Source organism: Pseudomonas gebzensis (assembly GCF_034427815.1).
Lineage (GTDB): Bacteria > Pseudomonadota > Gammaproteobacteria > Pseudomonadales > Pseudomonadaceae > Aquipseudomonas.
Genome location: NZ_JAXQNS010000003.1, coordinates 278885 through 336125, shown reverse-complemented (window position 1 = coordinate 336125; position 57241 = coordinate 278885). Strand labels below are relative to the sequence as shown.

The 57241-nt window shown below is 65.2% G+C and carries 50 protein-coding genes (2 of these 50 cut by a window edge); 31 read left to right on the top strand and 19 right to left on the bottom strand.

Going from position 1 to position 57241, the window contains the following annotated elements:
* The 3 genes from SJI00_RS08520 to SJI00_RS08510 all read left to right on the top strand — a co-directional run.
* Window positions 1–166, top strand: the final stretch of a protein-coding gene (locus SJI00_RS08520; protein ID WP_322461288.1) for a CAP domain-containing protein. 695 nt of this gene lie to the left of the window's left edge; 166 of the gene's 861 nt are visible here — the last part of the coding sequence; its start codon lies off the left edge, out of view; the stop codon is at window positions 164–166.
* Between the two features lie 420 nt (window positions 167–586).
* A complete protein-coding gene (locus tag SJI00_RS08515; protein WP_322461287.1) occupies window positions 587–3016 on the top strand; it encodes a glucose/quinate/shikimate family membrane-bound PQQ-dependent dehydrogenase in 2430 nt (809 codons plus the stop codon).
* 519 nt (window positions 3017–3535) lie between these two features.
* Window positions 3536–5743 (top strand): LTA synthase family protein, encoded by a 2208-nt coding sequence (locus tag SJI00_RS08510; RefSeq protein WP_322461286.1) that lies wholly within the window; start codon window positions 3536–3538, stop codon window positions 5741–5743.
* Window positions 5744–5960: 217 nt separating this feature from the next.
* Here SJI00_RS08510 and SJI00_RS08505 read toward each other — a convergent pair whose 3' ends face one another.
* Window positions 5961–7259 carry an ATP-binding protein gene (locus SJI00_RS08505; protein WP_322461285.1) on the bottom strand — a complete coding sequence of 433 codons (1299 nt, stop codon included), beginning with the start codon at window positions 7257–7259 and terminating at the stop codon, window positions 5961–5963.
* Between the two features lie 6 nt (window positions 7260–7265).
* Window positions 7266–7967 (bottom strand): response regulator transcription factor, encoded by a 702-nt coding sequence (locus SJI00_RS08500; protein WP_322461284.1) that lies wholly within the window; start codon window positions 7965–7967, stop codon window positions 7266–7268.
* A gap of 157 nt (window positions 7968–8124) precedes the next feature.
* Here SJI00_RS08500 and SJI00_RS08495 point away from each other — a divergent pair, with 157 nt between their 5' ends.
* The 3 genes from SJI00_RS08495 to mobA all read left to right on the top strand — a co-directional run bounded on the left by SJI00_RS08495 (window position 8125) and on the right by mobA (window position 13279).
* Window positions 8125–9300 carry an efflux RND transporter periplasmic adaptor subunit gene (locus SJI00_RS08495; protein ID WP_322461283.1) on the top strand — a complete coding sequence of 392 codons (1176 nt, stop codon included), beginning with the start codon at window positions 8125–8127 and terminating at the stop codon, window positions 9298–9300.
* An 11-nt stretch (window positions 9301–9311) separates the two neighbouring features.
* Window positions 9312–12452 carry an efflux RND transporter permease subunit gene (locus tag SJI00_RS08490; protein ID WP_322461282.1) on the top strand — a complete coding sequence of 1047 codons (3141 nt, stop codon included), beginning with the start codon at window positions 9312–9314 and terminating at the stop codon, window positions 12450–12452.
* Between the two features lie 257 nt (window positions 12453–12709).
* Window positions 12710–13279: a molybdenum cofactor guanylyltransferase MobA gene (mobA, locus tag SJI00_RS08485; RefSeq protein WP_322461281.1), complete on the top strand. Its 570-nt coding sequence runs from the start codon at window positions 12710–12712 to the stop codon at window positions 13277–13279.
* Window positions 13280–13767: 488 nt separating this feature from the next.
* On the opposite strand, the gene SJI00_RS08480 is transcribed toward mobA, so the two are convergent.
* Together SJI00_RS08480 and SJI00_RS08475 are read right to left on the bottom strand one after the other, a co-directional pair.
* On the bottom strand, window positions 13768–14958 hold the full coding sequence (locus SJI00_RS08480) for an amino acid aminotransferase (protein ID WP_322461280.1): 1191 nt from the start codon (window positions 14956–14958) through the stop codon (window positions 13768–13770).
* A gap of 248 nt (window positions 14959–15206) precedes the next feature.
* On the bottom strand, window positions 15207–16226 hold the full coding sequence (locus SJI00_RS08475; RefSeq protein ID WP_322461279.1) for an Ldh family oxidoreductase: 1020 nt from the start codon (window positions 16224–16226) through the stop codon (window positions 15207–15209).
* 590 nt (window positions 16227–16816) lie between these two features.
* Between SJI00_RS08475 and SJI00_RS08470 the strand changes: the two genes are divergently transcribed.
* The 7 genes from SJI00_RS08470 to SJI00_RS08440 all read left to right on the top strand — a co-directional run bounded on the left by SJI00_RS08470 (window position 16817) and on the right by SJI00_RS08440 (window position 21553).
* On the top strand, window positions 16817–17629 hold the full coding sequence (locus SJI00_RS08470) for a gamma-glutamyl-gamma-aminobutyrate hydrolase family protein (protein WP_322461278.1): 813 nt from the start codon (window positions 16817–16819) through the stop codon (window positions 17627–17629).
* Window positions 17630–17796: 167 nt separating this feature from the next.
* The gene (locus SJI00_RS08465; RefSeq protein WP_322461277.1) at window positions 17797–18123 is read left to right on the top strand and encodes a hypothetical protein; all 327 of its coding nucleotides are present in this window, start codon (window positions 17797–17799) and stop codon (window positions 18121–18123) included.
* Window positions 18124–18350: 227 nt separating this feature from the next.
* Window positions 18351–19235, top strand: a complete 885-nt coding sequence (locus SJI00_RS08460) for a DMT family transporter (protein WP_322461276.1) — start codon at window positions 18351–18353, stop codon at window positions 19233–19235.
* 163 nt (window positions 19236–19398) lie between these two features.
* Window positions 19399–20235: a bifunctional allantoicase/(S)-ureidoglycine aminohydrolase gene (locus SJI00_RS08455; protein ID WP_322461275.1), complete on the top strand. Its 837-nt coding sequence runs from the start codon at window positions 19399–19401 to the stop codon at window positions 20233–20235.
* 210 nt (window positions 20236–20445) lie between these two features.
* A complete protein-coding gene (locus SJI00_RS08450; RefSeq protein ID WP_322461274.1) occupies window positions 20446–20652 on the top strand; it encodes a hypothetical protein in 207 nt (68 codons plus the stop codon).
* A 177-nt stretch (window positions 20653–20829) separates the two neighbouring features.
* The gene (locus SJI00_RS08445; RefSeq protein ID WP_322461273.1) at window positions 20830–21078 is read left to right on the top strand and encodes a cytoplasmic protein; all 249 of its coding nucleotides are present in this window, start codon (window positions 20830–20832) and stop codon (window positions 21076–21078) included.
* Window positions 21079–21166: 88 nt separating this feature from the next.
* Window positions 21167–21553: a VOC family protein gene (locus SJI00_RS08440; protein ID WP_322461272.1), complete on the top strand. Its 387-nt coding sequence runs from the start codon at window positions 21167–21169 to the stop codon at window positions 21551–21553.
* 13 nt (window positions 21554–21566) lie between these two features.
* On the opposite strand, the gene ku is transcribed toward SJI00_RS08440, so the two are convergent.
* From ku to ptrR, 3 genes are all read right to left on the bottom strand, one after another.
* On the bottom strand, window positions 21567–22457 hold the full coding sequence (gene ku, locus SJI00_RS08435; RefSeq protein WP_322461271.1) for a non-homologous end joining protein Ku: 891 nt from the start codon (window positions 22455–22457) through the stop codon (window positions 21567–21569).
* Between the two features lie 88 nt (window positions 22458–22545).
* Window positions 22546–22713, bottom strand: a complete 168-nt coding sequence (locus tag SJI00_RS08430) for a KGG domain-containing protein (RefSeq protein WP_312935362.1) — start codon at window positions 22711–22713, stop codon at window positions 22546–22548.
* Between the two features lie 160 nt (window positions 22714–22873).
* Window positions 22874–23746 (bottom strand): putrescine utilization regulator PtrR, encoded by an 873-nt coding sequence (ptrR, locus tag SJI00_RS08425; protein ID WP_322461375.1) that lies wholly within the window; start codon window positions 23744–23746, stop codon window positions 22874–22876.
* A 105-nt stretch (window positions 23747–23851) separates the two neighbouring features.
* On the opposite strand from ptrR, the gene SJI00_RS08420 reads away from it, so the two are divergent.
* The gene (locus SJI00_RS08420; RefSeq protein ID WP_322461270.1) at window positions 23852–25237 is read left to right on the top strand and encodes an aldehyde dehydrogenase family protein; all 1386 of its coding nucleotides are present in this window, start codon (window positions 23852–23854) and stop codon (window positions 25235–25237) included.
* A 16-nt stretch (window positions 25238–25253) separates the two neighbouring features.
* On the opposite strand, the gene SJI00_RS08415 is transcribed toward SJI00_RS08420, so the two are convergent.
* From SJI00_RS08415 to SJI00_RS08405, 3 genes are all read right to left on the bottom strand, one after another.
* Complete coding sequence (locus tag SJI00_RS08415; RefSeq protein ID WP_322461269.1) at window positions 25254–27167, bottom strand: hypothetical protein; 1914 nt, start codon at window positions 27165–27167, stop codon at window positions 25254–25256.
* 454 nt (window positions 27168–27621) lie between these two features.
* Window positions 27622–27807, bottom strand: a complete 186-nt coding sequence (locus tag SJI00_RS08410; protein ID WP_322461268.1) for a metallothionein — start codon at window positions 27805–27807, stop codon at window positions 27622–27624.
* 20 nt (window positions 27808–27827) lie between these two features.
* Entirely contained in the window at window positions 27828–28292 is a 465-nt protein-coding gene (locus SJI00_RS08405) for a phosphotransferase system, HPr-related protein (RefSeq protein ID WP_322461267.1), read from the bottom strand.
* A gap of 166 nt (window positions 28293–28458) precedes the next feature.
* Between SJI00_RS08405 and ligD the strand changes: the two genes are divergently transcribed.
* From ligD to SJI00_RS08385, 4 genes are read left to right on the top strand one after another with little or no spacing between them, the layout of a single operon-like run.
* Window positions 28459–30984 (top strand): DNA ligase D, encoded by a 2526-nt coding sequence (gene ligD / locus SJI00_RS08400; protein ID WP_322461266.1) that lies wholly within the window; start codon window positions 28459–28461, stop codon window positions 30982–30984.
* Window positions 30985–31031: 47 nt separating this feature from the next.
* The gene (locus SJI00_RS08395; RefSeq protein ID WP_322461265.1) at window positions 31032–32075 is read left to right on the top strand and encodes an acyl-CoA dehydrogenase family protein; all 1044 of its coding nucleotides are present in this window, start codon (window positions 31032–31034) and stop codon (window positions 32073–32075) included.
* A complete protein-coding gene (locus SJI00_RS08390) occupies window positions 32072–32671 on the top strand; it encodes an SAM-dependent methyltransferase (RefSeq protein WP_322461264.1) in 600 nt (199 codons plus the stop codon). The genes SJI00_RS08395 and SJI00_RS08390 overlap by 4 nt, the downstream gene beginning before the upstream one ends.
* Window positions 32668–33351: a glycosyltransferase family 2 protein gene (locus SJI00_RS08385; RefSeq protein ID WP_322461263.1), complete on the top strand. Its 684-nt coding sequence runs from the start codon at window positions 32668–32670 to the stop codon at window positions 33349–33351. The genes SJI00_RS08390 and SJI00_RS08385 overlap by 4 nt, the downstream gene beginning before the upstream one ends.
* 14 nt (window positions 33352–33365) lie before the next feature.
* Here SJI00_RS08385 and SJI00_RS08380 read toward each other — a convergent pair whose 3' ends face one another.
* The 3 genes from SJI00_RS08380 to SJI00_RS08370 form a co-directional block, all read right to left on the bottom strand.
* Window positions 33366–33779 (bottom strand): RidA family protein, encoded by a 414-nt coding sequence (locus SJI00_RS08380; RefSeq protein ID WP_322461262.1) that lies wholly within the window; start codon window positions 33777–33779, stop codon window positions 33366–33368.
* A gap of 240 nt (window positions 33780–34019) precedes the next feature.
* Window positions 34020–34232, bottom strand: a complete 213-nt coding sequence (locus SJI00_RS08375; RefSeq protein WP_312937009.1) for a PLD nuclease N-terminal domain-containing protein — start codon at window positions 34230–34232, stop codon at window positions 34020–34022.
* A gap of 147 nt (window positions 34233–34379) precedes the next feature.
* A complete protein-coding gene (locus SJI00_RS08370; RefSeq protein WP_322461261.1) occupies window positions 34380–34850 on the bottom strand; it encodes an FAD/FMN-containing dehydrogenase in 471 nt (156 codons plus the stop codon).
* Between the two features lie 143 nt (window positions 34851–34993).
* Between SJI00_RS08370 and SJI00_RS08365 the strand changes: the two genes are divergently transcribed.
* On the top strand, window positions 34994–36001 hold the full coding sequence (locus tag SJI00_RS08365) for a GlxA family transcriptional regulator (RefSeq protein WP_322461260.1): 1008 nt from the start codon (window positions 34994–34996) through the stop codon (window positions 35999–36001).
* Between the two features lie 109 nt (window positions 36002–36110).
* Here the strand turns inward: SJI00_RS08365 and SJI00_RS08360 are convergent, their stop codons facing one another.
* The 5 genes from SJI00_RS08360 to SJI00_RS08340 form a co-directional block, all read right to left on the bottom strand.
* Entirely contained in the window at window positions 36111–38354 is a 2244-nt protein-coding gene (locus SJI00_RS08360) for a putative bifunctional diguanylate cyclase/phosphodiesterase (RefSeq protein ID WP_322461259.1), read from the bottom strand.
* A gap of 177 nt (window positions 38355–38531) precedes the next feature.
* Window positions 38532–39068: a histidine phosphatase family protein gene (locus tag SJI00_RS08355; protein ID WP_322461258.1), complete on the bottom strand. Its 537-nt coding sequence runs from the start codon at window positions 39066–39068 to the stop codon at window positions 38532–38534.
* Between the two features lie 232 nt (window positions 39069–39300).
* Window positions 39301–41505: an OsmC domain/YcaO domain-containing protein gene (locus tag SJI00_RS08350; protein WP_322461257.1), complete on the bottom strand. Its 2205-nt coding sequence runs from the start codon at window positions 41503–41505 to the stop codon at window positions 39301–39303.
* Between the two features lie 235 nt (window positions 41506–41740).
* The gene (locus tag SJI00_RS08345) at window positions 41741–42307 is read right to left on the bottom strand and encodes a DUF6630 family protein (RefSeq protein ID WP_322461256.1); all 567 of its coding nucleotides are present in this window, start codon (window positions 42305–42307) and stop codon (window positions 41741–41743) included.
* Window positions 42294–42923: a TetR/AcrR family transcriptional regulator gene (locus SJI00_RS08340; RefSeq protein WP_322461255.1), complete on the bottom strand. Its 630-nt coding sequence runs from the start codon at window positions 42921–42923 to the stop codon at window positions 42294–42296. The genes SJI00_RS08345 and SJI00_RS08340 overlap by 14 nt, the downstream gene beginning before the upstream one ends.
* Before the next feature lie 110 nt (window positions 42924–43033).
* Between SJI00_RS08340 and SJI00_RS08335 the strand changes: the two genes are divergently transcribed.
* The 11 genes from SJI00_RS08335 (at window position 43034) to SJI00_RS08285 (ending at window position 55622) form a co-directional block, all read left to right on the top strand.
* Window positions 43034–44809: an ABC transporter ATP-binding protein gene (locus SJI00_RS08335; protein ID WP_322461254.1), complete on the top strand. Its 1776-nt coding sequence runs from the start codon at window positions 43034–43036 to the stop codon at window positions 44807–44809.
* A complete protein-coding gene (locus SJI00_RS08330) occupies window positions 44803–46560 on the top strand; it encodes an ABC transporter ATP-binding protein (RefSeq protein ID WP_322461253.1) in 1758 nt (585 codons plus the stop codon). The genes SJI00_RS08335 and SJI00_RS08330 overlap by 7 nt, the downstream gene beginning before the upstream one ends.
* Window positions 46557–47507 carry an ABC transporter permease gene (locus tag SJI00_RS08325; RefSeq protein WP_322461252.1) on the top strand — a complete coding sequence of 317 codons (951 nt, stop codon included), beginning with the start codon at window positions 46557–46559 and terminating at the stop codon, window positions 47505–47507. Before SJI00_RS08330 ends, SJI00_RS08325 begins: the two co-directional genes overlap by 4 nt.
* A complete protein-coding gene (locus SJI00_RS08320) occupies window positions 47507–48445 on the top strand; it encodes an iron chelate uptake ABC transporter family permease subunit (RefSeq protein WP_322461251.1) in 939 nt (312 codons plus the stop codon). The genes SJI00_RS08325 and SJI00_RS08320 overlap by 1 nt, the downstream gene beginning before the upstream one ends.
* Window positions 48442–49218 carry an iron ABC transporter ATP-binding protein gene (locus tag SJI00_RS08315; RefSeq protein ID WP_322461250.1) on the top strand — a complete coding sequence of 259 codons (777 nt, stop codon included), beginning with the start codon at window positions 48442–48444 and terminating at the stop codon, window positions 49216–49218. Before SJI00_RS08320 ends, SJI00_RS08315 begins: the two co-directional genes overlap by 4 nt.
* Window positions 49215–50198 carry a siderophore ABC transporter substrate-binding protein gene (locus tag SJI00_RS08310; protein WP_322461249.1) on the top strand — a complete coding sequence of 328 codons (984 nt, stop codon included), beginning with the start codon at window positions 49215–49217 and terminating at the stop codon, window positions 50196–50198. Before SJI00_RS08315 ends, SJI00_RS08310 begins: the two co-directional genes overlap by 4 nt.
* A gap of 117 nt (window positions 50199–50315) precedes the next feature.
* Window positions 50316–52529 (top strand): TonB-dependent receptor, encoded by a 2214-nt coding sequence (locus tag SJI00_RS08305; RefSeq protein WP_322461248.1) that lies wholly within the window; start codon window positions 50316–50318, stop codon window positions 52527–52529.
* Between the two features lie 252 nt (window positions 52530–52781).
* Window positions 52782–52925, top strand: coding sequence for a DUF2986 domain-containing protein (locus SJI00_RS08300; RefSeq protein ID WP_322461247.1), 144 nt, complete (start codon window positions 52782–52784; stop codon window positions 52923–52925).
* Between the two features lie 231 nt (window positions 52926–53156).
* Window positions 53157–53381, top strand: coding sequence for a hypothetical protein (locus SJI00_RS08295; RefSeq protein WP_322461246.1), 225 nt, complete (start codon window positions 53157–53159; stop codon window positions 53379–53381).
* Between the two features lie 245 nt (window positions 53382–53626).
* The gene (locus tag SJI00_RS08290) at window positions 53627–54478 is read left to right on the top strand and encodes a LysR family transcriptional regulator (protein ID WP_322461245.1); all 852 of its coding nucleotides are present in this window, start codon (window positions 53627–53629) and stop codon (window positions 54476–54478) included.
* Window positions 54479–54626: 148 nt separating this feature from the next.
* Window positions 54627–55622 (top strand): aldo/keto reductase, encoded by a 996-nt coding sequence (locus SJI00_RS08285; protein WP_322461244.1) that lies wholly within the window; start codon window positions 54627–54629, stop codon window positions 55620–55622.
* Between the two features lie 75 nt (window positions 55623–55697).
* Here SJI00_RS08285 and SJI00_RS08280 read toward each other — a convergent pair whose 3' ends face one another.
* Window positions 55698–56243 carry a hypothetical protein gene (locus SJI00_RS08280; protein WP_322461243.1) on the bottom strand — a complete coding sequence of 182 codons (546 nt, stop codon included), beginning with the start codon at window positions 56241–56243 and terminating at the stop codon, window positions 55698–55700.
* Between the two features lie 529 nt (window positions 56244–56772).
* Here SJI00_RS08280 and SJI00_RS08275 point away from each other — a divergent pair.
* Window positions 56773–57241, top strand: the start of a protein-coding gene (locus tag SJI00_RS08275; protein ID WP_322461242.1) for a hypothetical protein. It continues 575 nt past the right edge of the window; 469 of the gene's 1044 nt are visible here — the first part of the coding sequence; its start codon is at window positions 56773–56775; the stop codon falls past the right edge of the window.

Here is a 57241-nt window from a genome sequence, read left to right as displayed (position 1 = left end):
GGGGCGGGACACGCCGCGCAAGGTCGTAGACGGCTGGCTGGCCAGCCCCGGGCACTGCGCGACATTGATGAACCCGGCGTTTCGCGACCTGGGCGCAGCGTATGCGGTGGACCCGAAAAGTGATGCCGGGATCTACTGGACCGGCATGTTTGGCACAGCGCAGTAGCGTGTGGGGATGGCGCGAGCACGCTCGCTCTACAATGCGCAGCGTTTTCAACCGCGACAGGCTGCCCAGGCAGGACCTGTAGGACCGAGCTCGCTCGCGATGGACGTCAACGATGACGCAAAAGCCTGACACCACGCGGTGCCTGGGCTTTTTTCGCGAGCAAGCTCGCTCTTACGAAAAGCGATTCCTATCCATGGATTGGGGTATGCTTCAGCCAAAAGGTTGCCTGAGCGGCAGTGGATTCCTCAGTCGGCCCGACTTCTCATCGACGGTGTTCGCCAACGTCCGTGACTTGCGCAACATACCTCTGTCCAGCCCGTCACGCCTGCGACAATCCGCCCCGAAAATTTATGTACCAACTTGTTAATTAGCTTGCTAAGCGCTTAGACTCTTGCCGATTCCACCTGCGAGATTTTCGGCATGAAACCTACATCGCGCCTGTCGGGCGCCTCCCTCTTCGTTTTGCTCGGCCTGGGCGTGGTCATCGCCCTGCTCGGCCTGCTCCTTGCCGCTGGCGGCCTCAAGCTGATCAGCCGTGGCGGCTCTTGGTACTTCCTCATCGGCGGTCTGGCCATGGCCCTGGCGGGTGTGCTGATTGCCCTGCGCAAGCCGCTCGGTGCCTGGCTGTTCGCCGCGTTTCTGCTTGCCACCGCAGTCTGGGCCGTGGCCGATGTCGGCTGGGTGTTCTGGCCGCTGTTCTCCCGCCTGTTCATGTTCAGCGCCATCGGTCTGGTGGTTGCACTGGTCTACCCACTGCTGGTGCGCGCCCACGGCGGCACTCCCGGGCGCCGCGCCTACGGCCTTGCGGGCGTGATGGCAATCCTGCTGGCCATTACGGTGGGCAATATGTTCGTCGCCCACCCAAGCGTTGCGCCCAGCGGCAAAGGCCCTGGCGTCACGCCGGTGGACCCGGCCAACGCGCAGAAAGACTGGGCGCACTACGGCAATACCGAAGGCGGCAGCCGCTTCGCCGCGCTTGACCAGATCAACCGCGACACGGTCAACCAGCTCAAGGTGGCCTGGACCTATCACACCGGCGACATCGCCCTCAGCGACGGCAACGGCGCTGAAGACCAGCTCACCCCGCTGCAGATCGGCAACAAGGTGTTTCTCTGTACACCACACAACAACCTGATCGCGCTCGATGCCGACACGGGCAAGGAGCTGTGGAAAAACGCCATCAACGCCCAGTCCAAGGTCTGGCAGCGTTGCCGCGGCCTGGCCTACTTCGATGCCAGCGCACCCTTGGCCCAGCCGAGCCAGCCTGACAGCTCGCCGGCCAGCGCCGTCAGCGTCGCGCCAGGCGCCAACTGCCAGCGCCGCCTGCTGACCAACACCATCGATGGCCGCCTGATTGCCGTGGACGCCGACAACGGCCAGTTCTGCGAAGGCTTCGGCAACCACGGCCAGGTCGACCTGATGGCAGGCCTGGGCGATGTGCCCGATTCCTACTATCAGTTATCTTCCGCGCCGCTGATCGCCGGCACCACCGTGGTGGTCGGCGGGCGCGTCGCAGATAACGTCCAGACCGACATGCCTGGCGGTGTGCTACGCGGCTTCGATGTCATCACCGGGCAAATGCGCTGGGCCTTCGACCCAGGCAACCCTGAACAGCGCGCTGCTCCGCAGAGCGGCGCCACCTACGTGCGCAGCACGCCAAACAGCTGGGCGCCGATGTCTTACGATCCAGCGATGAACACCGTATTCCTGCCGATGGGCTCGTCTTCGACCGACATCTACGGCGTGGAGCGCACCCAGCTCGATCACACCTACGGCGCCTCTGTGCTGGCCCTCGACGCCACCACCGGCAACCAGAAGTGGGTGTACCAGACCGTGCACAACGATCTCTGGGACTTCGACCTGCCGATGCAGCCGAGCCTGATCGACTTCACCCGCGACGACGGCAAGACCGTGCCCGCGCTGGTGATCGGCACCAAGGCCGGACAAATCTATGTACTCGACCGCGCCACCGGGCAGCCGCTGACCGAGGTCAAGGACGTTCCAGTCAAGCCGAGCAACATCCCCAACGAACCGTACTCGCCCACCCAGCCCAAGTCGGTCGGCATGCCGCAGATCGGCGCGCAGACCCTCACCGAGTCGGACATGTGGGGCGCCACGCCCTATGACCAGTTGCTGTGCCGTATCGACTTCAAGGGCATGCGCTACGACGGCCTGTACACCGCACCCGGTACCGACCGCTCGCTGAGCTTCCCAGGCTCGCTGGGTGGCATGAACTGGGGCAGCCTGTCGACCGACCCAGTCCATGGCTTCATCTTCGTCAACGACATGCGCCTGGGCCTGTGGATCCAGATGATCCCATCACAGAACAAGGCTGCCACCGCGTCCGGCGGTGAATCGCTGAACACCGGCATGGGCGCCGTGCCGCTCAAGGGCACGCCCTATGCGGTGAACAAGAACCGCTTCTTGTCGGTCGCCGGCATCCCTTGCCAGGCGCCGCCGTTCGGCACGCTGACGGCCATCGACATGAAGACCCGCCAAGTGGCCTGGCAAGTGCCGGTCGGCACCGTGGAAGACACCGGCCCTCTGGGTATCCGCATGCACCTGCCGATCAAGATCGGCTTGCCGACCCTGGGCGGCACCCTCTCGACCCAGGGCGGCCTGGTGTTCATCGCCGGCACCCAGGATTTCTACCTGCGCGCCTACAACAGCGCCAACGGTGACGAGATCTGGAAAGCCCGCTTGCCCGTGGGCAGCCAAGGCGGCCCGATGACCTACGTGTCGCCCAAGACTGGCAAGCAGTATGTGGTCATCACGGCCGGTGGCGCGCGCCAGTCGACCGACCGTGGCGACTATGTCATTGCCTATGCACTGCCCGATGACAAGCCGTAGGCGTCCAGTATCGACGTACAGGTAAAGCCGGAGCCGGCACAGCCGCCATCGCGGCGATGCCAGGCTCCCTTGCCGAACGGTCTGAGACGGCTTGGCGCCACGTGATGCGTGGTTCCCAGGCGCTGTACGACCTGTCTTTGCACGAAGGGCAGGCAAGGCCGACGGCGGCCCCGCACAAAGAGCCGAACAAGCGCAGTGTGCGGGTGTACTTGGGCATTGCGTCGGGGACGCCCAGTCGGGGACGCCCGGTCAGGGGCGCCCGATCAGGGATGCCTAGTCGGGGCCGGCGTTCCAGGCGCTTTCAAACGCAGCATGAACCACTGTCAAGGCCTTCCGTACAGAGCCCAGCGCATCACCCTACGCGGCCTGGAAGACCGTGGTCGCCGGGTCTGCCCGCGTGTCGCCCGCCGACACGCGGCAGGTGCACACGATTTCCCGATCCGACCCTCCCCCGCTCCCCGGCCTGTTATCATCGCGCCCACTTTTGTGACCGTCCGATGACAACAAGGAATTCTCTTGGTGAGCAACCCCTCCGTGCCTGGGCGTATCGGCGTCCGCACCTGTTCCTTGATCGCTCTGGTACTGCTCATCCCGCTGCTCAGTCGGGCGCTGCTGGGCTGGTCGAACCCGGCCGGCTACCTGTCGGACCTGGCCATCGGCAGCACCTTGCTGCTGCTATTGCAGCGCCGCGCCTGGTGGCTGGCGCTGCCCGTGCTGCTGTTCTGGGCCGGCCTGTGGGTGGCCTCGGCCGAGCTGGTCAGCGCCGTCGGGCGCTTGCCGACCAGCGCAGACCTGAGCTATCTGTTCGATGCACAATTCGTCGAGAACTCAACCGGTGGCGCCCTCGCCCACGGCTGGCTGCCTGTGCTGATGGGCGCCGGGCTACTGGGTTGGCTGCTGAGCCGCTGGCGTGCGCGCTCACAGCCCGAACGGCGCTTGCCGCGCGCGCTGTGGGCCATGCCGCTGACGCTGTTCGGCGTGCACTGGGCCGGGCAGCACGTGTTGCCCTCAGAGGCCGAGCCCTGGCGCCAGTACACCCTCAGCCATCAGTTGCTGGCCGCAGGCACCGGCGAGGTGCAGCGCGGGCTGGCCCACTGGCTCGGCACCGACGCCCCACCGCCGGCCTTGGCCACGGTTGGCCTGACCCAGGCCGACCTCAATGGTCAGCGCTTGTTCGAAGGCCCCGGCAAAGCACGCAACCTGCTGCTGATCACCCTCGAAGGCATCCCCGGCGCCTATGTGCGGCCCAACCGCGAAGCGCTGCACAGCCGCTTCGACCAGGACCTGATGCCCAACCTCAGCCGCTGGGCAGCGCGCGGCATGAACACCCCGGACTACGTGCTACACACCCACCAGACCATCCGCGGCTTGTACGCCATGCTCTGTGGCGACTACGACAAACTCGCCAATGGCACGCCCAAAGGTGTCGAGCTGCTCACCCAGCAAACACGCAACAACGACTGCTTGCCCGCCCAACTGCGCCAGGCCGGATTCGCCACCCATTACCTGCAGGGTGCCGGCCTGCGCTTCATGGCCAAGGACCGGATCATGCCGCACATCGGCTTCGGCGCCGTGCACGGGGAAGAATGGTTCAGCAACGGCAACTACCTGGAATTCCCCTGGGGCAAGGATGACCGCGCTTTCTTCGAGGGCGCACTGGACTACGTCGGTCAGCTGCGCCAGGGCAAACAGCCCTGGATGCTGACCCTGCTCACCGTGGGCACCCACCAGCCGTACTCGGCCCCTGATGCGTACCTGCAACGCTATGACTCGCCCAGGCAGGCCGCCGTCGCCTACCTGGACGACGCCCTGGGGCGTTTTCTTGAAGGGCTCGAGCGCCAGGGCGTGCTCAAGGACACCCTGGTGGTCATCACGTCGGATGAATCCCATGGTATCGATGGCGTGCGCCTGGCCTCTTCATGGGGCTTCAACCTCACACTGGCACCTGAGCAGGCGCAGCTACCGCAGCTCAAGCCTGGCACCTACGGCCATGTCGACCTGACCACCTCGCTACTCGACTATTTCGCCCTGCCGATCCCCGCCTCGCTCAGCGGCCGCTCGCTGTTTCGCAGCTACGACAGCGGCCGCGAGATGATCTCGTTCACCAACGGCATGCTGCGCTACCACGACGGCCAAGGCACCTTCACCGAGTGCGATTTCCAGCAGCGCTGCCGGCGCTATGCCAGCCCCGGTTTCATTGCCGACCGCGCCACTTACCTGGGCCAGGCTCCGGCTGCCAGCGGGCCGCAGATCACCGGGCTGGCCGAGACGCTCGACCAGTCACTGCTCAACACGCCGCTGAACCTGCGCTATCAGTTCGGCAGCCCGGCGCCGATTGCCCTGCAGCAGCAGATCCGTGACGACTGGGTCGACAACCTGATCGGTGCCCAGTACCTGGAGATGCCCGAAGGCACCCGCACCCGCGTGCGCCTGAAGGTGCGCGCGCTCGACCCGGCGCACACCGCCTACATCCAGCTCAAGGCCAAGGAGTTCGAGCAAGACGTGGCCTTGGGCTTGCCCGGTGAAATGCAGGTGACGGCCGACCAGCCGCTGGACCTGCAGTTCGATTTCGACAACCCGACCCTGCGCAAGGCCTTTTCCTTTCACCTGCTGGGGTATGGCGGCGGAGCGGTGGAGGTGACGGACTTCAGCGTGATCACAGCGTTACCGGATGAAGACCTGGGTGTGGAGGCGCTGGAAGACAGTGCCGTCGTCCATGCCAGTTGAACGGTGGTGGCCGCAAAGCGACGCTAGGCACGAGCGGCTCCAACTGATCCGCCCCGACACAAGCGATGCGCATCTCCCGCTTGACCGCGGTTGAAGCCAGGGTGGCTGTGCAGCCCTGGGCGACTGAAGTGGCGGGTGTTTGCCTCACGGGGTCTGTGCGTTACAACGCTCAGGCGTGGCGAATGCTCTGCTGCCGGCACGCCACCGGCCTTACCGCTTACCCCGCCGGCAGGCGAATCACGAACTGCGCCCCGCCCAACGCCGAGGGCTGCACCGTCAAGCTGCCGCCCTGCCCCTCGATGGCCCTTCGGCTGATGGCCAGGCCCAGGCCGAAACCACCGGTGCTGCGGTCGCGGCTGCGGTCCAGGCGGTAGAACGGCTGGAAGATTCGCTCGCGCTCATCGGGCGGAATACCGATGCCGTCGTCTTCCACGCTCAATCGGCACCCGCCATCGGCCTCCAGACTCACCTGCAAGCGCAGCCGCGCGTCGCAGTAGCGCATGGCGTTGCGCACCAGATTCTGTACGGCGCGGGCGGTCAACCGGGGGTCGAGGACAAAGCGCGGCAGGGCCGCATCGATGTGCACCTCCCAGGCCACCTCGCGGCTGTCCAGCTCTTCGGCGAAGCTGCCCAGTACGCTGTCGAGCAACTCGGGCAACGACACCTCGACCCGTTCGCGCAACTGCTCGGCATTCTCCAGGCGCCCATAAGACAGCAGCTCCAGCACCAGCTCATCCAGCTCGCGCACATGCCCGACCAGTTCCATCAGGCGCTTGCGGCTGGCGGCAGGTACCTCGTCGAACAACAGCACCAGGCCGAAATCCAGGCGGGTCAGCGGTGTGCGCAGCTCGTGGGACACCGCGTTGAGCAGCTCGCGCTGCTGGTTGAGGTGGCGCTCCAGATCACCGGCCATGGTGTCGAACACCCGCGCCAGCTCGCCGATGTTGGAGTGCGCGGAAATATGCGTGCGCTCGCTCAAGTGCCCGCGGCCCAAGCGCCGCGCGGTATTTTTCAACCGCTCCAGGTCACGCCAGTGCGGCCACACCCACAGCAGGATGCAGCCCAGCAGGGCCGCACCGATCAGCACGGTCACGCCCCACGAGAGCACGTTGATGTCCAATGGGTCAGGCGGGTTGTACAGGCTCACCAGCCAGCCATCGGCGATGGGGGCCATGGCAGTCTCATAAAAACCCCAGCCGCCCAGGCGGACCACGTTCTGGCCACTGACCAGTTGCTGGCGCTCATCGTCAGACAGCGTGGCCTGGTCCAGCGCCAGCAGCTTGATTTCGATGGGCGCAAAGCGTGCGTTGAGGTCCGCGACCACCGCCGGCCACTGCGCCTGCGGCGCCTGGCGGAACTGCTGCACCAACAGCGACTGCACGCCCTTGGCCATGTCCAGGTTATAGGCGGAATAGCGGTTATTGAAGACACTGACGATGGTGTCGGGAATAACCAGAATCGCCCCGGCGTAGGCCAGGATGATCAGCACATAGAGGCGCACCAGCAGCTTGAGCATGGCGCTTCAGAACTCCCATTCACTGCGGCTGAACAGGTAGCCCTTGCCCCACACCGTCTTGATCTTGCGCGCCTCCCCTGCGCTGTCGTCGAACTTGCGCCGCAGCTTGGAGATGGCCACGTCGACCGAGCGGTCGGTGCCGTTGAACTCGATGCCGCGCAGTTGCTGCAGGATGCGGTCGCGGCTAAGCACCTCGCCGGCACTGCGCGCCAGCACGACCAGCAAATTGTATTCACCGCTGGAGAGGTCCACCGGCTCACCACGCCAGCTCACCGTGCGCTCTGCAAGGTCGATGCGCAGCCCGCCTATCTCGATCAGGTCGGCGTCCAGCCGCGGTTCATGGACACTGCTGCGGCGCAGCAGGGTGCGAATGCGCGCGAGCAGCACGCGCGGCTCGCAGGGCTTGGTGACATAGTCGTCGGCGCCCATCTCCAGGCCTAGCACCTGATCATGGCTGTCGTCGCGGGCGGTCAGCATGAGAATCGGCAGGCTTTGCGTTTCCTGGCGCAGGCGCCGACACACCTGCAAGCCATCGAGGCCGGGCAGCATCAGGTCGAGCACCACCAGGTCGGGGCGCTGCAGGTGGACTTCTTCAAGCACCTGATCGCCCCGGGCGATGACCCGGACGTGAAAATCATTGCGTTGCAGGTAGCTGGCGATCAGTTCGGACAGGGCGCTGTCGTCTTCGACCAGGAGGATATTCGGCATAAGGGCTTCAATGACGGTGGCAACGCGGCCAGCATAAAGAATCCTACGCAACCTTAGCCGGATTCTTCACAGTTTTTCACACACGTCCTACAGAGCTTAACAACCCCTTAGGAAGGCTTGCCGTAGGATACGCTGGATCATTATCGGGAAGGTCCGTATGCCTACTTTACTCCCCGCTCGTCTGCGCCCCATGGCGCTGCTCGCGTTGCTGACCCTGGCCCTGGCCGGTTGCGACGATGCCAACGAAAAAGAACAACAAGCCCCCGCGCCCCAGGTACGGGTCGAAACCCTGCAGGAGCGCTCACTGGCGATCAGCACCGAGCTGAGCGGTCGGATCATGGCGCCGCGGGTAGCCGAGGTGCGCGCCCGCGTGGCCGGGGTGGTGCTCAAACGCGTGTACCGCGAAGGCAGCGATGTCAAGAAAGGCGACGTGCTGTTCCTCATCGACCCGGCCCCGTTCAAGGCCGACCACGACAGCGCGCGAGCGGCCCTGGCCCGCGCTGAGGCCACCCGCTACCAGACTCGCCTGCAGGACCAGCGCTACCGCCAGTTGGTGGAAGAAAGCGCCATCAGCCGGCAAGAAGCCGACAACGCTCGCGCAGCGTTCCTCCAGGCTGACGCGGCGGTGGCCGAGGCCAAGGCTGCGCTCGAGCGGGCTCGCCTGAACCTGGGCTATGCCACGGTCACCGCGCCCATTTCCGGGCGCATTGGCCGGGCACTGGTCACCGAAGGGGCGCTGGTCGGCCAGGGTGAAACCACCCCGCTGGCGACCATCCAGCAACTCGACCCGATCTACGCCGACGTCACGCAATCGACCCGGGAAATCAACAACCTGCGCCGCGCCATGCGCGCCGGGCAATTGCAGCAGGTCGGCCAGGACCAGGCGCAAGTCACGCTGATTCAGGACGACGACCAGCCCTATCCGCAACCTGGCAAGCTGCTGTTCTCCGACATCAGCGTCGATGCCAGCACCAATCAGATCACTTTGCGCAGCGAGTTCCCCAACCCGGACCTCGACCTGCTGCCTGGCAGCTACGTGCGCGTACGCCTGGAACAGGCGGTGCAACCCAAGGGCATCAGCGTGCCGCAGCGGGCCATCAGCCGTGACAGCGCGGGCATGCCGAAGGTGTTCGTGGTCGATGCCCAGTCGCGCGTCAGCGAGCGCCAGGTGACGCTGGGCACGGTGCAAGGCGACCGCTGGATCGTCCGCGACGGCCTCAAGGCCGGTGAGCGTGTGGTGGTCGAGGGGCTGCAGCACGTCAAGCCCGGCGATCAGGTGCAGGTCGACGGCGCTGATGCAGCGCCTGCCATCGCCACGCACACCGGCCAGTGAGGAGCTGACCCATGCCACAGTTTTTCATCGATCGGCCCATTTTTGCCTGGGTCGTTGCCTTGTTCATTCTGCTCGCCGGCGCTTTGGCGATCCCCAAGCTACCGGTGGCGCAGTACCCCAACGTCGCCCCGCCGCAGATCGAGATCTACGCGGTGTACCCCGGCGCTTCGGCCACCACCATCGATGAGACCGTGGTCAGCCTGATCGAGCAGGAGCTCAACGGCGCCGACAATCTGCTGTATTTCGAATCCCAGAGCAGCCTGGGCAGCGCTACCATCACCGCGACCTTCCAGCCCGGCACCACACCTGACCTGGCCCAGGTCGATGTGCAGAACCGCCTGAAAGTGGTCGAGTCGCGCCTGCCGCGCCCGGTGACCCAGCAAGGCCTGCAAGTCGAGAAAGTCTCCACCGGCTTCCTGCTGCTGGGCACCCTCACCTCCACCGACGGCCAGCTGGATGAAACCGCCCTGAGCGACATCCTGGCGCGCAACGTGATGAACGAGATCCGGCGCATCAAGGGGGTGGGCAAGGCGCAGCTGTATGGCTCCGAACGGGCCATGCGCATCTGGATCGATCCGCAGAAGCTGATCGGTTTCAACCTCACCCCGGGCGATGTGACCGAGGCCATCACCGCGCAGAACGCCCAGGTGGCGCCCGGCAGCATTGGCGACCTACCGGGGCGCAAGACCCAGGAAATCACCGCCAACGTGGTAGTCAACGGCCAGCTGAGCACACCTGAGCAGTTCGCCGCCGTGGTGCTGCGGGCCAACCCGGACGGCTCGGTGGTGACCGTTGGTGACGTGGCGCGGGTCGAAGTGGGCGCGCAGGAATACCAGTTCGGCACGCGCTTGAACGGCAAGCCGTCGACTGCCTTCGCCGTGCAGCTGTCGCCGGGCGCCAACGCCATGGAGACGGCGACGCTGGTGCGCAGCAAGATGGACGAGCTGGCCAAGTTCTTCCCCGAAGGCGCCCAGTTCGACATCCCCTACGACACCTCGCCGTTTGTCAAAGTCTCGATCAAGCAGGTCATTACCACGCTGTTCGAGGCCATGCTGCTGGTGTTTGCAGTGATGTTCCTGTTCCTGCAGAACATTCGCTACACGCTGATCCCGACCCTGGTGGTACCCGTGGCGCTGATGGGCACCTTCGCCGTGATGCTGGGGCTGGGCTTTTCGATCAACGTGCTGACCTTGTTCGGCATGGTGCTGGCCATCGGCATTCTGGTGGACGACGCCATCGTGGTGGTGGAGAACGTCGAGCGGATCATGGCCGAAGAAGGCCTTTCACCCAAAGACGCCACACGCAAGGCCATGGGCCAGATCAGCGGTGCGATCATCGGCATCACCCTGGTGCTGGTGGCGGTGTTCCTGCCGATGGCCTTCATGAGCGGTTCGGTGGGGGTCATCTATCAGCAGTTCTCGGTGTCGATGGCGGTGTCGATCCTGTTCTCGGCGTTCCTCGCCCTGAGCCTGACCCCAGCCCTGTGCGCCACCCTGCTCAAGCCGGTCGCGCAGGGCGAGCACCCCGACAAACGTGGCTTCTTCGGCTGGTTCAACCGGCGCTTTGCGCGCATGACCGATGGCTACGAGGGCTGGGTGGGCCATGCGCTGACCCGCAGCGGCCGTTACCTGCTGGTGTACGCGGTGCTGGTCGGCGCGCTGGTCTACGGTTTCAGCCAGTTGCCCAGCGACTTTCTGCCCACCGAAGACCAGGGCTACACCATCACCGACATCCAGCTGCCGCCGGGTGCGACCCGTGCCCGTACCGAACAGGTGGCGGCGCAGATCGAGGCCAACAACGCCCAGGAGCCTGGCGTGGCCAACACCACGGTGATCCTCGGCTTCAGCTTCTCGGGCAGCGGCCAGAACGCCGCGTTGGCGTTCACCACGATGAAGGACTGGTCCGAGCGCGGCAGCGACGACAGCGCCCAGTCCATCGCCGACCGTGCCAACGCGGCGTTCAGCCAGATCAAGGACGCGGTGGCCTTTGCAGTGCTGCCGCCGCCGATCGATGGCCTGGGCGAGTCCACCGGCTTCCAGTTCCGCCTGCAGGACCGCGGCGGGCTGGGCCATGCCCAGTTGATGGAGGCGCGCGACGCGCTGCTGGCGGCCGCCGGCAAGAGCAAGCTATTGACCAACGTGCGCGAATCCTCGCTGGCCGAAAGCCCGCAGGTGCAACTGGACATCGACCGGCGCCAGGCCAACGCCCTGGGCGTGTCGTTCGGCGACATCAGTGCGGTGCTCGATACCGCCGTAGGGTCGAGCTACGTCAACGACTTCCCCAACCAGGGGCGCATGCAGCGGGTGGTGGTGCAGGCCGAAGGCGACCAGCGCAGCCAGGTCGAAGACCTGCTGAAAATCAACGTGCGCAACAGCAGCGGCAAGATGGTGCCACTGGCCGCGTTCGTCAGCGCGCGCTGGGTGACCGGGCCGGTGCAACTGACCCGCTACAACGGCTATCCGGCGGTGTCGATCTCGGGCGAGCCGGCGCCCGGCCTGAGCTCGGGCGAGGCCATGAACGAGGTGCAGCGCATCGTCGACCAACTGCCGACCGGCGTCGGCCTGGAATGGACCGGGCTGTCATTGCAGGAGCGTTTGTCAGGCAGCCAGGCGCCGATCCTGCTGGCGCTGTCACTGCTGGTGGTGTTCCTGTGTCTGGCGGCGCTGTACGAAAGCTGGTCGATCCCCACGGCAGTGCTGCTGGTGGTGCCGCTCGGGGTACTGGGCGCGGTGCTGGCGGTGACGCTGCGCGGCATGCCCAACGACGTGTTCTTCAAGGTGGGCTTGATCACCTTGATCGGCCTGTCGGCGAAGAACGCGATTCTCATCATCGAATTCGCCAAGGCGCTGGTCGACCAGGGCGTGGATGCGCGTGACGCGGCGCTGCAAGCCGCGCGCTTGCGCCTGCGACCGATCATCATGACGTCGCTGGCGTTCATCCTTGGCGTGGTGCCCCTGGCCATCGCCAGCGGCGCCAGCTCGGCGAGCCAGCAGGCCATTGGCACCGGGGTGATCGGCGGCATGCTCAGCGCCACCCTGGCGGTGGTGTTCGTGCCGGTGTTCTTCGTGGTGGTGATGCGCCTGGCCGGGCGCCGCACGCCTGCCAACGCGTCGCCAGTACCGGCGGAGTCTGGCCGAGCTGACGCCGACTGACCGCCGGAGGGCAGACGTTCAAGCGTAAGCGTTGAGGCGAGGGCTGGTGCTGGTGCTGGTGCGGTACTGGTGCGGTACTGGTGCCGGTGCTCATGCTCATGCTCATGCTCAAGCGTGTGGTGTAGCCTGGCTTGGCGCTGGCGCCCGGGCATCAGGTGAGACCTGGGCTACGACTGGCGCTGGCGCTTGAGCCGAAGCTGGACAAGCCACAGGCAGCATGGGAGGGTTCTGGGCATTGGTGTCCGGAGCCCTTTTTCATGTCAGCGCTTTCTCGTTGTTCAGTCCTGATCCTTGCCGGCGGTCGCGGCCAGCGCATGGGTGGGCGCGATAAAGGGCTGATCCTCTGGCGCGACAGGCCGCTGATTGCTCACCTGCACGATGTGGTGCGCCCCTGGACGGATGACCTCATCATTTCCTGCAACCGTAACCCAGCGCAGTACGCCGCCTATGCCGATCAGAGGGTGAGCGACGCCGAGACGGATTTCCCAGGGCCCCTCGCCGGGGTGCTGGCCGGCCTGGCCGTGGCGCAGTGTCCTTGGGTGGCAGTGCTGGCCTGCGACACCCCGCGGATCGATCGCGCCCTGCTGGATGAGCTGCTGGCGCTGGCAGTCAGTGCCGATGGCGCCGCGATGGTGCGCCAGAGCGGCTTCTGGCAGCCGATGTTCAGCGTGGTCCCGCGTAGCAGTTTGGGAATGCTGCAACAGGCGTGGAATGAGGGTGAGCGGAGTTTGCACAAGGCGCTGGGGCGTGGCGTGCTGGTGGCGGTGGAGTGTGCTGAGGGGGATGGGCGGTTGGAGAATTTCAATAGTCCAGAGCATTACGTCTGACAGCGCGCAACTTAGGTGCCGTACCGGTAGCTCGCCGTCTCCCGAGCTCCGTGCCGCAGCGCAAAAACAGGATGTGCTGCGACTCACGTGGCGATAGGTTGCACAGCACACCCGAGGGCTGCAATCGTCAGAGAAGCGGCAGCACGCGAAGCATTGACTGGGGCGGCCAGGCCGCCCATCGCGGTTAAAGCCCTTCCTACAGGGTGCTGCGGCGTGTCTGCCAGAGTAAGTGCTCGGGCGCGAGCGCGGTCGGTGTAGGTGCGGCTATTGCCGCGATGGCCGGCACAGCCGGCCTGATTCAGCCGCCGCGCGCTGGCAGGAGAATCGGGTTCGCGGCGCTTGGCCGGCTGCGCCGGCCATCGCGGCAATGGCTGCTCTTTGGGGGCCTGTAATATCCGTAGGTTAAGCAGGGTTGCAGTCAGAGCATTCAGTAACTGCGCTTGCGGGCCCTGAGCTGGCTCAGGCCGCAGGCGCGCGCTCACCTGAAATCAAACCGCCGCAAACGCCTCGGCCACGCGGCGCAGATTGTCCTGGCGCAACCCGGCCATGCACACCCGTCCGCTGTCGAGCAAGTACACGCCGAACTCGTCGCGCAGTCGATGCACCTGCGCCACGCTGAACCCGGTGTAGCTGAACATGCCCCGCTGGCGCAGGAGGTACTGGAAATCCTGCCCCGGCAGCAGCTCGGCGAGCACGTTCACCAGACCCTGGCGCATGTCGAGGATGCGTTGGCGCATGGCCTGCACCTCGCCCTGCCATTGCGCATTCAGTGCGCTGTCGCCCAGCACGCCGGCCACCAGTTGCGCGCCATGGCACGGTGGGCTGGAGTAGTTACGGCGCACGGTGGCCTTGAGCTGACCGAGGACACGCTGGGCGCTGTCGGCATCATCGCTGACCACAGACAAGCCGCCCACACGTTCGCCGTACAGCGAGAAAATCTTCGAGAACGAGTTGCTGACCAGGCACGGCACACCCGCGCGGGCCATTTCACGGATGGCGTAGGCGTCTTCTTCCAGGCCTTCAGCAAAGCCCTGATAGGCAATGTCCAGGAACGCGATGAGTTCCCGCGCCTTGACCACTTCGACCACCTGTTGCCACTGCTGCTGGCTCAGGTCGACCCCGGTCGGGTTGTGGCAGCACGGGTGCAGCAGCACGATGCTGTGGCGCTCCAGGCCCTGCAGGCTGGCAAGCATGCCGGCGAAGTCGAGGCCGCGGCTCTGGGCGTCGAAATAGGGGTAAGTGTTTACAGTGAAGCCGGCGCCTTCGAAGATGGCGCGATGGTTGTCCCAGGTCGGATTGCTGACCCAGACCTGCGACTGCGGGAAGTAGCGCTTGAGGAAGTCGGCACCGACCTTCAAGGCACCGGAGCCGCCAACGGTCTGCACCGTAGCGATGCGTCCGGCCTGCACCGCCGGGTGGTCCGTGCCGAACAGCAGCGTCTGGGTGGCCTGACGGTAGCCGGCCAGGCCTTCCATCGGCAGGTACAGCGAGGCCTGGTGCGGCTGGTCGGCCAGGCGCTGCTCCAGCGCCCCTACCGCTGCCAGTTGCGGGACCACGCCGGCTTCATCGTAGTAGAGGCCGATACTCAAATTGACCTTGTCGGCGCGCGGATCGGCCTTGAAGGTTTCCATCAACGAGAGGATCGGGTCGCCCGCATAGGCATCGACATGTTTGAACACAGCGCACAGCTCCTTGGCTCTGGGAGGGAAAGACTGCACCGAGCATACCTGCCCTGCTGGCAGAGGAACATCACCGCGATGCAAAGGCTGCTTGCGAAGGAGCATCCGGCCTGTGGATGGCCCGAATCAGGCGAGCCGTTGTGGCGCCGAACGTGGCCGTTGCATGAGCCCTGGGTGTTGCACCGCCAGGGCCACAGGCGGCGCGAATGGCTTCACCGGCACGCGACCCAAGGCGCTGCAGGCCCTCTTCAAAGCTGCCTGATCCGCTCCAGCTCAGCCGCCTCCAGCGCCACGCCCTGCGCCACGGCAATTGCCCGCTCGCGGTGGCGGCGCTCCCCCGGCAGACGGCTCAGACCGGCGCCCTGCATCTGTTCAAGCAGCGTGCGACTGCGCGTGGCAAACGCCTCGCCCTGGCCCTTGTCGGGATCGATGAGCAGAATCAACTGCCCGGTCCAGGGGGTTTTCGCACCGGGATGGCTGGCCCAGTCGTACTCCCAGGAAAAATTCCCGCCTGTCAGCCCCGCCGCCAGCAGCTCGACCATCATCGACAGCGCAGAGCCTTTGTGCCCGCCAAACGGCAGCAGTGCCCCGCCATCGAGCACCGCCTGCGGGTCAGTGGTGGGCGCTCCGGAGGCATCGACCCCCACACCTGCCGGCAGGGCCTGGCCCGCCCGTGCGGCAATTTGCACATCGCCATGGGCCATGGCGCTGGTGGCCATGTCGAACACGATCGGCGCCTCTGCCGCGCACGGTGCGGCGAAGGCGATCGGGTTGGTGCCGAACACCGGCGCGCGCGCGCCGTGGGGCACCACGCAGGTCATGCTGTTGACCACACTCAGGGCGATCAGCCCTTGTTCGGCAAACGGTTCGACATCCGGCCACAACGCCGCGAAATGATGAGAGTTGTGGATTGCCAACACCGCCACCCCGGCGCTGCGCGCCTTGCTCACCAGCAGGTCGCGGGCTGCGGCCAGCGCCGGCTGGGCGAAGCCACCGGCGGCATCGACACTGATGTATCCCGAGGCCACGTCGCTGACCTGTGGCTCGGCGCGGCCATCGACCCAACCACTGTCGAGCGTCGACACATAACCTGGCAGGCGAAATACGCCGTGGCTGTGCGCGCCGTCGCGCTGGGCGCTGGCGCAGTTGTGGGCGAGCACAGCGGCAACGGCAGCAGAACAGCCATGGCGTTCAAAGATGCCGCGCAGCAGCGCTACCAGCTCGTCGAAGGGCATGCGAACCGTGGACGAGCAATCAGGAGCAGACATGGGACGTTCCTTCCAAAGGGGGCCAAGGCGTACCAGCATGGCCGCGCCGGGGCCTGGCTGCAACGTGACCGACCGGCTGCAGACAATGACACGCTACGCCGACAGCGCCTCGAACGGGCAAGGGTGCCTTGCTCGCTGCGAATGCTCAGCGACGAGCCCTGGCGGTCACCTTGATTACCCGCAACGGGCTGACAGCGGATTCCTGCAGGTGGCTGCCCGGCCAACGTACAGGCGCCCGTCAGGAGAGTGCTGCAGCCACACGAAGGTCACGGTGTGGCTGCCCACGCCCTGGTAGGCGTGCCCCACCGTTGAGGCGTTCTTTGCGCGGCTGCAATGAACCAACTGCGTGGTTCACGCTTGTGCCCTGCAAGCCTGGTCAAAGCCTCGCCGCACGGGGCTTGCAGCGACCTCAAGCGCCCATTTTCCGGGGGCTGCAGCCAGATTCACCGGTTTGACATATCGAGCCGCTCTGGCAAGCTGTGTTCACCCCCGACCGGATTGGCAGCAGTTCCTGCTGCACCGGCAGTGCACGGTGTGGCAGGCGCTGCCAGGCGCCTTGCAGCACGGCACGACATGTCCCAAGGTGACTTATGTCCAACAGCAATAGCGGCACTACCCACCCTTCAGCGCGCAAACCGGTGGTCCTGATGACCATGGGTACCCAAGAGCGCAAAGGCCATGACTACCAGGTCATGACCCACAAATACATCACTCCCCTCGTCGAATTCGGCGGCTGCGTGCCGGTGCTGGTGCCCACCTGCTGCGGCACCGATGAGCTGGAAAGCTACCTGGCCATGGCCGACGGCGTGTACCTGACCGGGGCGGGCAGCAACATCGACCCAGGCTTGTACGGCCAGGAGAACCAGACTCCGGGCAAAGCCCAGGACAAAAACCGCGATACGTTCGACATTGCCCTGGTGCAAATGGCCCTGGCCCGCGGCTTGCCGATCTTCGGGATCTGCCGTGGCATGCAGGAGATCAACGTGGCGCTGGGCGGTGACATCTATCAAACCGTCTATGCAGAGCCGGGCTTCAATGACCACCGGGAGAATCCGCAAGATCCCGTCGAGCAGCAGTACGCCCCGGCCCACGGTGTGACGATTGCGGCAGGCACCTGGCTTGAGCGCACGCTGGGCACCAACCACATTCGCGTCAACTCACTGCACGGCCAGGGCCTGCGCACGCTCGGCCAGGGCCTGGAAGCGGTCGCCATCGCCGAAGACGGTCTGGTCGAAGCGATCCACGGCCCGAGCTTGTCACCGTTCCTGTTTGCGGTGCAGTGGCACCCTGAATGGCAAGCGGCCAGCAACCCGGACTCCATCGCGTTGTTCAAGGCCTTCGGTGACGCCTGCCGCACCCGCGCCAGCCAAACACACGGCGACCGCCAAGCGCTCTGCGCCTGAATACCCGGCACTTCATCTCTGAGTGGCGCGCTGCCGCTCAGGGATCGATACCCCCCTCGCGCCATGTTTCAGAATTCCCCTCTGGACACACTGACAGCAAAGTGATGGCCCTGCCCTTCGCCTGAGCGGTTCAAACTTGAGCATCATCAGGTGCTTAGGACAGCAACATGCGGCTACTTCTACTCTCTTCCCTCGGTCTGCTCAGCGTACTCAGCCTGGATGCGCATGCTCGCGCGCTGACTCAGCAGGACCGTCAGGTATGCGCCTGGGGCGCGCAGGTGGCGGCCAATGCGCAGCAGGCCAAGCTGGCCAGGGTCAATCTCTATACGCAGCGCAAGCGCCTGCAGAACCAGAAATTCCCAAAATCGTGGATGCGGATGACCGCAATGGGCATCACGGAACAAACCTATAACAGCCGCTCACGCCTGCCACCCGCCGAGATCAGGAAGACCTACTATGACCAATGCGCGCAGCACTCAAAATCTTCTAAATAGATAATTGTCAATAAGTTACACACAGTATCTAATCCTATTTATTTAAAGTGGATTCTAGAATAGTGCGGATGGCGTTGTTCTTCCGCGCTACCCCTTCGCTGCGCCCTATACGGTGCCTTCATCGCGTGAGTGCACAGGCGTGGAGACCACGCCTCGCAGCGCTGCCGCTTGCCCAGGCCCCTGTGCCCGGCTAGCCTCGCGTCCTTTCCCGCCCCCGGACGCCCGCCATGCAGCCCCGCGACCTTGCCATCTACTTGTTCCTTGCCATTGCCTGGGGATTGTCGTTCCTGGTCGTGTTGCACACCGAACACGCGTTCGGCTGGGTCGGCGCTGTCAGCCTGCGCGCGCTGTTTGCCGGCTCCACATTGGTCCTGTTGAGCGTTCTGCTGGGCCGCGCGCCGCAGTTTCGCCCGGTGCTCAAGCCGCTCTTGGTGGTGGGCGCCACTACCGTTGCCGGGCAGCTGGCCGGCATGACCTACGCCACCCCGCGCATCGGTACCGCGATGGCGGCGATTTTCGTCACCACCATTCCGCTGTTTTCGATGCTCATCGGGCGCGTGCTGGGGCTGGAAACCCTGAGCCGACAGGGCGTCCTCGGCCTGCTGTTGGGCCTGGTCGGAATGGTCATGCTGGTGGGCTTTCCAGCACAGACGGTCGATGCCGATTTCATCAATGGCTGCATCGCCTCCATCGGAGGCGCACTGGCTGCGGCCTACGGCAGCAACCATGCCGCCCTGCACCTGCGCCAGTGCGACCCGTGGACCGTGGCCGGCGGCTCGTTCCTGGCCGGCGGCGTGATGTTGCTGCCGCTGCTGTGGTGGGTGCCGCTGCCCGGCGTGCCGGGGGTGCTGGACTGGGGTTACCTGCTGATCAGCGGCAGCGTGATGAGCGCCACCTGCTATGTGCTGTTCTTCGGCCTGGTGGCCCGCATCGGGGCCACTCGGGCGATCAGCGTGGAATTCGTGGTGACACTGGTGGCGGTGCTGGTCGGCGCCTTGTTCCTCGGCGAAGCGCTGAGCCTGCTGCAAGCGTTAGGGAGTGGGGTGATTCTGTTCGGCTGCGTGATGGTGCTGGGCCTGCTGCCGGGGCGCCGCTCACGCTTGCCCAGTTGAACGACCACGAGCCGCACACACATTCACACTTCAAATACCCAGCATTCCTACATTTAATTTGTAGATGGCCGCTGTGCCACCCTATGCTGGCTCTGCCTTCCCTGCGGCGCACCGGCCGGTGCGGTCCACGGCACGGGAAAAGAACAACAAGTCGAGACCATTCATGTCCAAGCACGCTTATTTCGCCCCCCACGGTGGGCACCCCGCTCAAACCGAGCTGCTCACCGACCGTGCCATGTTCACCGAAGCCTATGCCGTCATCCCCAAGGGCGTGATGCGTGACATCGTCACGAGCCACCTGCCGTTCTGGGACAAGATGCGCATGTGGGTCATCGCCAGGCCGCTGACCGGCTTTGCCGAGACGTTCTCTCAATACATCGTCGAAGTCGCGCCCGACGGCGGCAGCGAGCGACCGGAGCTGGACTCCAACGCCGAGGCCGTGCTGTTCGTCGTCGAAGGCCAGCTCGACATCACGCTGGAGGGGCAGGCGCACACCCTGACCCCCGGCGGCTATGCATTCATCGCCCCCGGCGCCGAGTGGAGCCTGCGCAACCGCAGCGACAGCAATGTCAGCTTCCATTGGCTACGCAAGCACTACCAGCGGGTCGACGGTCTGGACGCGCCGACATCCTTCGTCACGCACCGTGACAACGCCACGGTGATCGAAATGCCGGGCACCGAGGGCTGCTGGATCACGACGCGCTTCGTCGACATGGCCGACATGCGCCATGACATGCACGTCAATATCGTCACGTTCAAACCAGGTGGCGTGATTCCGTTCGCTGAAACGCACGTCATGGAGCACGGCCTCTATGTGCTCGAAGGCAAGGCGGTGTATCGCCTGAATCAAGACTGGGTCGAGGTCGAAGCCGGTGACTTCATGTGGCTGCGCGCGTTCTGCCCGCAGGCCTGCTACGCCGGGGGACCGGGGCCGTTCAGCTACCTGCTGTACAAAGACGTCAACCGCCACGCCCACCTTACGCTCAATCCCAAGCGCTGAGGCACGCGCACCCCGCCCGGCCCAGGCCGGTTGGGGCTGGCCATGCCTGTCAGGTCTGTCAGTTGCCGCTCGCTTGCGCCAGCGGCAACACTCGGTCGTATCTCGCCTGAACAGCTGCGTCATCGCTTGATGCTGCGGCCGGGCTTCCCGACGCCTTGCCCTCTTCAAGGGGTGCCAAGGCTGCACCACGACCGACAGGACACCCTCACCATGACCCAACCCCGCGAAACCCTGCACTTCTTCTACCAGGGCGATCAGCTCAGTTCGCTGGTGCAACCCGGCGCCAACCGCGCGATCCTGCGCAGCCAGGGCATGCCCTTGGCCGAGGTGTCGTTGACAGATGAAGGCCCTGCCAGCCAGTTGCTGGCCACCGACCTGCAACAATCCGTGTTGGGTACGGCAGACCGCCTCCGCTAAAGTGCCCGGCCACCCGCGCAGCAATCGCTCCCCGCAACCTGCAGGCGGCAAGCGGCGCGGAACCTTCCTTGCGCCGCGCCCATCAGACTGGCATGTGACCGAACAATCGCTGCGCCTGGGTGTTCGCTGACCTGGCGCAGCGCCCGGCCCTTCCCTGATCTCTGACGGAGCAGATTCGTGAACCATGACATCCTCGATGCTCACCGCTTTTCTTCCTGGAATCGCGAGCAACTGCTCGCCAGCACCTACTGCGCCTGCTTCTACTGCAAAGCGCGCTACGCACCCAGCAAGATCGCCGCATGGACCGATGACGAGCAAACCGCTGTGTGCCCGGAGTGCGCCGTCGATTCAGTGTTGGGCAATGCCTGCGGCGTGGACCTGACCGATGAGTTTCTGGAGCGCATGCATGAGTATTGGTTCGAGTGACGCCATCGCCCGACCCGACGCCGGTGATGATCGGCAGCTGAGCAGCTTTACTTGTAGGAAATAATCTTAACGAGCAAGGAAAATGCCTATGAAGATCGTCGTCACCCGCATCTTCGTCACTGACCAAGCCAAGGCGCAAGCCTTCTACCATTATGTGCTGGGCCTGGAGCCCAAGCAGGATGTGCCGATGGGCCAACACCGCTGGCTCACCTTTACCTCACCCAGCGATCCACACGGGGTCGAGCTGTCCCTGGAGCCAAACCTGCACCCTGCTGCCCGTGACTTCCAGGCCGCGATCAAGGCTGACGGGTTGCCCGCCATGACGTTCGAAGTGAAAGACGTGCACGCCGAATACGAGCGACTCTGCGCCGCGCACGTGACCTTCACTCAGACACCCACCGACACCGGCGCATTCACCGTGGCGTTGCTCGATGACACCTGCGGAAACCTGATCCAGATCGCCCAGCGTCACTGAGTCGCCCAGCCAGTCAAGACGCCTTGCGCGGGCGTTTGGCTGGCTTCTTGGCCGCCGCTGAGGCCGCCGTTTTCTTCTCGGCGGCTTTCTTCGGAGGGGCTTTTTTCGCAGGCGTTTTTCCGGCCAGGCTGCGTTTGAGCAACTCGGTCAGGTCGAGGATATCGGCGCTTTTGCCGCCTCCGGCAGGCTTGCTCTTCTTCGCCGCGCTGAGCTTGCCCTTGCGCGCCTTCTCTTGCACCAGTTGCATGATCGTGTCGCGGAAGGCGTCGTGGTACTCATCCGGCGCCCACGCGCCGCTCATGTCTTCCACCAGGCGCTTGGCCATGTCCCGCTCCTGCTTGCTGAGCGTGGCCTGAGTCACCTTCTGGTCCAGCTCCAGCGTATCGAGGCCACGCACTTCATCCGGCCAGCGCAGGGTGATCATGACCAGCGCATCCCTGAGCGGGCGCAGCAGCGCCAGGTGCTGACGGGTGTGCAACACGACGGTCGCCAACGCCACTTTACCGGTGCTCTCCAGGGTCTCGCGCAGCAGCGCATAGACCTTGCCACCGCGCTTGTCGGGGCTGAGGTAATACGGGGTGTCGAAGTGCTGCAGGGGAATGTCGCCAGCTTTGACGAAGGAGAAGATATCGATGGTTTGCGTGGCTTCGGGCCGGGCTTTGCGGATTTCATCTTCGCTGATGACCACATAGCGGCCCTTCTCGTACTCCACGCCCTTGACCACGTTGTCCTTGTCGATGTCCTTGCCGGTGGTCTTGTTGATGCGCTTGTAGCCAACGCGGTCCATGCTGCGCTTATCGAGCCAGTCGAAATCGACGCGCTCAGCACTGACGGCGGTATTGAGGCTGACGGGAATATGGACCAGACCGAAACTGATGGCACCTTTCCAGATCGCTCTCGCCATGGGCAGCTCCTTGAGTGACCGTATACGCTACAAAAAAAATCGCAGCGCCAGCGTAGACTGGCACTGCGTTTGTCAGCATGTTGCGTTATCAGCTTTTGCCGCCGCCAGCGCCACCTTTGCTCGCCTGCCCGCCCTTCTTGCCTGCTTCGGACGCTTTCGCCTTGTCATTGGCGAAGTTGCCGCCATTGCCGCCGCCGGCCTTGGAACCTTGGCTGCCGGATTTATCGCTCGTCTTGCCGCTGTCTTTCTTGTCCATGATCTTTCACCTGTGTGGCTTCAGAAAATGCACGACAACATGCCGTACATAGCGTCGGAGTACGGCGAACGTGCTTGATTCGATCGCCCCGCCGCTCAGCTGACCGGTGGCGCTAACAACCGCTCAGCGGGTAATTGCGACCCAAGCGAATCGCCCGGTTTCAAGCGCCGCAAGCGGCTTTTTCCTCCAATAGCTGGATGAACATGCTCAAGCTGCGCGACACCGTTCCGCGCCGCCATACCAGCCAGGTTTTGAGGTAGCGGAAATCTTCCGACATCGGCCAGGCGCTGACCATGCTGCAGCCGGGCATGTTGTCGAGCATGCTGCGCGGCAGCATGGCCAGCCCGGCGCCTGCGCTCACGCACGCCAGCATGCCGTGGTAAGACTCCATCTCGTGGATCTTGCCGGGTACGGCATTGTCCTGGACGAACCAGTTCTCGAAATGGTGGCGGTAAGAGCAGTTGGCGCGAAAGGCATAGATGTTTTCGCCGTTGACATCCTGGGCACGGGTGACCGGGGCGTGATTGAGCGGTGCGATGATCACCATCTGCTCTTCGAACACCGGCATGCCTTCAAGGGTCGGGTGCAGCACCGGGCCATCGACGAACGCCGCGACCAACCGCCCGCCCAATACGCCTTCGAGCATGGTCCCGGAGGGACCGGTAGACAGGTCCAGGTCCACCTTTGGATAACGCTGGTTATAGGCCGCCAGCAGCGCCGGAATACGCACCGCCGCAGTGCTTTCCAGCGAACCCAGGGCAAAGGTGCCTTGGGGGTCCTCGCCGGCCACGGTCAGCCGCGCCTCGTGCACCAGCTCCAGAATGCGTCGGGTGTATTCCAGAAAATTCCAGCCCGCCGGCGACAGCCGCAGGCGGCTCTTCTCGCGGATGAACAGGTCGACACCCAAGTCCTCTTCGAGCTGCTTGATGCGCGTGGTGAGGTTGGACGGCACCCGATGGATGTGCTGCGCTGCCGCGCTGATGCTGCCATGCTCGGCCACCGCCTTGAAGATTTCCAGTTGCACCAGATCCACAGTCATTCTCCAAACGTGAACGTTTCGCTCATTATTATTCAGTTTTCAACAGCGCGGCGCACCACTAGTCTGGCAACACTTCTCCATGAGCATGAGTGTCCCGCCATGACCACGATCAGCAGCCACACCCACGCGATTTCCGTCGACCCGTTCACTGCCGAACAGATCGGTCATTACCCCTTCGATGACGCCGCCACCCAGGAAGCCGCCCTGCAGCGCGCTGCCGATGGCTACCGCCAGTGGCGCCAGGTTTCGTTGAGCCAGCGCAGTGCTTATCTGGTTGCCCTGGCCGATACCCTCGAAGCCACCAGCGAAGCTTTTGCACAGATGATTGCCAAGGAAATCGGCAAGCCGATCAGCCAGGCCCGTGGCGAAGTCAGCAAGTGTGTCGGCCTGTGCCGTTGGTACGCCGAGCACGGCCCGGCGATGCTCGCCCCTGAGGCCACGCAGATCGCCACCGCACGTATCGAATACCGTCCGCTGGGCCCGATTCTGGCCGTGATGCCGTGGAATTTCCCGGTCTGGCAGGTCCTGCGTGGCGCCGTGCCGGCGCTGCTGGCGGGTAACACCTACGTACTCAAACACGCCCCGAACGTGATGGGCAGCGCTTACCTGCTGCTGGAGTTGTTCAAGAACGCCGGCCTGCCGCAAGGCGTGTTCGAGCTGCTCAACGTCACCCCTGACGGCGTGACCCGCGCCATCAATGACCCACGCATCGCCGCCGTGACGCTGACCGGCAGCGTGCGCGCCGGCATGGCCATCGGCGCCCAGGCGGGTGCTGCGCTGAAAAAATGCGTGCTGGAGCTGGGTGGCTCAGACCCGTTCATCGTGCTGGCAGACGCTGATCTGGACGCAGCCGTGAAAGCCTCGGTCATCGGCCGTTACCAGAACACCGGCCAAGTCTGCGCAGCGGCCAAGCGCATGATCGTCGAACACAGCGTGGTAGAGGCCTTCACCGCCAAGTTCGTCGAAGCGACGCGCGCCTTGCAGATCGGCAATCCGCTGCAGGACGACACCTACATCGGCCCGATGGCCCGCTTCGACCTGCGCGATGAGCTCGACGGCCAGGTCCAGGCCAGTATCGCCGAAGGCGCCAGCGTGCTGCTGGGCGGTCACAAGCTGGACGGTGTAGGCAACTTCTACGCCCCGACCGTGCTGGGCGATGTGACACCAGACATGACTGCATTCAAACAGGAGCTGTTTGGCCCGGTGGCTGCGATCATCAGTGCGCGGGATGCCGAGCATGCGGTAGAACTGGCCAACGACAGCGAATTCGGCCTGGCGGCGACCATCTACACCGCCGATGTGGCACGTGCCGAGCGCATGACCGCCGCGCTGGATACCGGCGGTGTGTTCATCAACGGCTACTGCGCCTCTGATCCACGCGTGGCCTTCGGCGGCGTGAAGAAAAGTGGCTTTGGCCGCGAGCTGTCGCACTTTGGCGTACGCGAGTTCACCAACGTTCAGACCGTGTGGCTGGACCGCCACTGAGCCGCGGGGCCGGGCTTCAGCCTCGGCCCTGATCCCTGACCCAGTCGAGCATGCCGCCCGGCACGATCAACTCGTGCCGGGCGCGTGAGCAGGCGGTATACAACCCGGCCAGGGTGCGCGCCCGCTCGTTGCGGCCACCGCCCGTGGTGGGCGCCACCATCAGCTCCGGCGAGACCATCACCCGCGAGAACTCGCGGTTTTTCACGTCTTGCACGCGGGCGAGGAACAAGGTGGCGGTTTTGGTCCAGCGATACTGGCTCTTGGCCTTGGCGAAATGCTCGGCCGTGTAGCCCTTGCGCAGCAGGCTGGCGACGGCCGCAAAAGCGCGGTCGCCGCCTTTATCCTGCTCCAGGGCCTGCCAGCTGGCATAGCGGAACAGCAGGTGATGGCGCGGCCGCGTACCAAAGCGAAACAACTCGATGCAGTCCTCGACGAACAGCTCGAAGTCCTTGCGTGCGCCCTGCAGCAGGATGAACGGTACCTGCTGGTGGGCCAGGCGCTGGAACCAGCCGAACAGCCCCCACTCATCGTCCACCAGCAGCACGGTCGGATGCTCCGGCACGCTGACCGCGTCGTAGAAACTGACCCGGGTGTAGTGCTCGGCGGTGCCGGCGAAGGCCGCCTGAATTGCCGAGGGGTGGGCTTCGATCAGCGGATTCAGTACGGCATCCATGGCGGGGCCGGCGCGCAGCGAGCGGGCAATGGTGCGCTGACGAATGAAACTGCCGTGGTGCGCGCTCAGGCCATTGAGGTTCTGCAACTCATCACCCAGGGCAATGACCGACTGCGGGCTGCGGTCGAGGATGGCCAGCAGGGGCGCCGACAGCTCGTGGGCCTCATCGACGATGGCGTGGCTGAAGCGGCGATCGATCACCTCATCGAGCAGCGACAGCAGCTTGATGCGGTGGTAGTCGCGCACCGGCAGCTGCACTTCCCGCGCCGAGGGGCGGATCAGTTCCTGCCAGTAACGGCGGGCCATTTCCAGCAGCACTTCCTGGTCCATTGGCGTGAAGCCTGGCCCAGCCCATGGCAAGTGGCGCAGTTGCACTTGGCTGTCGCTGCCGTGGCAGAAGCTGCGCACCGCACTGATGCAGAGCGCCACGACGTCGGGCGCGGCCAGTGGGCCGATGTCAGGAATGCCCAGCCACTGCACCACGTTGGCGTCTTGCGGACGCCAGGTGAGCTTGGTGCGGTAGCGGTCGCGAATCCTCCAGCCTTGGCTGGTTTGGTCGCGGTCAAGGATAAGGTCGGCCAATTGGCCGAACGTCAGGGCGGTGAAGGCCTCGGCATCCTTGACCCGCGCCTTGAGTGCGGCCAACTGACCTTCGGTGCGGGCCAGCAGCAGGGTGCAGGCCGGATCGAGCAGGCGTGCCACTTGATGGATCAGAAAGGTCTTGCCGGTGCCGGCAAAGCCCTGCACCGCCACCGATTCTTCGACCCCGCAAAGGAATTCTCGCAGCAGGCGCTGCTGCGGGTCGCTGAGCACCAGATCGCTGGCCAGGCCTGGCAGAGCGGCCGTGTGCAAAGGCGTGACCTGCTGACGGTAGGCTGGCGAAAAGGCGAAATTCCAGCCACCCTCGGCCGTGCGCAGGGTAGCCCGGTCGATGGCCACTTGTGCATCGAGCAAACCAATGCTGCCAGCACCGAGCAAGCTTAATCCTGTGCTGAAGGTATCGCGTGCAAAGTGTTGTTTTACTTGCAGAACGAAGGCTCCTGAGGCGCTTGCTTCAACCTCATCGGCGATGGCCAGGACCTCGGCGAAGCGCCGCTCCAGCGCTTCGACGGCCGGCAGGTTGGCCGCCTGGCGCGGCAGGTGCTGGATGAACAGCACAGCGGCGGCCTGCAAGGCATCGGCCTCGTCCAGCAGGCGCAGGTCATCGCCGCAGGCCAGGGCCTCGGCGTCATCATGGGTCAGGGGCAGGTAGAACATCGACACCTCGGCAAACGATGGGCCGCACGATACCAAGTATTGTCGGGGGCTGCCCGAAGGCTTTGCCTGCGAGGGATCTCGCTCAGAAGCACGGGGGATGTGTGGAGCGGCGAGTGAGTCGGCTGAGACAGGCCCCAGGTCCGTCCTGGCAGCGCATTTGCCTAGCGCTATCGACGCAACGGCAGTCGACGCAACGGCAGTGCAAGCGGTTTGGCCGCTAGGCGGCCCGATGCGGCTGAAGGTGCCCAGAGCGCGCCGCGACACGTGTGTACCCTGCAGGAGCAGCTCTGCTCGCGCTAGACGTCAGGTGTCAAACGTTATCAGGCAGGTCAAAGGCCGGCACGCTTTTCGCGACCAGGCTTTTACCCTGGTAGGCGTTTTCTGCACGACAACGCAGCCTGCAGGATCAATAACCTCCCGCAAGGCTGCGCTGGCTTCACGCTAGGTGGCACCCTCAGCTAGAGCGCCGGTCGCCACCACTGGCGGGCTTGGCGCAGCCGCACTGGCCCATCTGGCAGGCTTCGCCGTTGGCATGGCCGTTGGCGCAGGCGTCGCAGCAGTAACGCTGGCCGCCGCGCTGCACCGCATGGTTGTCCAATTCGCAGTTGCAGCTTGGGCAGGCACATTTAGGGTTGGTCATGGTGCTTTCCTCCGTTGATTTCACGCATCATTCCGGTCGTCCGGAATCTCGTCATCCGACCAGGGCTTGCCATCCAGAGGATGGACATGCGCCTCTTCGGCTTCATCCAAACCGGTGCCCAGGCCAACCTCGTCGGCATCCACTTCGCGCAGCTCCAGATCCGCCGGGCAGCCGCCATCGCCAGGCTCGAACGGATCACGTGCACCCGTTTCATCGAGCAGGGTTTCGGGGCTCATGTCGTCGTCGGTCACACCATCTTCATGCACGCCCTCGGTCAACGCTTCGCCGCCGCTCATGCCGGCCTGGGCGACGCGTGCTTCAGGGAATTCGTGATCCACCTCAGCCTCGGAACGCTCGTCGCCGATACGGCCACGCGGGCCATCCACGTCTTCATGAAAATTCAGCTCGTGCACGCTGCCCATGCGGTCTTCGGTCGTATCGATCTCGGACGGGGTATAGGGTTTCGGATCGTCTGTACGGGCCATGAGGGCACTCCATCGAATTAAGTCCATACGGTCGACTGCATCTGCGCGGCAATGATTCAGTTTCTCGCACGTCGCAACACCTGGGGATAATTTGAACTCCCCTCCCGCCACCTCGCTCCCAGCCCATACAGGCCGATCACCCGATCGCCTCTCCGGAGCCCACGCCATGGCCAAGCCGTTGCAGGAGTACCAGCGCAAGCGCGATTTTGCCGCCACGCCCGAACCTGCGGGCAAAAGCCGCAAAGCGCGCGCAGCTCAGGCGTTGCAGTTCTGCATCCAAAAGCATGACGCCAGCCACCTGCACTATGACTTTCGCCTGGAGCTGGACGGCACCCTGAAAAGCTGGGCGGTGCCCAAGGGCCCTTCGCTGGACCCTAAACAACGCCGCTTGGCGGTGCATGTCGAAGACCACCCGCTCGACTACGCCAGTTTTGAAGGGCACATTCCCGAAGGGCACTACGGCGCAGGTGATGTGATTGTCTGGGATCGCGGTGTCTGGGAGCCCGAGGGCGACGCGCAGGCGGCCTACGCCAAGGGCAAGCTGCGCTTTCGCCTGCAAGGCGAAAAGCTCTCTGGCACCTGGAACCTGCTGCGTACGCACCTGGCTGGCAAGAAGGAGCAGTGGCTGCTGATCAAATCCAATGACGAGCAAGCGCGCAGCGAAGACGACTACTGCATCGTTGACGCCCTGCCCGACAGCGTACTCAGCGATCAGGAACTGCCGCAAAAGGCCACCCATGCCAAGCGGCAAGCCGTCGCCAAGACGAAAGCTGCCACCAAACCGTCCTCCTCCACCCGCCACCCGGTGGCCCTGCCCGACCACCTCAGCCCGCAGTTGGCCACCCTGGTGGACGCCCCACCTGCGGGCGATTGGCACTATGAAGTGAAGTTCGACGGCTACCGCTTGCTGGCGCGTATCGATGGCAAGGACATCCGCCTGTTCACCCGCAATGGCCATGACTGGAGCGCCAAGATGCCGCGCCAAGTCAAGGCCCTGCGCCAGCTGAAGTTGAAATCCGCCTGGCTCGACGGCGAAGTTGTGGTGGCCGGTGACAACGGCATCGCGGATTTCCAGGCATTGCAGAACGCTTTCGATCAAGACGATGACAGCGGCCTGACCTATTACCTCTTCGACGCCCCCTGGCTGAACGGTCAGGACCTGCGCGACACCCCGCTGCAGGAGCGACGCGCTGCGCTGCGCGCGGTGCTGGACAAGCATGAGGACGACGCCTTGCGCTACTCTGCCGATTTCGAAGCGCCCGTGGATTCGCTACTGGCCAGTGCCTGCCAGCTGCAACTCGAGGGGCTGATCGGCAAGCGCGCGGGCAGCCCCTACCGCGAGCGGCGCAGCAACGACTGGATCAAGCTCAAGTGCCAGCAGCGCCAGGAGTTCGTCATCGTCGGCTACACCGACCCCAAAGGCAGCCGCGAAGGGTTCGGCGCGCTGCTGCTGGCGCTGCACGATGACCAGGGCGAGCTGTGCTACGCAGGCCGGGTCGGCACGGGGTTCAGCAGCGAAACGCTGAAGCAGCTGCATACGCGGCTGAAGGCATTGAACGCGCCGAAGCCGACGCTGCAAAAGCCGCCTTCTGGCGCTGCAGCACGCGGCGTGCACTGGCTGCAACCCAGCTTGCTCGCTGAAGTTTCCTACGCCCAGATGACCCGTGGCGGCATCGTCCGCCATGCGGTGTTTCACGGCCTTCGTGACGACAAACCCGCCCGCGGCATCGCTCAGGAACGGTCGCAGCCCGCAGCGTCCAACGCCGTCAAACCCAAGAAAAACAGCCGGGCTGAGAAACACGCCAGCCAAACCCCAGCCGACCTGCACCTGACCCACCCAGAACGCATCATCGACCCCAGCACCGGGGTCACCAAGCAGCAGGTGGCCGAGTACTACGCTCAGGTCGCGCCGTGGATCATGCCGCACCTCCAGCACCGCCCCGTGGCCCTGGTGCGCGCGCCAGAAGGCCTGGGCAGTGAGCTGTTCTTCCAGAAACATGCCGAACACCTCAACCTGCCGGACACCCACACCTTCAGCAAAGCCCAGGCAGGCCAGGCGGCGATGACACTCGACACCCCGACCGCCCTGCTCGGCGCGGTGCAGATGAACGCGATCGAGCTGCACACCTGGAACGCCACCGACAAGGCCTTCGACAAGCCCGACCGCTTTGTTCTGGACCTCGACCCGGACCCGGCCTTGCCGTGGAAAGCGATGGTCGAAGCGACCCAGCTGACCCTCACCCTGCTCGACACCCTGGGCCTTGAAACCTTCATCAAGACCAGCGGCGGCAAGGGCCTGCACCTCGTGGTGCCGCTGACCCGGCGCGCGGGCTGGGACGAGGTCAAAGCGTTTAGCCAGGCCATCGTCGAACACCTCGCCGGGTTGTTCCCCGAGCGCCTGAGCGCCGTGGCCGGACCGAAGAACCGCGTCGGAAGGATTTTCATCGATTACCTGCGCAACGGCCTGGGCGCCACCACCGTGTGCGCCTATTCGCTGCGCGCCCGGGAGGGGATGCGGGTATCGGTGCCCATCGCCCGCGAGGAGCTTGAAACACTCAAAGGCGCTGACCAGTGGACGATGGACAGCCTGCTCAAGCGCCTGGTACGGATCGAGGACCCTTGGGCGGACCTCCCCAGCACGCGCCAATCGATCACGCAACGCATGCGCCGCCAGCTCGGGCTCGATGGCTGAGCCGCAGGCCCTGCTCAATGGACAACAACACTGATGGACCCGAATCGATGACCGCTTCCCAGGCAACCCCCTTCACTGCAGTTGACGCACTGCTGGACGACTTCGCCCAGCGCGCCACCGCGCCCGGTCTAGACCCGGCCCTGCACGCGCTGATGCAGGCGCTGTGCAGCCGCCATTTCGATACGCTGCCGCTGCCAGGCCAGGGCCGCACGTTGCAGCGCTGGCAGACGCTGGCCCAGGTGGCCGGCTGTGACCTGGCGCTGGCCAAATTGTACGAGGGCCATACCGATGCCTTGGCGATCCTCGCCGAATGCGCGCCGGCAGGTTTTGCTCGCGCGGGCATCTGGGGCGTGTGGGCTGCGGAACCACCGGATGCGCGCGCACGTATCGTGGCGCGCGAGGGTCGTGAGGTGCGCCTGCAAGGCCGCAAGGCCTGGTGCTCCGGTGCCTTGCAGATCGACCGGGCGCTGATTACCGCGTGGGCCGAGGACGACCAGCCGTACCTGGTGGCCCTCGACCTGCGTCACCCCAGCCAGCGCATCAGTGCCGAAGGTTGGCAGGCGGTGGGCATGGCCAGTACCGCCAGCATCGAACTCAGCTTCGACGACAGCCCTGCCACGCTGATCGGCCAGGCTGGCGACTACTTGAACCGTCCGGGCTTCTGGCACGGCGGTGGCGGCATCGCCGCGTGCTGGTATGGCGCCGCGCACGCGCTGGCCGGTTACCTGCGTGAACACTGCCGCCAGCCGCGCGCCGATGCTCACGCGCAGGCCCATCTGGGCGCGGTGGACGTGGCCTTGCAGGGCGCGCGCCTGGCCCTGCAGGATTGCGCCCGCTGGATCGATCGACACCCGCTGGCGGACGCCGAGCTGCCCGTGCGCCGCGTACGCGCCGTGGTGGAGCAGGCCGCCGAGACCGTTATCCATCATGTAGGCCGCGCGTTGGGAGCGACCCCCTTCTGCCGCACTGGCCACTTTGCGCGCCTGAGCGCCGACCTGCCCGTTTACCTGCGCCAGAGCCACGCTGAACGCGACCTGGCCGCCCTTGGCCAGCAGGTCGCCCACCTTGCAGTCGGAGACTGGCCCCTATGAGCATCGATTCGCAGTATTTCGCCGACCTGTACGCCGACAACGAAGATCCGTGGGCCTTTCGCACCCGCTGGTACGAGCGGCGCAAGCGTGAATTGATCATGGCCTGCCTGCCGCGTCAGCGCTTCGCCTGTGTCTACGAGCCGGCCTGTGCCAACGGCGAGCTCAGCGCACTGCTGGCCGAGCGTTGCACCCGGCTGATCTGCCAGGACCTCGACAGCACCGCGGTGGGCCTTGCCCGCCAGCGCCTGCAAGGCCTTGCGCATGTCAGCGTGGAGCAGGCGCGGCTGCCGGGTGACTGGCCGGATCAGCGCTTTGACCTGATCGTGCTCAGTGAAGTGGGCTACTACCTGTCGGTGGAGGCTTGGCGGGAGGTCATTGAGCGGTCGCGGCACAGCCTGACCGAAGACGGCGGGTTGTTGGCCTGCCATTGGCGCCACGCCATCGATGGCTGCCCACAGGATGGCCCGCAGGTGCAAGCAGCCCTGGCCGAACACCTGGGCCTGCACCGGGTCGTCCTGCATGAAGAAGCTGACTTTCAGCTGGCGTACTGGTGCCGCCAACCGCGCGCCGTCGACCTAGAGGAGACTTGCCCATGATCGCTGTGGTGATTCCCGCGCACAACGAAGCCCGCCGGCTCGGCCATTGCCTGCGTGCGGTCCAGGCTGCCGCCGTGCAGGCGCAAGCCCAGGGCCATCGGGTGGAAATCCTGGTGGTACTCGACCGCTGCCAGGATGGCACCGCAGCGGTGGCCCAGCGGCACGGCGTTGCCACCCTGACGGTGGATGCCGGCAATGTCGGCCTGGCGCGTCAGGCCGGCGCCCAGCACATGCTCGAACGCGGCGCGCATTGGCTGGCCTGCACCGATGCCGACAGCAAGGTCCCGCCGCACTGGTTGTGCTGGCAAATGCAATGCGCTGCCGACGCCGTGTGCGGCACGGTCCACATCGAACGCTGGCAGCCTTGGCAGACCGCAGCGCTACGCGCGTTGTACCGCAGCCGCTATGAGGCGCGCGAAGGTCATCGGCATATCCATGGCGCCAACCTCGGCGTTTGCGCACGCGCCTATGAACGGGTCGGCGGCTTCCAGCCGCTGGCCGCTCACGAAGACGTGCACCTGGTGCATGCCCTGCAGGCCAGCGGCGCACAGATCGCCTGGACCGCGCGCAACAGCGTTGCGACCAGCAGCCGCAGTGATGCCCGCGCGCGGGAGGGGTTCGGTGATTACCTACTGGGCCTTGCAGCAACCGGCGCAGCGCACAGCGTCTCGACGCACTGAAAACTGCCGGCAGCTCAAGCCAGAGCGGCCACCGCATCGATCTCGACCAGCATGGCGTCCAACGCCAGGCAAGGCACGGGAATCAGCGTGCACACCGGTTTCGGTGCGTCGCCCCAGGCCTGCCCGGCGGCCTCGCCCCACTCAGCCAGACGCGCGTGGCTGTGATCGACGATCAGCAGGGTCAACTTGCACACGTGTTCGAGCCCAGCGCCCTGGGCCGCGAGCGCCGTTTGCAGATTGCGCAATGCCTGACGCGCCTGCTCGGCAAACAGCGGCGACAGCTGCCCGTCCAGCCCCTCCCCACCTTGCCCGGCGATGTACAGCAAGCGACTGCCTGCGCGCACCTCGGCGACATGGGAGTAGGCGTTCGGGGTGGGGTCGTAGAGGCCGGGCGGGTTGGACAGGCTGAAGGCGGGTATGGCGGTCATCGTATGTGCGCTCGCGCAGGAGAGAGAGAACGCGCGAGTATCTGACCTCAAGTGCGCTTGAGGTCAAGCGGCCGTTGGGCTGCTTGGGGTTCTCACTGAAAGTAGCGGCACGAACGCCTGCGGTGGCGCTCGGTGGGCAACGGCTGGACCGCTCACATGGGCAGCGTACGCGGCGGCGGCTTTATCCGTGGCGGGCTGCGCCGCAGCCCGTGGATAAGCATGAACCTGCGAGGCTGCGGACTACTTCTCTTCCATCACATCGCGGCCTTTCACGGCGCGTGGGCCTTTGACCAGCCAGCCCACCAGACCCAGGATCGGCGCCCAGACCACGAAGACGACCCACAGCATCTTGCGTTCGGCGCGGCGGTCGCTGCCGATGATGTTCCAGATGGCCCAGATGTCCAGCAGGATGACCACAGCAGCGATGATGATCCAGATCGTTCCGATTTCCATAGACGTTCTCCCAATGAGCAAGTAGTACGTTCGGTCACCGCAAACGGCAAGGGTTCCATAGGAAAGTGTAGCGTTAGGCAAAGTTGCCGCCAGCAGGCATGCTTTTGTCGTGCAGGCCTGCCTTGAGCCACCCGGACAAGCCGAGGCTCAGTGCGCAGGCGCCTGTTCCAGCGCTGCCTTCAACGCTTCGGCGCTGGCGAAGGTGTGCTGCGATTGCACCTTGCCCCGATCCAGTTGCAACCACAGTACCTGGCCTTCGGCGGCTGGGTAGCGGCCGGCGACCTGGCCGTCGCGGTCAAGCATCACGCGGTAGCGGTAGTCACGCATGGCAGGCACGGCGAACAGCTTGCTGATCAGCGCCGGCATGCGCTGGATGTCGGCGACGAACACGGCGTCGCGCGCCTCCAGATAGCCCTTGCTCTGCTCGGCGAGCGCGGCCTTGACCAGTTTGCCGCCGTCCATGTCATGGGCCACCAGCAAGATTTGCGTGTCGTTGCCCAGGGTGAAGGTCTGATCGTGCTGGTCGTGCAGGGTCCAGGGGGCGAGCTGCTCGCCGGTGTCGACGGCGTGGACCATCAGCGGCAACAGGCACAAGAGCAAGGCAGGCAGGGCTTTCATGGGATGTGCTCCGGGTTTTTTGGGGGGCCAGCATACTCTCAGTACGCCGCCCAGGTCGTTGCCAGCGCCATGACGTTTGCCGGTGTTGTCTTTCCCTGGCAGCGCACGCACACTCACGCCGTCACGTGCCAGCGGAGTCCAGAGTGGCCACACCTCGTCAGTTCAGCAAAAAGGCCAGCACCAGCAACATGCTGCGGCTCAAGTCCGGTGTTACCGATGAGCAGGCGCCCTATCGGGTCGCGTTCGTGTTGCTCGAGCATTTTTCAATGGCGAGCTTCACCGTCGCCATGGACGTGCTGGTGACGGCCAACTTGCTGCGCGCTGACAGCTTCAGTTTCACGCCTCTGTCGCTGACCGGCGACCGCGTGCTCTCCGATCTGGGCCTTGAGCTGATCGCCACGCCCTTGCAAGCGCGCGCGCTGGACGGGCTCGACCTGATCGTGGTGTGCGGCGGCCTGCGCACGTTGCTGAAATACCCCGCACTCGACCGCCTGCTGCAAGACGGCGTAGACCATGGCCGGGCGCTGGGCGGACTGTGGAACGGCGCGTGGTTCCTGGGCCGTGCCGGGGTGCTGGCCGACTATGGCTGCAGCATCCACCCTGAACAGCGCGCCAGCCTCGCCGAGCGCAGCCCGCAAACGCGCATCACGCCCTCCAGTTTCACCCTCGACCGTGACCGCCTCACCGCCGCCAGCCCCAACGGCGCCATGGAACTGATGCTGGGCCTGGTGCGGCGCCTGCATGGCGATGCGTTGGCCGAGGGTGTGGAGGAAATCCTCTCGTTCTCCGGCGCACGCTACCGCCAGGTCGGGCCGGGGGCGAAAAAATCCATGAGCCTGCACCTGCGCACCATTGTCGAGCTGATGGAAAACAACCTGGAAGAAACCCTCAGCCTCGATCAGCTCGCCGCCTACAGCGGGCGCTCGCGACGCCAGATCGACCGGCTGTTCCAGGCCCAGCTCGGCACCTCGCCACGGCGTTATTACATGGAGCTGCGCATCACCAAGAGCCGCCGCCTGTTGCAGTACTCCGACCTGTCGGTGATGGACGTCGCGGTGGCCTGTGGCTTTGTCTCGGTGTCGCACTTCAGCAAGTGCTACGCGGCGTACTTCGGCTACCCGCCTTCACGCGAGCAGCGTCTGGGCGAGTGAGCGCCGCGCCGCCTGATCAATGCTCATCAAGGTGCTCTGTCCACGCTGTAGGCGCCCTGCAAAGCCCGCCTCGGGCGACGTCCGGCACGGCAGAGGTGACGCCGGCGCGTCACTCGATCGTCGACTCGACCCGCTGGGCCTGATGCGCAGCCAGCCACCGCTGCAAATCGGCTGCCGGCATCGGCCTGCCGAGCAGATAGCCCTGGCCCTGATCACACCCGGCTTCACGCAGGAACGCATACTGCCCCGGCGTCTCGATGCCCTCGGCGGTGATGCGAAAGCCCAACGCGTGGCCCAGGTCGATGATGGCTCGGGCGATAGCCACCGCGTCGGCATCTCCAGGCAGATCCTTGACGAACGCGCGGTCGATCTTCAGGTGATCGATGGGCAAGGCGCGCAGATACGCCAATGACGAATAGCCGGTGCCGAAGTCGTCCACCGCCGTTGCCACGCCCAGCGCCTGCAAGCGTTCGAGGACCGCAAAGGCCTGCTGCTGACTCTCCATCAACACGCTTTCGGTGATTTCGACTTCCAGCAGCGTGGCGGCCAGACCGTGCTTGGCCAGCGCGTTGCGCAAGGTGGCGACATAGTCGCTGCGCTCGATTTCCAGCGCTGCGACGTTGATCGCCAAGGTACCCGGCAGACACTCGGCATCGCGCCATTGCGCCAGCTGCGCGCAGGCCAGGGCCAGCACTTGCTCGCCCAAGGGGATGATCAACCCGGTGCGCTCGGCCAGCGGAATGAACTCGGCCGGCGAAACCAGCCCGCGCTCGGGGTCACGCCAGCGCACCAGCGCCTCTACCCCTTCCAGCCGACCGTCGTCGAGTGCCAGCTTGGGTTGGTACCACAGCTCGAATTCATTGCACAGCAACGCCCGACGCAGGTTGCGCTCGAGCTCCAGCATCTGCTGCAGCCGCGCGGTCATGTCCGGGTGATAGGTGCGCCAGTCATTGCGCCCGCCCTCCTTGGCCGCATACATCGCGGTGTCGGCATGGCGCAACAGGCTGTCGAACTCCACACCGTGCTGCGGGTACCAGGCCAGCCCTACGCTGCCGGTGATCAGCGTAGCGGTGCCGTGCAGATCGAACGGGCGTTGCAACCCCGCCAGCAACGCCTGCACCCGCGCCATGATGGGTGCCTGGTTGCCGCGCAGCATGAAGGCGAATTCGTCGCCGCCCAGGCGGCACAACGAGTCCTCGGTGGTCAGCGATTCAAGTAAACGCTGCGCTGCCTGCTGCAACAGCAGGTCGCCCATGGCGTGGCCCAGGCTGTCGTTGACCTGCTTGAAGCCATCGATGTCGAGCATCAGCACCGCCAGGCCCTGGCCTTGCTCGATCGCCGCCGCCAACCGCTGCTGAAACAACACCCGGCTGGGCAGGCCGGTGATGACATCGAAATGCGCCAGCCGCTCAAGCTTGGCCTGGGACTCGCCCAACGCCAGGTTGCGCTCGGCCAACAACCGCTGACTGCGGGTCAGCTGCGCCACGAACAGGCTAAACAGCAAGGTGCAGCCCAAGGCCAGCAAAAATAACGGCGAGCGGAACGGGTTGGCCAGCGGCCAGCCGCCCAGCGGTGATGCGAGCAGCTGCCAGGTGCCGCCTGGTACTTCCAGCAGCAGACTGGCTTTGGGCGACGCAAAGCCGTTGGCATTGCCCCAGATCATTGCGCCGTCCGCACCGCGCGCATCGGCCCCGCGAATCGCCAGCTCGAAGTCCTGATAGGTGCTGAGCCCTGCCGCCAGCAACAGCCGGTCGATGTCTGCCACCACCGATACGCTGCCCCAGTAGAACTTCACCCCGCGCTTGCCATGAACGAACACCGGGCGCCGGTAGATCAACGCGCAGCCGCCGCCCTCACGCAACAGGACTGGCCCGGCCAGCACCGCCTCACGCCGCTCGCGCGCCAGCTGCACCAGCGGGTACTGAGCCGGCAGGGTGCGTAGGTCGAGCCCCAGCACCACCTCGTTGCCCCGCAGCGGATAGACGTCGCGCACCACATCGTCCGGGGCCAAGGTGATGGTGCGCATATAAGGTGAGGCGCTCAGGGCCTCGCGGGCCATACTCTGAAAGTGCACCGAACTGATCCGCCCATCGGCGATGATCAACTGCGCCAAGCCTTCGGTCTCGCCGAACGTGGCGCGCAGCTGCGCTTGCAGCCCCGCCCCCAGCGCAGCAAGCCGCGCATTGAGGGTGGCCAGGCGATCGCTCTGGTCACGCTGGGTGTCCAGATGGCCCAGCAGCAACGACAACCCCACACCCGCCACGGCAAACGCCACCGGCAACAGGCGCTGAAAGCGGCGGCGGGCGGCGGGCGGGGTCAGGGGCTTGGGTGGCGTCGGGGTGGAGGTACTCATAGGCCTGGCGATTGCTCGATTGCCTGTGTATCGGCCGAAAGGCGGGAATGTTGAGGGTGAATGATGTGCGGGCTGCCGATCGCCGCCATTGGGACCGTTTCGCGGCCCATTGCGACCAACGTTGCTGCAAGAGAGCGAAACAACCTGATACAAGCGGTCGTCGGGTGCGCTCCCGCCTCACCCAACCCGCAACCGCCACCCGCCATACCCGCTCAAGCGCAGCTCCCCCAGCGGCAGCACATCGATCCTGTGTGCCCCCGCCAGCGAACCGCCGACCACATGTTGCAGCGCCATGCGCATCACCCAGGGGTGCGTCACCGCCAACCATTGCCCCGGCACCAGGCCCTGCGCAAGCCAGTGACCCACCCGCTCATGCAACTGCGCAAGGGACTCGCCGCCGTGGGGCGCCGCGTGCGGATCATCCAGCCAGGTCTGCAAATCCGCGGTCGCGTGCGATTGCAGGTGTTTGAGCGTCAGTCCATGCCACTGCCCCAACTCGCAGTCACGCAGCGCCGGTTCAACCGAGGCATGGATGCCCAGCGCTTGCGCGGTGTCCCGCGCGCGACGCTCCGGCGCCACCAGGCACTGCAGGCCTGGCGGCCATACGCGCGCTGGCGGCCGTCGGCTCAGCGGATCATCAGCCCGATGAAACCGCCCTACCCGCTGCGCCTCGGTCCATCCGTGGCACAGCAAGGTCAATTCGACCGCGCTCACTGCCGCTGTGCCTCAGTCGAGCCATGGCACAGCAAAGTCAGCTCGACTGCCTTCATGGCTGCGGTGCCTCGACCCAGCGATCGCACAGCAAGGTCAGCTTCATCGCCTTCATGGCTGCCGCACCTCGGTCCAGCCAGAGCACAGCAGATTCGGCTCGACTGCCTTCATTGCTCCTGCGCCTTGATCCAGCGATCGCACAGCAAGGTCAGCCGCCTTCACAGAAGCACCCGCCTCAGCCCACCTGCCCGGCCATGCGCGCCCGCGCGGCGTGCAGCTTCTTGTAGCTGTCGATCAGGCGCTGATGCCGTTCCAGGCCTTCGAGCTTCATGCTGGTCGGGGTCAGGCCGTAGAAGCGTACGCTGCCGTCGAGCGAACCGAGCACAGCCGCCATGCGCTCCTGGCCGAACATGCGGCGCAGGTTGGCCTCGAAGTCGCTCAGGTGCAGATCGCTGTCCAGGGCGATCTCCAGCACCACGTTCAGAGCCTGGTAGAACAGGCCGCGCTCGACGGTGTTGTCGTTGTACTGCAGGAACATTTCCACCAGTTCCTTGGCCGGGTCGAACTGTTTGAGCGCCACATGAATGAGCAGCTTGAGTTCAAGCACGGTGAGCTGGCCCCAGTCGGTGTTGTCGTCGAACTCGATGCCGATCAGGGTCTTGATCTCGGTGTACTCGTCCAGCTCGCTGTTTTCCAGACGTTCGAGCAAGGCTTTGAGCGCACGGTTGTCCAGGCGGTGCAGGTTGAGAATGTCTTCGCGGAAATACAGCGCCTTGTTGGTGTTGTCCCAGACCAGGTCGTCGACGGGGTAGATTTCCGAGTAGCCCGGCACCAGGATGCGGCAGGCCGTGGCGCCGAGGTGCTCGTACACCGCCATGTAGGTTTCATGGCCCAGCCCTTCGAGAATGCCGAACAGGGTGGCGGCTTCCTGAGCGTTGGAATCCTCGCCGTGGCCGGAGAAGTCCCATTCCACGAACGCGTGGTCAGGGGTGGCGCCGAAGAAGCGCCACGACACCACGCCGCTGGAGTCGATGAAGTGCTCGACGAAGTTGTTCGGCTCGGTCAGCGCATGGCTTTCGAAGGTCGGTGGCGGCAGGTCGTTCAGCCCCTCGAAGCTGCGCCCTTGCAGCAACTCGGTGAGGCTCCGCTCAAGCGCCACTTCCAGGCTCGGGTGCGCACCGAACGAGGCGAACACTCCGCCTGTGCGCGGGTTCATCAGGGTCACGCACATCACCGGGAATTCACCGCCCAGCGAGGCGTCCTTGACCAGCACCGGGAAGCCCTGGGCCTCCAGCCCTTCGATGCCGGCGACGATGCTCGGGTACTTGGCCAACACCTCGGCAGGAACGTCCGGCAGGCACAGCTCGCCTTCGAGGATTTCGCGTTTCACTGCCCGCTCGAAGATTTCCGACAGGCACTGCACCTGGGCCTCGGCCAAGGTGTTGCCGGCGCTCATGCCGTTGCTCAGGTACAGGTTTTCGATCAGGTTGGAGGGGAAGTACACCACCTCGCCGTCGGACTGGCGCACGAACGGCAGCGAGCAGATGCCGCGGGCTTCGTTGCCGGAGTTGGTGTCGATCAGGTTCGAGCCGTGCAGCTCGGCGTCAGGGTTGTAGATCGCCAGGCAGTGCTCATCGAGGATTTCGGCGGGCAGCTCGTCTTGCGGGCCCGGCTGGAACCAGCGCTCGTCGGGGTAGTGCACGAACGGCGCATTGGCCAGGTCTTCGCCCCAGAATTGGTCGTTATAGAAGAAATTGCAGTTCAGCCGCTCGATGAACTCGCCCAGCGCCGAGGCCAGGGCGGCCTCTTTGGTCGAGCCCTTGCCGTTGGTGAAACACATCGGCGACTGCGCATCGCGCAGGTGCAGCGACCAGACGTTGGGCACGATGTTGCGCCACGAGGCGATCTCGATCTTCATCCCCAAGCCTTCGAGCAGGCCGGAGAGGTTGGCGATGGTCTGTTCCAGCGGCAGGTCCTTGCCGGCGATCAGCGTGCGCGTGGTGGCGTTCGGGTCGAGCATCAGCAGCGCCTGGGCGCTGGCGTCGAGGTTCTCGACCTCTTCGATGATGAACTCAGGTCCGGTCTGCACCACCTTCTTCACCGTGCAGCGGTCGATGGAGCGCAGGATGCCCTGGCGGTCCTTCTCGGTAATGTCGGCCGGCAGCTCGACCTGGATCTTGAAGATCTGCTGGTAGCGGTTTTCCGGGTCGACGATGTTGTTCTGCGACAGGCGGATGTTTTCGGTGGGAATGTCGCGGGTCTGGCAGTACAGCTTGACGAAGTACGCCGCGCACAGCGCCGAGGACGCCAGGAAATAATCGAACGGGCCCGGCGCCGAGCCGTCGCCCTTGTAACGGATCGGCTGGTCGGCGATCACCGTGAAGTCGTCGAACTTCGCCTCGAGGCGAAGGTTGTCGAGAAAGTTGACTTTGATTTCCATGGGCGATTACCGGGTACCGTCTGAACAGAAGTGGCGGCGATTATCCGGATTTTTGCCTGGGAAGTCTTGTCTGCGGCGTGGCCTGCAGCGTGGCATGGCCCTGCCCCGACTGACGGGTACGGGCCTCGCTGTTTCATGAAAGGCCGCCTGCACCCCGCTGCGTGGGCCAGGCATGCCCTGCCAGGGTTGGAAGCCCCTGCGGCTGGGGTGTCGCTCAGCGCAGCGGTTCTCAGGCTCAGTCGGGCTGCAGGCTTAGCCGAATCTGCGCCTGCGCGGCCAGCGCGATCAATGGCTCGACCTGCGCCGGCTCAGCGATCAGGCCCACGTACTGGTCAGCGTCGCTGCTCAGGTACAGCCACCGTTGGCCGTGGCCGGTGAGCCACTGGTCGAACTCGGCCAGCACCTGGGTCATGGCCAGCGCGTGCGCAGGGGTATAGCGGTAGCCTGCGCCGATAGCGCGGGTGGCGACCAGCAGTGGCGCCAGGTACTCGAACTGATCGAACCCGCGCACATCGACCGCCAGCAGCGTCAGGTGCTCGGGGCGCTGGCCCTTGTCAGGGTCCAGCAACCCGTCAAGCAGTGCTGCGGTGGGTTCGTCCCCGAGGGTATAGGCGCGCATCACCCGGCGCACCAGACGTTCGCGCTCAGCGGCCGGCAGGCGCTGCAACAGCGCTTGTGCGAACGCTTTGAGCTCGCGCTTGCAGGGGTGCAGCGCGCGAAAGGCCTCGGCCTCGCTGATGGCCGGCTCGTCCGGCGGTGGCAGGCTGAAGCGGCCACCGAACAGACGATCAAACAGGCCCATCGGCGGCACCTTGGGCCAGCACGGCCAACACACCGACGATCAAGGTCTTCAAACCCTGATGCAGTTCCGCTTCCATTTCCGCCAACTGCGCGGCGCCGTCCACCCCGGGCAGCGGCTCGCGGGCGTCGACCGAATACACCGTGTCGGCCATCGCGAAGCCTTGGAAGGCCACCGTGGCCAACGCCCAGCGCGCGTGCTCCAGGCTCAGGCCGTGCACCTGGGCCACGTGTTGTTGGTGATGGACGATCTTGTCGATCATCGGCTGGGTCGCTGCCAGGCGCCGGATCACATAGGGGGTGAGGCCCGGGTGGCCTTTGACGAAATCGCAGACCGCGCGGGCGAACTCGCTGAGGTAGGCCTCAAGCCCTTCGCGGCTGGCGCTGCCACTGGCCTGGGGAATCTGCCAGCGCTGGAACACCTCTTCGGCCACCAGGCTTTTCAGCGCTTCAAGGCTGGCGACGTGCTTGTACAGCGCCATGTGCGTGACGCCCAAAGCCGCCGCGACCCCTACGAAAGTAAGGTGCGGCAGGCCCATCTGCAGGCTGACCTCGACGATCCGTTCACGCGTGATGGTGCGGGGGCGACCGCGTCCTGCGGTGCGTTGAGGCGATTCCATGAAGCACTCCTGAAACAGTTGAAAGGGGGTTGTAGCCGTCTTGTCTGGATTTCGCAAATTAGTTTATAGTCATGCAACTAATTAAATCCGAGCGGTTCAAAGGCGCCTGAATGACTGAAGTTGCTGCCCCTGGCGAGGCCTCCTCGCCTGCTCCACGCCCCCTTGCGCAGGTCCTGGCCCCGGTCCGTGGGCAGTTGCTCGTGGCTGCGCTGCTCGCCGCTTCAGGCGCTGCACTGGCATTGGTGCCCCTGGCGGGCATCGCGCACATCGGGGGGCTGCTGCTGGGGCACAGCTCCAGCGCGATGAGCGTGGATCAGGCAGTGGTCATGAGCGTGGCCTGCCTGTTTGCCGGCGTGTTGTTGATGGCGCTGGCCGAATTGCTGGCGCACCTGGCCGACAACCACATTTCAGCGCATTTGCGCCTGAGCCTGGCGCGGCACCTGATGCAGGTGCCGCTGGGCTGGTTCAGTGCGCGCAGTTCCAGTGATGTCAAACGCGCCCTGCAAGACGACATCGCCACCCTGCACAGCCTGGTCGCGCACTTCTACACAAGCGTGGGCCGCGCGCTGGGCGCGGTGCTGGCGGCGGTGGGTTATCTGCTGGTCATGGATTGGCGGCTGGCGTTGCTGGCGCTGCTGCCGTTCCCAGGGTTCCTGCTGTTCCTGCGAAGGGCCCTGCGCGCCGGCGCCGAAAACAGCGCCACGCTGGGTGCGAGCATGGCGCAGCTGGACAACGCGGTCGTGGAGTTCGTGCACGGCATGCCCATGCTCAAGGCGTTTGGCGCGCAGGGCGACACGCGTTACCGCATCGCGGTAGACGGCTTTGCCCACGCTTTCGACCGTTTCACCCGGCCACTGGTCGCGTCGATGGCCAAAGCCAATGCCCTGATCGCGCCAGCCACGGTGCTGGGCGTGGTGCTGATGGGCGCCACGCTGTTCATCGCCCTGGGCTGGATGACACCGGTGCAGGTGCTGCCCTTCGTGCTGGTCACCCCGGGCCTGTGCGCGCCGTTGATGCTGCTGCACCACATCACCCACGACCTGAACAGCGCGGTCGCCGCTGCCCAGCGAGTGCTGGCGCTGCTGCACACGCAGGTTCTGGCGCAGCCTGCATGCGGCCAGCAGCCTGAAGGTTTCGAACTGCGCGTGGAGCACCTCAGCCACGGCTATTGCGAGCAACACAGCGTGCTCAAGGACATCAGCTTCACCCTCGCCCCCGGCACCACCACCGCCATTGTCGGCCCCTCCGGCTCGGGCAAGTCGACCCTCGCCCGCCTGCTGCTGCGCTTCTTCGACCCGGACCAAGGCTGCATCACCCTCGGCGGTGCAGACCTGCGCCAGCTCGACAACGCCACACTGTACGGGCATCTGGGCTTTGTGCTGCAAGACGTGCGCCTGCTGCGCGCGAGCATCCGCGAGAACATCGCCCTTGGCCGCCCCGACGCCACCCAGGCCGAGATCGAAGCCGCGGCGCAGGTGGCCAACATTCACCAGCGCATCCTGCAATTGCCGCGCGGCTATGACGCCGTGATCGACGACGACGCGCTGCTCTCGGGCGGTGAGAAACAGCGCTTGAGCATCGCCCGCGCGGTGCTCATCGACCCGCCGGTGCTGGTGCTCGACGAGCCCACCGCAGCGGCTGATGCCGAGCAGGAAGTGGCGTTGCTCGACGCCCTGGCCCGCTTCGCCCAGGGCCGCAGCGTGCTGGTCATTGCCCATCGCCTGGAGACCGTGGTGCACGCCGAGCAGATCCTCGTGCTCGACCGCGGCGTCATCACCGAGCGCGGCACCCACACGCAACTGCTTGCCGCGCAAGGGCTGTATGCCCGGCTGTGGCGCGCCGGTGGCCATGCCCACCCTTCGACACAGGCGGCCCAGCCATGCTGAACACCTTCACCACGCTGCTCGGCACGCACACCGCTGCGCTGCGCCATTACCTGTTGTGCAGCGCGCTGTACGGCCTGCTCAGCGGCCTGACCCTGAGCCTGCTGGCGCCCATCCTCAGCGCCCTGCTGCACGGCGATAGCACGCAGGCCGGGCTGTGGCTGATGGCCCTGGCCGGCGCGCTTGGGCTGGGCTGGCCGCTGCGTCTGTGGGTCGAGCGAGCCGGCGTGGCGGTTGCCTTGGACCTGTTGCGCAACGGCCGCCAGCACCTGGGCGAGCATGTCGCACGCCTGCCCCTGGGCTGGTTCAGCACGGCGCACACCGCGCGCCTGGGCCACCTCATCAATCATGGCCTGATGGCGCTGGCGCAACTGCCGGCACACGTCTTCACACCTTTGATCAGCGGCGCGCTGTCAGCGCTGGTGGTGGTCGGTGCCTTGTGCCTGCTCAACGGCACGCTGGGGCTGATCGCCGTGCTGGGCCTGCCACTGCTGTTCGTCACCCTGCGCTACAGCGCGCGCCTGGCGCAGCGCAGCGGGCAGGCCTACGAGACGCACTTCATCGCATCCAGCCAGCGCCTGCTGGAGTTCGCCCAGGCCCAGCCAGTGCTGCGCGCATTCAATGCCCAAGGCCACGCCACCGCACAACTGGAGCAGGCCCTGGCGGACCAGCAGCGCAGCGCACGGCGTCTGATCTGGCGCTCGACGCTTGCCACTGTGCTCAACGGCTGGGTGGTGCAAGGCCTGTTCGCCGCCCTGCTGCTGAGCGCGGCCTGGCGCTTCGCCGACCTGGCAACGAACCCCGCAGACATCGTGCTGCTGGTGGTCGCGCTGGTGATGTCCTGCCGCTACACCGACGCGCTGCTCGAGGTGGTCAATCAACTCGAAACCCTGCGCAGCGCCGTAGCGCCGCTGAGCGCCGCGGCGCAGATCCTCGACGCCCAGCCCCTGCCCGAACCCGAGATCTGCGGCCGGCCGAGCCACGCCGGCGTGTGCCTCGACGCCGTGCACCTGCGCTATGCCCGAGACCAGCCCGAGGTGCTGCGCGGTGTGAGTCTGACCCTCGCTCCGGGCACGCTGACGGCCCTGGTCGGCCCGTCGGGCTCGGGCAAGACCTCGCTGGTGGGGCTGGTGGCGCGATGCTTCGACGTCAGCCAAGGCAGCGTGCGTATCGGCGGCGTCGATGTGCGGCAGCTGTCCGGCCAGGCCCTGGCCGAGCAGGTCAGCCAAGTGTTTCAGGACACCTGGCTGTTTCAGGGCAGCATCGGCGACAACATCCTCATGGGCCGGCCGCAGGCCACTGCCTTGGAGCTGCAGGACGCGGTGCAGATGGCCGGGGTCGACGAGATCATCGCGCGCCTGCCCGACGGCCTGCAGACGCAGGTCGGTGAAGGCGGCGCGCGGCTCTCGGGCGGTGAACGGCAGCGCATCAGCATCGCGCGGGCACTGATCAAACAGGCACCGATTCTGTTGCTCGACGAAGCCTGCGCGGCCCTCGACGGCGAGAACCGGGCTTTGATCGCTCGTGCCTTGGCGCGCTTGCGCGGGCGCTGCACGGTGCTGGTAATCGCCCATCAACTGTCCACCGTGGCCATGGCCGAACAGATCGTGGTGCTCGACCAGGGCGAGGTCGTCGAAGCCGGGAGCCCGGCGCAGCTGCGCGAGCGCAACGGCCGCTACGCAACGATGCTGGCTCAACAGGCCACAGCCAAGCGCTGGCACTTGGCGGGCAGCCCGGAGCACGCCGCGCCATGAGCCGCGCATCGCTGTACTGGGCCGCGCCGCTGTGCCTGCTGTGCCTGGCCTCGCTGCTGATCGGCGCGCGGCCGTTGCAGTGGACCGCGCTGTGGCACGGCTCGAGCGACGCCTGGCTGACGCTCAGCGCCAGCCGCCTGCCGCGCCTGGCTGCGCTGCTGGTCACCGGCGCGGGCCTGGCGGTGTGCGGGGTGATCCTGCAGCAGATCGTGCGCAACCGCTTCGTCGAGCCGGCCACCACCGGCGGCCTGGACGCGGCCAAGCTGGGCATCCTGGTGGCGCTGGGCAGCCTGCCCAGCGCAGGCCTGGGCGTGCGTATGCTCGGCGCGTTGCTGTTCTGCCTGCTCAGCAGCCTGTTGTTCGTGGCCCTGGTGCGGCGCTTGCCGGCGCGCCAAGCGGCGCTGGTGCCGGTGATCGGCTTGATGTACGGCGGCGTGCTCAGCGCCCTGGCCGAGTTCTATGCCTACCGGCACAACATGCTGCAGAGCATGCAGGGCTGGCTGCTGGGGGATTTTTCCAAGGTGGTTCAGGGCAGCTACGAGGTGGTCTACGTGACCCTGCCCATCGTCGGCCTCACCTACCTGTTCGCTCAGCGCTTCACCGTCGCCAGCCTGGGTGAAGGCATGGCCACCAGCCTGGGCCTGAACTACCCCGCCACGGTGGCGCTGGGGCTCTTGCTGGTCGCGGTCACGGTGTCGGCCACGGTGATCAGCGTGGGGGCGATTCCCTTCGTCGGCCTGGTCATTCCCAACCTGATCGCCCTGCGCTACGGCGATCACCTGCGCCGCAGCCTGGCCCCGGTGGCGCTGGCCGGGGCCCTGTTGCTGCTGGCCTGCGACATCCTCGGGCGGGTGCTGATCTACCCCTTCGAGATCCCGATCGGGCTCACCGTGGGCGTGGTCGGCGGCGTACTGTTTCTGGGCCTGCTGCTGTGGGAGCGCCGCTGATGCGCCGCCATGCGCCATGGGCGCTGGTGTTGATCCTCAGCGCCACCTTCGTGCTGTTCGACGCGCCGCTGGATTTTGCCTATGTCATCCCGCAGCGCCTGTTGCGCCTGGGCGCGATGCTGGTGGGCGGGGTATGCGTGGCGTGGTCGGCCATCGCCTTCCAGACCCTGACCGGCAACCGCCTGCTGACCCCGGCGATCATGGGCTTCGAGGCGGTCTACCTGCTGCTGCAGGCGGTGCTGGTGCTGGGCCTGGGCAGTGCCGGGATGGTGCTGCTGGGCGCCCAGGGCAACTTTCTGCTCGCCGCCAGCGTGATGTTCGGCTACGCCTGGCTGGTGCACCGGCTGCTGCTGCGCGAGGGCCGCCACAGCGTGTATTTCCTGCTGCTGGTGGGCCTGGTGCTGACCCTGGTGCTGGGTTCGATTACCCAGTTCGTGCAGTTGACCATCAGCCCGGGCGAGTTCTCCTTGCTCCAGGGCGTCAGCCAGACCTCGTTCAACCGGGTGCAGGCCCCGCAACTGGCAGTCTCGGCGGTGCTGGTCGGGGTGCTGGCGCTGTGCAGCAGGCGCAGCCTGGCCACCCTCGACGTCCTGGCCCTGGGCCGTGAGCCGGCCATGGCGCTGGGCGTCGACTACCTGGCCTGCGTACGCCGGCAACTGGCGCTGATCGCCGCGCTGGTAGCGATTTCCACCAACCTGCTCGGGCCCACCGCCTTCATGGGCGTACTGGTGGCCAACCTGACCTATGCCCTGGGCGGCACCTTCCGCCATCGCGTCACGCTGGTGCTGGGCAGTGCGGTGGCCATGGTGCTGTTTCTGCTCGCGCAGTTGCTGGTCGAACACGTCTTCAACTACCAGACCACCGTCGGCATCCTCATCAACCTGGTGTGCGGCGGCTACTTCCTGATCCTCATGCTCAGCCAGCGGAGCGCTTCATGATCACCGTTCACGACCTGCACAAACGTTACGGCCCACGCACGGTGCTGGCCGGCATCAACGTCGCGTTCCCCGAAGGTCGGCTGACCTCGCTGATCGGCCCCAACGGCGCCGGCAAGAGCACCTTGCTGATGATGATCGCGCGGCTGCTGCAGCCCAGCGCCGGCGAGGTGCGCCTGCATGGCCAGGCGATCAGCCAGATCGCCAGCAACGCCTACGCCCGGCGGGTGGCGACATTGCCTCAAGCACCTGATTTCAACCTGCGCCTGCGCGTCGAGGAGCTGGTGGCCTTCGGTCGCTTTCCCTACAGCGGCGGGCGCCTGGACGAAAACGATCACCGCGCCGTGGACCAGGCCATCGCCTTCCTCGGCCTGCAGGCGCTGCGCCAGGCCTATGTCGACGAGCTCAGCGGCGGCCAGCGGCAGATGGCCTTCCTGGCCATGACCATCGCCCAGGAAACCGACTACCTGCTGCTCGACGAGCCACTGAACAACCTCGATATGCGCCACGCCGTACAGATCATGCGCGCCCTGCGCCGGTTATGTGACGAGCGCGGCTGTACGGTGCTGCTGGTGGTGCACGACATCAACTTCGCCGCCAGCTACTCCGACCACATCGTCGCCATGAAGGACGGCCAGGTGCACTGCACCGGCAGTGTTGCCGAGGTGGTGACCGAAGCGCGACTGGGCGAACTGTTCGCCTTGCCGTTCAGCATCAGCCACGGCGAGCGTGGGCCGCTGTGCAACTACTTCAATCCACCCCGAGAACTGTCATGACGCCGATCCCTGCCATCCGCCCCTGGTCGCTGACCTTGTTGGCCGCCCTTGCCTTGTCTGGTTGCCGGGAGGCCGAGCCGGCTGGCAATCAGAGCGCCCACGCAACGCCGCCTGCGGCCCTCGCCCCACTGGCCGTCAAGCATGCGCTGGGCACGACGCAGATTCCTCGTCCGGTCCAGCGCACCGTGGCGCTGGACATGAACGAGGTGGATTTTCTCGACCAGTTGCAGGTGCCGGTAGCCGGTATGCCCAAGGACTTCGTGCCGGACTTCCTCGCCCGCTACCGCGACGCCGCCGGCACCGCCGATGTCGGCTCCATCGTCCAGCCCAATCTTGAGCGCGTGCATGCCGCCCGGCCGGACCTGATCCTGATGACCTCGCTGCAGGCTAATCAGTACCCGACCCTGAGCCAGATGGCGCCGACGCTGCATTTCGATGTCGATTACCGCGACAGCCACACCGGCTTCGTGCAGGTGCTCAAGGACCATCTGGCCACCTTGGGGGCGATCTACGACAAGCAAGCGCTGGCCGCGCAGAAGATTGCCGCCCTGGAGGCGGATCTGGCTCGCGTACGCGCGGTCACCGAAGGCCGTCCCGAGCGCGCCCTGGTAGTGCTGCACAACAACGGCGCGTTCAGTGCGTTCGGGGTGAGGTCGCGCTATGGCTTCGTCTTCACCGAGCTGGGCGTGAAGCCTGCCAGCCCGCACCTGGACACCGGCCTGCACGGGCAGCCGATCTCCAGCGAATTCATCCAGCAGGCCAACCCCGACATCCTCTATGTGGTCGATCGCACCGCTGTGATGGAAGGCCGTCCGCGCCTGGATGCCGACACCCTGAGTAACCCGCTGCTGCGCCAGACCAATGCCTGGAAGCACGGCCGGGTGCGCTTCGTCGACCCGCAGGCCTGGTACGTGACGGCTGCCAGCCCGACCGCGCTGAGGCTGATCATCGACGATGTGATCAAGGGCTATCAGAACTGAGCCCTCATTTGGCATGGACGCCTGGCGATCCGCTGGCTGGTGATTCTCATTAGCCTTTCGATCTCGTCTTGCATTACCAACACCATAACTGCCCTCTTCACTCACGGAGACACCTGCGTGTTCAACCGCCCACTGCCCCTGCGCGCTGCACAACGCTGCACCTTCACCCGCACCCCCTTGGCCCAGGCCCTGTTGCTGGGCTTGAGCCTGTCCGCAGGCCCTGCGCTGCCCGTCTGGGCCGCCGCAGATTCGACGCAAAAGCCCCCCGCCGCCGCTGCCGAGCTCGATGCCATCCAGATCGAGGGCCAAGCGCCTGCGGCCGACGCCCTGCCACCGGTGTATGCCGGCGGTCAAGTGGCCTCGGGCGGGCGCGTTGGCCTGCTGGGCAACAAGGACTTCATGGAAACGCCGTTCAGCACGGTCAGCTATACCGACACCTACATCGCTGACCTGCAGGCGCGCGACATCACTGAAGTGATCGCCGCCACCGACCCGACGGTGTTCAGCAACGGCATCACCGGCACCTACAGCGAAAACTATTCGATTCGCGGCTTCGCCTCGAACATCAACGACGTGTCCATCGGCGGGCTGTTCGGCGTGGCGCCGTATTACCGCACCTCGCCTGAAATGTACGAGCGCATCGAAGTGATCAAGGGGCCCACGGCGCTGCTCAACGGCATGCCGCCCACCGGCTCGGTGGGCGGCTTGATCAACCTGGTACCCAAGCGTGCGGGTGCCGAACCGGTGACCCGGCTGACGGGCACCTACCAGTCCGACAGCGTGTTCGGCGGCCACCTTGACGTTGGCCGGCGCTTTGGCAGCGAGCAGCAGTTCGGTGTGCGGTTCAACAGCATGCACCGCGAGGGCGACACCGCCACCGACCATCAGCGCGTGCGCAACGACCTCGATGCCCTGGCGCTGGACTGGCGCGGCGAGCGCGCGCGACTGTCGCTGGACCTGTACCAGGCCGACGACGTGATCCGCGGGCAGAACCGTGGCGTCAGCCTGGCGCCAGGCGTGGCGGTGCCCAGGCCACCCAAGGCCGGCACGCTGCTCAACCCCGACTGGGGCTATGTCGACACCCAGGACAAGGGCGGCATTCTGCGCGGCGAGTACAACCTCAACGATCAGCTCACGGCCTACGCGGCCGTCGGCGCCAGCGAAACCCACTACGCCTACAACGGCACTATTCAGGCAAACGTGATCAACGATGCCGGTGACTTCCTCACGCGCATGGGCCAACTGAAGATGGACCTGGACAAACGCAGCGCCGATGTCGGCGTGCGCGGCCATTTCGATACCTTTGGCGTCAGCCACCAATGGTCGCTCAACGCCACCCGCTATCAGGACAAACAAAAGGACTTTGGCCGCCGCAGCGTGCCGGGTTACGAATGGACCACCAACCTCCATCACCCGGCCTGGGGCCCTGAAGCGCCTGAACAGTGGCCCGCCGTGCAGCACGTGGAGAACCGCCTGACCAGCTACGGCGTCGCCGATACCCTCGGCGTTTTCGACGACCGCCTGCAACTGACCCTCGGCATCCGCCGCCAGCAAGTGCGCACTGACAGCTTCAGCACCAGCACCGGTGCCCGTGCCTCACGCTACGACGAGAGCGCCAACACTCCGGCCGGCGCGGTGCTGTTCAAGCTCACCGACCAGGTGTCGCTGTACGCCAACTACATCGAAGGCCTGAGCAAGGGCGGCACCGCGCCGTTCACCGCTGCCAACGCCGGTGAGGTGTTCGCGCCCTACAAGTCCAAGCAGAAGGAAGTGGGCGTCAAGCTCGACCTGGGCAGCTTCAGCCATACCCTGAGCCTGTACCAGATCGAGCGGCCGAACAGCTACACCGACCCGGTCAGCAATGTCTATTCGCTCGGCGGCGAGCAGCGTAACCGCGGCGTGGAATGGAGCTTCTTCGGTGCCCCGCTGGACGATGTGCGCCTGATGGGCGGGATCGCCTACGTGCAGCCGAAGTTGCTGGAAACCGATAACACCGATACCAAAGGCAAGAACGCCACTGGCATTCCCAAGCTGCAGGGCAAGCTCGGCGTGGAGTGGGACACGCCGTGGGTCGAGCGCCTGACACTCACCGCCAATGCGACCTCCATGTCCAAGCAGTACCTGAGCGCTGACAACTCGCTGTCGATTCCCGGCCACACGATCTATGACGTCGGCGCACGCTACGCCCTGGACGTGGCCAGGCGTCCGGTGACCCTTCGCGGCACGGTCAACAACGTGACCAACAAGGCCTATTGGGGTACACCGCTGCTGTCCAGCCTGGGCTTGGGTGAGCCGAGGACCGTGCAGCTGTCGGCGTCGGTGGATTTCTAAGGACGGTGTAGCGGCTGGGCGGCGGTCTGTGATGTTCGAGCGGAGCGGCTGTCCGGCCGCCTGAGCATTTTGCATCGGTGTGAACCGCAGGCTCAGCGCTCTGTGGATGGCGGAACGCTCTACACCGCCAGCACCAGCCGTCGCCCGTGTACCGGCCCTGCCCAGCAGGCCGGTGCACTTTGCTATTATCGGCATCTTTCGAGCACGTGCCATTGGGTGCGTGCTTTCCCTGTCGATGCCGAGTGCCCGTCCATGAACCGCCGCAAGAAAATCAACCAATTGCTCAAGGCCAACGCCAAGAAAGCCAGCGCCAAACTGGCGCCGCGCAGCAGCAAGCCGAAGTATGTCAGCAAGGCGGATCGGGCCAAGCTTGATGCTGAACCGGAGGCGTTGTAAGCGCGGCGGGCGGGTCGGCATCGGTTTTTCCAGGCATAGGCGTTCGCGGTACGAGCGGCCGGTCCGACACGGCCGGTCGCCGCGATGGCCGGCGCAGCCGGGGGCCATCAGCAGCAACCTAGCGGGCAGGCCGAAGTGGTGGCAGTCGGCTGAACCGGGCGTAAACGAATCAAACTTTTTCCGCCGTCGGGGTTCTTCTGGAAAGATAACTGATGCTTGAAGGAGCACCCGATGAAACCGACTGATTCGAACCCGGCTGACAAAGTCCCCCGTCCGATTTCCTCCGAGCAGGCGCAAAAAGGCGAAGGCTCGCCTGACCCGGTTCTGGAACAAGGCGATCCGCGTACCAAAGTGATCGACAAGGTCATCACCCCGACGTCGGTGAAAGAACTCGAAGAACAGACCCGCGAGATCAATGAGCGCCTGTCTGAAGTCGAGCAGAAAACGCCGCGCTGATGCGCACTGCTGTTGTGTTGATGCAGGGGGCTGCGCAGCAGTCCCAAGCGAGCCCGATGGGCTTTGAATGAACAGCGTTGGGCGTGGATACCGTTCTGCTGTGCGAACGCACGCTGTGTTGGCTATCGCGTGCCAATGCACAATCGCTGAGCGACCTCAGATTCCTCCCCCCGCCTGCCCCTCGGACATTTCTGCCTGACGCCGTCGATCCGTTACCCTTGGCGCTCACCATTCAAGGGCACGTCATGTTCGATTGGGAAGATTTGCGTTATTTCTCGGCCTTCGTCAGCGCCGGCTCACTGTCTGGCGCAGCCAAAACCCTGGCCGTCGACCATGCCACCGTTGCCCGGCGGATCGCCGCACTGGAGGCAGCCCTCAACCTCAAGCTGGTCGATCGTCGCGCGCGCGCCTACCTGGTGACCGAGCACGGCCTGCAAGTCGCTGCCTATGCCCAGCAGATGCAAGGCGCGTCCTTCGCGCTGGAGCATTTTGCCAGCGCCGGCCAGGGGCAAATCGAAGGCCAGGTGGTGCTCAGCGCCCCACCCGCTTTGCTCGGCAGCTTGATCGCGAGGCGCTGCGGCGAACTGTTCGCGCGCTACCCGGCGCTGCAGCTCAAGCTGGTGGGCAGCAAGTCGCGCGCGTCTCTGGCGCGGCGCGAAGCCGACATTGCCATCAGCCTCACCCGCCCGACCGAGCCCACCCTGGTGGCGCAGTTGCTCGGCCATCTCCAGTATCGCCTCTATGCCTCGCCTGACTACCTGCGGCGCAATCCGCCTGCGACCTACATCGGCTACGACGCCTCCCAGGCCAAATCCCCGCAACAACGTTGGCTGCAGCAGCAGGCCGAAGGCGGCCCGTTCGTGCTGCACAGCAATGACCTGCGCATCCAGGCTGAGGCGGCCGCAGGGGGTGCCGGCATCGTCTGCCTGCCCGCCTTCATGGCCGAAGAACACCAGTTGCAACCCGTGCGCCGCGACGGTGGTTCGATGAGTATCGAGATCTGGCTGGCGGTACATGAAGACGCGCGCGACACGCCACGGATCAAAGCGGTGATCGGGTTTATCCAGTCCTGCCTGCAGCCGCTGTTGCGCTTGTGAATTTCTGCACATCACACCTGCGGCTACAAGGAATTTCCTTGAAGCCGCCTGAGCGCTACCGTAGGCAGCACGTGTTCAACGCCCACCTTGGTAGGCCCGCCCAGGCGGCACCACCATGGTGGCCCCCCTTGCACCACAGGAGACTCCCATGCAATACGTGAAACTCGGCAACACCGGTCTGGACATCTCACGGCTGTGCCTGGGCTGCATGACCTTCGGCGAGCCCGACGCCGGCACCCATCCCTGGACCCTGGGTGAAGCCGACAGCGGCCCGATCATCCGCCGCGCCGTCGATCAAGGGATCAACTTCTTCGATACCGCCAACAGCTACTCGGCTGGCACCTCCGAAGAAATCCTCGGCAAATGGCTCAAGGCCTACACCCGCCGCGACGAAACCGTGATCGCTACCAAGGTCTTCTACCCGGCCAATATGTGGCAGGGCGACGCTCGGCCCAACGAAAAAGGCTTGTCGCGCAAGGCCATCCTCTCGGGCATCGATGCCAGCCTGCGGCGCCTGGGCACCGATTATGTCGACCTCTACCAGATCCATCGCTGGGACTACGACACCCCCATCGAAGAAACCATGGAAGCCCTGCACGACGTGGTCAAAGCCGGCAAGGCGCGCTACATCGGCGCCTCATCGATGTTCGCCTGGCAGTTCGCCAAGGCCCAGCAGGTGGCTGCGGCCAATGGCTGGAGCCGCTTCGTGTCGATGCAAAACTACTTGAACCTGCTCTACCGCGAAGAAGAACGCGAGATGATCCCGCTGTGCCGAGACCAAGGCATTGGCCTGATGCCCTGGAGCCCACTGGCACGCGGCCGCCTGACCCGCCCGCAGGGCCAGCAGACGGCGCGGATTCAGAGCGATGAATCGGGCGCTTCGTTCTTTGCAGGCACTGAGGTCGAGGACGGCAAGGTCATCGATGTGGTCGAGCAGGTGGCGCAGGCGCGCGGCGTGCCAATGGCACAGGTGGCGCTGGCCTGGGTGCTGAACACCCGTGGGGTGTCGGCGCCGATTGTCGGGGCGTCGAAACCAGAGCAGCTGGACGATGCGATTGCAGCGCTGGAATTGACGTTGACACGCGATGAGATTGCCCGTCTGGAAGCGCCCTACGTGCCGCACAAGGTCACGGGGTTCAAGTAATCGCAACGGGGCGCGGATCATTTCGCGCCCCGTTGTTTCAGCGGTTTTTCCCGAGCGCTGCCAGGACAACGCCGTTCATTTCATCAGCGCACTGCGCACCGTCAACGAAGACTGCTGCGGGTGTTGCCGCAGGAAGTACTTGATTGCCTGTTGCTGGCGATCCACCACGCAGACATTGACATCCGGACTCGTCACCTCGCACGTGCCCAGTGCCAGCAGCCCGCAGTACTTCACCCCATACACGGCCGTGGGCTGGGCCAGGTCGGAACAGCCGTAGACCATTTCGCCCACATAGTTGATCTGGCCTTTTTTGACGGTGAACTGCAGGGCATGGGAATAAGGCCCCATGGTGCCGCGACGATGCCCCAGTTGAGTGACTTCATAGTCACCTGCCGGAAGCCACGCGGCGTAGTCATCCTTAGGGCCCCAACCACGCACGTCTCCCGTGGCTTTGTTGCGAAACTCCAGAAACGTGCCGTACGGCCCGCCATCGGACAGTGAACCGACCACCAACCCCGCGTTGTTCTGGTTATAGAGAGGCGAATCCACGGCCATTTCGGCGGGCAATGAAGCACAACCCGTCAACAAGCCGATTGCAACCAATGCAGTGATGCGCAACATGCCGAGCATTCCTGTGTTCCGAGAAAAGTAAAAGCACAACAGCACCTTGGCGGTGCTGGATAACCACTGCCGTGGTCAGCACCCTGGCGCTCCCGTTTCGAGAGTGCAGCCCGGAAGATACCCCAGCAGGTTGCAGCTTTCCCAGCAGCGCGCAGTGGGCCTCTGCGCTCAAGCGGTGCTGGCGCGGGTGAAGTGATGAGAAGGACCCGTGCAGGTCCGCACACCTGTCATTTCCCCAGCGGGGGCGCGCGCGCTATTGACAGCCTTTGGGCCGATTACCCGCCCCGGCGTGCAGGTGCTGCACACCGCTCTACTCAGCGCCATGCCTGCCGACAGCGTTACACCCACCGCGCTCGCACTTCTGGCTGCGATTGCAACGATCTGCGAGTGCAATTTCGCGAACAGCCAGCGCATTGCAGTGTCCCATGACCCGTTAACGATCACTCCAGTGCCTGAAAGCGGCGGACCCGAGCCAGTGTCCGCTTCTGACCGCTTAGGCCGTACGCCCAGTCAAGGAAGCTACCTCAGCATGTTCACCCCTTCGCAATGGCGCGCATTCGGCGCCGCCGGTCTTGTTGCCACGACGCTGGTCGGTTGCGGTTTCCACGGAACCTACCCGGATGCGACCGAACCCGATGCCGCGAAACTTCGCCTGATCAGCAACATTTCCAACACGCTATTGGATGTTTTCGATACTGAGCACTGTGAAGGCCGTTCTTTAGGCATGCTCAACAACATGCTTGCGCCCAATTCCAGACGCCGCGCCGACATGCGTGTGCCTGCACCCGATGATGCCAAGGCGTATGTCGAGGTGCGCCTGCAACCGGGCCATGAAGTACTGACGCGCGCCAATGCGGTGGGGGCCGCCAGTGCCTGTACGATCAACTTCACGTTTACACCGCAAAGCGGTGCAGAGTACGAGGCCAACTTCCAGACGTCCCAGCGCGGTTGCCGTCTCGAGTTGAGCCGGCTCAGCACAGTCGAGGGGCGCGTATTGC

Excerpts from the sequence above, each read along its gene's own strand:
- SJI00_RS08450 (WP_322461274.1), top strand. The coding sequence starts at position 20,446 with ATGACCCAACCCCGCGAAACCCTGCACTTCTTCTACCAGGGCGATCAG.
- SJI00_RS08475 (WP_322461279.1), bottom strand. The coding sequence starts at position 16,226 with ATGTCTGCTCCTGATTGCTCGTCCACGGTTCGCATGCCCTTCGACGAG.
- SJI00_RS08310 (WP_322461249.1), top strand. The coding sequence starts at position 49,215 with ATGACGCCGATCCCTGCCATCCGCCCCTGGTCGCTGACCTTGTTGGCC.
- SJI00_RS08330 (WP_322461253.1), top strand. The coding sequence starts at position 44,803 with ATGCTGAACACCTTCACCACGCTGCTCGGCACGCACACCGCTGCGCTG.
- ku (WP_322461271.1), bottom strand. The coding sequence starts at position 22,457 with ATGGCGAGAGCGATCTGGAAAGGTGCCATCAGTTTCGGTCTGGTCCAT.
- SJI00_RS08295 (WP_322461246.1), top strand. The coding sequence starts at position 53,157 with ATGAAACCGACTGATTCGAACCCGGCTGACAAAGTCCCCCGTCCGATT.
- SJI00_RS08280 (WP_322461243.1), bottom strand. The coding sequence starts at position 56,243 with ATGTTGCGCATCACTGCATTGGTTGCAATCGGCTTGTTGACGGGTTGT.
- SJI00_RS08405 (WP_322461267.1), bottom strand. The coding sequence starts at position 28,292 with ATGGCCCGTACAGACGATCCGAAACCCTATACCCCGTCCGAGATCGAT.
- SJI00_RS08315 (WP_322461250.1), top strand. The coding sequence starts at position 48,442 with ATGATCACCGTTCACGACCTGCACAAACGTTACGGCCCACGCACGGTG.
- ligD (WP_322461266.1), top strand. The coding sequence starts at position 28,459 with ATGGCCAAGCCGTTGCAGGAGTACCAGCGCAAGCGCGATTTTGCCGCC.
- SJI00_RS08415 (WP_322461269.1), bottom strand. The coding sequence starts at position 27,167 with ATGTTCTACCTGCCCCTGACCCATGATGACGCCGAGGCCCTGGCCTGC.
- SJI00_RS08495 (WP_322461283.1), top strand. The coding sequence starts at position 8,125 with ATGCCTACTTTACTCCCCGCTCGTCTGCGCCCCATGGCGCTGCTCGCG.
- SJI00_RS08455 (WP_322461275.1), top strand. The coding sequence starts at position 19,399 with ATGTCCAAGCACGCTTATTTCGCCCCCCACGGTGGGCACCCCGCTCAA.
- SJI00_RS08370 (WP_322461261.1), bottom strand. The coding sequence starts at position 34,850 with ATGAAAGCCCTGCCTGCCTTGCTCTTGTGCCTGTTGCCGCTGATGGTC.
- SJI00_RS08360 (WP_322461259.1), bottom strand. The coding sequence starts at position 38,354 with ATGAGTACCTCCACCCCGACGCCACCCAAGCCCCTGACCCCGCCCGCC.
- SJI00_RS08490 (WP_322461282.1), top strand. The coding sequence starts at position 9,312 with ATGCCACAGTTTTTCATCGATCGGCCCATTTTTGCCTGGGTCGTTGCC.
- SJI00_RS08335 (WP_322461254.1), top strand. The coding sequence starts at position 43,034 with ATGACTGAAGTTGCTGCCCCTGGCGAGGCCTCCTCGCCTGCTCCACGC.
- SJI00_RS08320 (WP_322461251.1), top strand. The coding sequence starts at position 47,507 with ATGCGCCGCCATGCGCCATGGGCGCTGGTGTTGATCCTCAGCGCCACC.
- mobA (WP_322461281.1), top strand. The coding sequence starts at position 12,710 with ATGTCAGCGCTTTCTCGTTGTTCAGTCCTGATCCTTGCCGGCGGTCGC.
- SJI00_RS08345 (WP_322461256.1), bottom strand. The coding sequence starts at position 42,307 with ATGGGCCTGTTTGATCGTCTGTTCGGTGGCCGCTTCAGCCTGCCACCG.
- SJI00_RS08440 (WP_322461272.1), top strand. The coding sequence starts at position 21,167 with ATGAAGATCGTCGTCACCCGCATCTTCGTCACTGACCAAGCCAAGGCG.
- SJI00_RS08505 (WP_322461285.1), bottom strand. The coding sequence starts at position 7,259 with ATGCTCAAGCTGCTGGTGCGCCTCTATGTGCTGATCATCCTGGCCTAC.
- SJI00_RS08285 (WP_322461244.1), top strand. The coding sequence starts at position 54,627 with ATGCAATACGTGAAACTCGGCAACACCGGTCTGGACATCTCACGGCTG.
- SJI00_RS08395 (WP_322461265.1), top strand. The coding sequence starts at position 31,032 with ATGACCGCTTCCCAGGCAACCCCCTTCACTGCAGTTGACGCACTGCTG.
- SJI00_RS08380 (WP_322461262.1), bottom strand. The coding sequence starts at position 33,779 with ATGACCGCCATACCCGCCTTCAGCCTGTCCAACCCGCCCGGCCTCTAC.
- SJI00_RS08470 (WP_322461278.1), top strand. The coding sequence starts at position 16,817 with ATGTCCAACAGCAATAGCGGCACTACCCACCCTTCAGCGCGCAAACCG.
- SJI00_RS08375 (WP_312937009.1), bottom strand. The coding sequence starts at position 34,232 with ATGGAAATCGGAACGATCTGGATCATCATCGCTGCTGTGGTCATCCTG.
- SJI00_RS08515 (WP_322461287.1), top strand. The coding sequence starts at position 587 with ATGAAACCTACATCGCGCCTGTCGGGCGCCTCCCTCTTCGTTTTGCTC.
- SJI00_RS08460 (WP_322461276.1), top strand. The coding sequence starts at position 18,351 with ATGCAGCCCCGCGACCTTGCCATCTACTTGTTCCTTGCCATTGCCTGG.
- SJI00_RS08420 (WP_322461270.1), top strand. The coding sequence starts at position 23,852 with ATGACCACGATCAGCAGCCACACCCACGCGATTTCCGTCGACCCGTTC.
- SJI00_RS08500 (WP_322461284.1), bottom strand. The coding sequence starts at position 7,967 with ATGCCGAATATCCTCCTGGTCGAAGACGACAGCGCCCTGTCCGAACTG.
- SJI00_RS08290 (WP_322461245.1), top strand. The coding sequence starts at position 53,627 with ATGTTCGATTGGGAAGATTTGCGTTATTTCTCGGCCTTCGTCAGCGCC.
- SJI00_RS08390 (WP_322461264.1), top strand. The coding sequence starts at position 32,072 with ATGAGCATCGATTCGCAGTATTTCGCCGACCTGTACGCCGACAACGAA.
- SJI00_RS08325 (WP_322461252.1), top strand. The coding sequence starts at position 46,557 with ATGAGCCGCGCATCGCTGTACTGGGCCGCGCCGCTGTGCCTGCTGTGC.
- SJI00_RS08300 (WP_322461247.1), top strand. The coding sequence starts at position 52,782 with ATGAACCGCCGCAAGAAAATCAACCAATTGCTCAAGGCCAACGCCAAG.
- SJI00_RS08385 (WP_322461263.1), top strand. The coding sequence starts at position 32,668 with ATGATCGCTGTGGTGATTCCCGCGCACAACGAAGCCCGCCGGCTCGGC.
- SJI00_RS08410 (WP_322461268.1), bottom strand. The coding sequence starts at position 27,807 with ATGACCAACCCTAAATGTGCCTGCCCAAGCTGCAACTGCGAATTGGAC.
- SJI00_RS08465 (WP_322461277.1), top strand. The coding sequence starts at position 17,797 with ATGCGGCTACTTCTACTCTCTTCCCTCGGTCTGCTCAGCGTACTCAGC.
- SJI00_RS08350 (WP_322461257.1), bottom strand. The coding sequence starts at position 41,505 with ATGGAAATCAAAGTCAACTTTCTCGACAACCTTCGCCTCGAGGCGAAG.
- SJI00_RS08430 (WP_312935362.1), bottom strand. The coding sequence starts at position 22,713 with ATGGACAAGAAAGACAGCGGCAAGACGAGCGATAAATCCGGCAGCCAA.
- SJI00_RS08340 (WP_322461255.1), bottom strand. The coding sequence starts at position 42,923 with ATGGAATCGCCTCAACGCACCGCAGGACGCGGTCGCCCCCGCACCATC.